The following is a 57,671-nucleotide window of genomic DNA, read 5'->3' on the forward strand; positions in this document are numbered from 1 at the left end:
AAAATAACTGATTTTGTTGAAATTGCAAAGTTAGGAGTTTTAAAAACTCCTGGAATTGTTATTGATGGAAAAGTTATATTTTCTGGACGGATGGCTGACAAAAAAGAAGTTAAAGAAATTTTATCTAAATATTAATTTTTTACAAAAAGAGTCTCAACTTAATATAAATTGAGACTCTTTTTTCTAATCTAAACAATGGTTTTTAGTTTTTAAAAATTCTATAAAACTGTTTTTATCTTCTAAAAATATACGATCTTCTAAAGAGTCTAAAATATCAGTAATAAAACTATTTTTTTCTAGTAATTCTAAGTTTAAACTATAATAAGACCATTTTCCCTTTTTTTCACAAATTATTAACTTATCTTTTCTTAGTTTGGTAATATGTCTAGAAGCATTTGATTGATTTAAATCTAGAATTTTTTCTAAATCACAATTACAAGATTTTCCAAATTCTTTTAAAATTTTTAAAATTCTTAATCTATTTAAATCTCCTAGAGATTTAAGTATTTCTAAAATCTCCATTATTCCTCCTTTTAAATATATACTATCTTTTGGCATAACTACTGAAAACAAATTTATCACTTCTATGATGAGACTCAGTGTATTCAAAAAGAGTTCCATTATCTAAGTAAGCAAAGTTTTTAACAATGGCTACAAGATTATTTCCTCTTAAATCTAAATATTTCTTATCCTCTTCACTAGGTGGTTCAACAGAGATTATTTTTTGAGCTCCATTTATTTTAATTCCTTTTTTATTTTCTAAAAATTCATATATAGAATCCATAGCAATTGAAGCAGTTAATCCTTCAACAACCTCTTTTAAGAAATAGTTATCATCTAAAATAACTTTTTCGCCACTAATTTCCCGTACTCTAATAACATGATAAATAGTTTCACCAATAGGAAAATGAGTTTTTTTATTTAGTTCCTCATTAATAATTAGAGTTTCAAAAATTGGAATGGATGTTTTATATTTTAAACTATTTTTTAAAGAAGCTTCTTTAAAACTTTCAGTTCCACCTAATAAAAAATTAACAGGAATTTTTTTCATTACAAAAACTCCCTTCCCGTGAACTGAGCTTAAAAGTCCATCACTTGCCAAAAGATCAATAGCTTTCCGAACTGTATTTCTACTAACTGAAAAAATATCCTTTAATTGATTTTCAGATGGAATTTTTTCTTCAGGTGGATAAGTTCCATTATTTATATTTTCCTTAATAAAGTTATAGATTTCTAAATATCTGCTTTTAGCCATTTTTTCTCCTAAATATATATTAACTGATTTTATTAAATATATTATATCAGAAAAAAAAAATTATACAAAGAAACAAACTTGTTTAAACAAGTTATTGACAAAATAACAAAAACTTTATATGATATGTTCAATAAAAGATTGAAAAGTTTTTTTAAAAACATTGGAGGGTAAAAATGGGTAAATACGAAAAAGAAGCTAAAGAAATATTAGATTTAATCGGTGGAAAAAATAATCTAATTAGCGCAACTCACTGTGTTACTAGACTTAGACTAGTTTTAGAAAATGAGAGTTTAGTAAAAAAAGTAGAGCTAGAAAATAGTTCTTTAGTAAAAGGTTGTTTTTCAGCATCTGGACAATTTCAAATAATAATTGGAAATCAAGTTAAAGATTTATATAAAGATTTTGTTATAATTGCAGGAATTTCAGAGGCAACTAAAGAGGAAACAAAAGTTGCTGCTAATGAAAAAATGGGAAGATTACAAAAAATTGTAGGTGGATTTGCAGAAATATTTACACCACTTCTTCCAGTTATTATTGCAGGTGGATTAATATTAGGATTCAGAAATATAATTGGGGATTTAGCAATATTTGGAGATGGAAGCCAAACTTTAACAAGTTTAAACCCTAAATTAGCAGAACTTCATAGTTTTTTATGGATTTTAGGTGAAGCTATATTCCATTTTTTACCAGTAGGAGTAACATGGTCTACAGTAAAAAAATATGGAGGAACAGAGATTTTAGGAATTGTTTTAGGAATAACATTAGTTTCTCCACAGCTTATGAATGCTTATGGATATGCCACAGCTCAAGCTATAGGAACAATACCTTTTTGGGATTTTGGATTTATAACTATTGAAAAAGTGGGATACCAAGCTCAAGTTATTCCAGCTATGTTAGCGGGAATTTTTATGGCAAAAATGGAACTTTTTTTAAGAAAATATCTTTCTGAAATTTTAAAAATGATACTACTGCCATTTCTAGTTTTATTTACAACTGTTGCTGTTTCATATTTAGTTATTGGTCCAGTATCTCGTGAGCTAGGAAATTATATTGCAGTAATATTTAATATTTTACTAACTGGTCCTTTTAGAGTATTTGGTTCAATACTTTTTGGAATGCTTTATGCTCCATTAGTTATAACAGGTGTTCATCATACATTCTTAGCTGTAGATTTACAGTTGATTGCTCAAGGTGGAACAATGATTTGGCCAATGATAGCTTTAAGCAACATAGCTCAAGGATCAGCAGCTGTAACAATTATGTTTTTAAATAGAAAGGATGAAAAATTAAAATCTTTGTCTCTATCGTCAGCAATTTCAGCTTGGTTAGGAGTTACTGAACCAGCTATGTTTGGAGTAAATTTAAGATTTATGTATCCTTTTTATGGAGCATTAATTGGTTCTGCACTTGCAGCTATTTATTCAACTTTAACAGGAGTTTTAGCAAACTCAATAGGAATAGGTGGACTTCCAGCATTTTTAGCTATTCAGCCTAAATTTTGGATAAACTACATTATAGCTATGGCTATAGCTTTTGTTGTACCAATTATAGCTACTTATTTATTGAGTAAAGGAAGATTTGAAAAAAAATAAAATTATAAATTTAAAATAAAGTGAGGAAAATTATGTTAGAAAAAGATTGGTGGAAAAGTGCCACAGTTTATCAGATATATCCGAAAAGTTTTTGTGATAGTAATGGTGATGGAATAGGAGATATTAGAGGAATTATAAGTAAACTAGATTATTTAAAAAATTTAGGTGTGGATGTAGTTTGGACAACTCCTATGTATGTCTCACCAATGATGGATAACGGATATGACATAGCTGATTACTATAATATTGACCCAATATTTGGAACTATGGAAGACTTTCATCTATTATTAAATGAGATGCATAAAAAAGGAATAAAATTAATAATGGATATGGTTATTAATCATACTTCTACAGAGCACTTTTGGTTTAAAGAAGCTTTAAAAGGACCAGAAAATAAATATCACAACTACTATATTTGGAAAGAGGGAACACCCAATAAAGCTCCTAATAACTGGGCTTCAAAATTTGGTGGAAATGCTTGGAAATATGTGGAATCCTTAGGAAAATATTATTTACATTTATTCGATGTAACTCAAGCTGATCTTAATTGGGAGAATCCAGAATTAAGAGCTGATATTTATAAAATGATAAATTTTTGGCTAGAAAAAGGTGTAGATGGATTTAGACTAGATGTAATAAATTTAATTTCAAAAAATCAAAATTTTCCAGATGATAACTATGAGACTGCTACATCAGATGGAAGAAAATTTTATACAGACGGACCTAAAGTTCATGAATATTTAAAAGAATTAACAGCTAATACTTTTGGAAAATATCCAGGAAGCTTAACTGTGGGAGAGATGTCATCAACAACGATTTTCCATTGTGTAGAGTATACAAAGCCAGAAAATAAAGAGTTATCTATGGTATTTAATTTTCATCATTTAAAAGTGGATTATCCAAATGGAGAAAAATGGGCTTTAGGAGATATGGATTTTAAATCTTTAAAGGAAATATTTTTCAAATGGCAAGTGGGAATAGAAAATGGAGATGGATGGAGTGCAGTATTTTGGTGTAATCATGACCAGCCAAGAATTGTTTCTAGATTTGGAAATGAAAAATATTTAAAAGAGTCTGGAAAAATGCTGGGAACAGCAATTCACATGTTAAGAGGAACCCCATATATTTATCAAGGTGAGGAGATTACAATGACTAATCCTCATTTTGAAAATATTAATGAATATAGAGATGTAGAAGCTCTAAATAATTATAAACTACTTCTTGAAAAAGGAAAAACTATTGATGAAGCTATAGAAATTCTAGGACAAAAATCTAGAGATAATAGCAGAACTCCAGTTCAGTGGGATGATAACGAAAATGCAGGTTTTACTAAAGGAACTCCATGGATAGGTGTGTCTAAAAATTATTCATCAATAAATGTTAAAAATAACTTAAAAGATAAAGACTCGGTTTTTTATCACTATAAAAAATTGATAGAATTAAGAAAAGAGTATAAAGTTATTTCTCATGGAGATTTTATTCCCATGTATGAGGAGAGTCCACAAGTATTTGGGTATATGCGTAAATTTGAAGATGAAAAACTTTTGGTTATAAATAATTTTTATGAAAATGAAATAGAAATTGAAATTCCAGAGATATTTGTTGGAAAAAATATTTTAATAAAAAATTACAATGATATATTATTAAATGGAAAAAAAATAAAACTGAGAGCTTATGAATCAGTTGTAATTTATTCATCTTAAAAAAAGAACCTCATTTTTGAGGTTCTTTTCTATTTAATAAGTAACTCTTCTTTAGAATGTATAAGCATTGTTAAAAGATCATTATATGGAGTTGAGATATCAAATTCTTTTCCTTTTTTTGAAATATAACCGTTGATATAGTCAATCTCTGTAAGTCGATGATTTTGTATTAAATCTTGATGCATAGATGGAAAGTGTTCTCCAGCTTCATTAGGATCATAGGTTTGTTCAACATTTTTTATAATTTCATCAATATTTAAAAAGATATTATATTTATTAGCTATTTGTGAAAACTCCTGAATTATTTTTGTAATAATTTTTTTAGAGTTTTTAAGTTGACCAAACTCTTCAATATTACAGTCTAGAATGGTACAAGTACTATTTAACACACCATTGATACAAGCTTTTTTCCAAATTGAAAGAACAACATTTTTACTATAAACTGCATTAAGATTTGCATTATTTAAAGTTTGACATATTTTTTTTGCAGTATCTTCCATAGTTGGGTCTAAATTTTGAATCTCCAAGTTTCCACTTCCTGTTAGCTTAACATGTCCAGGACCAATAAGTTCCGATGTCCATAAAGTAACTCCCATAAATATATTTTTCATATCTACAAACTCAGATATTGTTTCACTATGGCCTAATCCATTTAATAAGCAAAGAACTTTTGTATTTTTTCCAATTATTTTATTAATACTTTTTAGCATTGACTTTAATCCCATTGATTTAGTGAATAAAATTATCAATTCTGGAATTTCTATTGCCTCTTCAGGAAGAAAAATAGGAATTTTAATTGAATTTAATTTGTTATTCTCTTCAATTAAAAGTCCATTTTTATTTATTATATTAACATGTTCTTTCCAAGTGTCAACTAAAAACACATCATTTCCAGATTGTTGTAACATATATCCAAATCTTGAGCCCATAGCTCCAGCTCCAATTATTGCAATTTTCATATCTAATTATCTCCTTTGTTTCTATAATTAATATTTTGTTATGTATATTTGATTTTATCATAAAAAATTTTAAAAAAACTTGATTAAAATCAATATTATGTATATTTTTTTTAAGTACTTTAAAGATAATACAAATTTAAAAAGAAATATGTTAAAATTTTGTATGACTTAGTTAGAAAAGTTATTTGAAAGGAAAATATATGACATTTTTAGAGTATAGAAAAAATTTAATAAAAGATATTTTAAAATTTAATCCACAAAGAAAAGAGTATAGAAAAGGAGAAATTTTGACAGACATTAGTTTTTCTAATGAAAAAATTTTGATTATAGATAAAGGATTGATTAGATATTATCAAAATTTTTGTGAAGAAAAAGAATTTTTATTAGGATGTTATTCAAAGGAGAATATAATTATTTTAAATAGAATAAGTGATTTTTTAGATGGAGACAAGTATTTAGAAAACTTTTATATAGAAGTCTGTGAGGACACAATATGTTATATTATAGATAAAAAATTTTTAAAAAATTTATATAGTCAGGATATAGATTTGCATGAGAAAATTTTAGAATATACTTCTATTTTTTATCAAAAGTTATTTTTTCAAATAAGAGATATTAAATTATTTACTATGGAGAATGCAGTATTGTCATTATTGATTAGAGCATACAGAACTTATGGTAATAATAATGAGAATAGTTTTATTAATCATAAGATTTTAAATAAAAATATTGCAAAATCTTTAAATTCAACAGAGGAAACAGTTTCAAGAATAATTACAAAATTAAAAAAAGAGGGTTTTCTATCTATTAAAAATAAACATTTTTTTCTTGAAAATTTAGAAGAGATTGAGGAGAGATTAGGATGTAAATATTGTAGAAAAAGTATTTGCTATTTCTAATAAAAAAAATAAAGAAAAAGATTCTAGTGAAAGAAATCTTTAATTAATAAAAAGGAAATTCTGAATTTAGAACGAATGATAGAGCATACCTTATTAAGTATTAAATTCGTTTCAAATCGAGTAAACAAACCCTTGTTTATTTGAAAGTTGTTAATTTTTATTCTAGAGAATAAAAAAAGAACTAGATTTTTCTAGTTCTTTTTTTATCTTAATTTTTATATTTTTTCCAATCTCCTGAAGCAATAGGAATTAAATTATTATACGAAAATTTCGGATTAGTTGTATTATAAACATAAACATCTAAAATTTCTATTTCACCAGTTTCTAAATTCTTAATCTCTTTTTTTATTTTATTATATTCATTATTAGGATTATTTTCACCAAAATAATTTTCCATATTATCAATAGCTTTTAAATCACAATTTTCAACGGTTATAATTTCTCCAATTACAATTCCATCTTCTTCTAATAGAGCAGGATATTCTTGATCCTTAATAGCATATAGTTTACCTATAACTTCACCTAGTTCAATTTTTTTAGCTGCACCATTTATATACTTATTGAAATTAAAAAATCCCTCTCTTAAGCTTCCATAAACAAAAATTTTCATAGTTATCCTCCTTATTAATAAAAATATTTATCCTTAAATGGTAGCACAGAATGGAAGGTTTGTCTAAAAAATATTTTTTGACATAAATCTGTAATAATTTTTTATTAAGATATATTTAAGAAAAAATTACTTAGAGAATTTAATTGAAGGAGAATTAAGAGATGAAGAGAATTTTATTAATAGGGATTTTAATTTTTAAAGGATTAGCTTTTGCTAATGAACAAGATATAAATTTTGATGAATTAAAGCAAAATTTAAAAATAGAACAACAAATAATTTTTGATGAAATTTTTGATTTAAATGAAAAATTAATAGATAGCTATAAAGTGGAATTAAAATATTTGAGTACTTCTGATTTTAGTTATAATGAAAAGGTAAAATTTTTAGAATTGAAAATTAAGGAGTTAGAAAAGGATAAAGATTCTGAAATTCAAAAGCTAAAAAAAGATTTAATTAAAAATCCAAAAAGATATAAAATTGGTAGTGAAGGAACTTCTTCCTTAATTTAGTATAAATCTTTGAATATAATTATTTTAAGAGGAGATGATAATATGAAAATTATAAGTGAAGTAGATATTATGGGTAGATGGGAAATTGCTATTGAAACAAATAATGAGCGAGAGCAAGATATTATAAAAGAGAAAATTGATGAGATTGGAGCAGAATTTATGGAGTCAGGTGTTTCTGAGATTATAGTTTATGCTACTGGTGCTCAAAAAATCAAGTTAATTAGCTTTGTTTCAAATAATGAAAAAATATAAAATTTAAAAGACTGAGAAATCAGTCTTTTTTTAATTACTTTGTTATTATTTTTTTAAAAGAGGTTGTTTATTGAAAGAAAAAGGTGTAATATATAATAATATAAAGACAATATTTACAAAAATTAGCAAACTACGGGAAACTATAGGACGCAAAGCTAAAGGGCCTTCAAAATGGCAGCCAGTTGCACTTATTCACTTGTTTAAAAGTGGATAAGTGCATTTTTTTTTGAATATAAAATTACAATAAATATATATAATAAAAAACGGTTGGGAGGAAAACAATGAACAAATTTTTAGAGGAGAGAACTTTAAAACGATACTTAAAAAGAAGAGTAACTTTTACACTTTCACTACTTGTTAATTTTTTGATAACAGGTGGCATTTATGCCCAAGAAGAACCTTTAATTAAAGATGAAGAGAAGGTTTTAGAGGAAATGTTTTATAAAAAAAGTGATGAACGAAAAACACAAATATTTTTTGTGGGAGATCATAATCATACAAATGGTAGCAAAGATGGAGATAAGTCAGCTTTTGGAGATTTTTTTGTAAAAGAGGAGCAAATTAATGATAAACCAGCTGAAAAGATTCCAGATAAGAAACCAGAAGAAAACAAACCAGACAATGGATTTGTAGACAATATTATAAAAAATCATGATTTGGAAATTATGGATTCATTTATTACAGAGTTAAGTTTAAAAGATTTTGATATAAATAGTAAGCTACCAAATATTTCAACAAAAGAGCATTTAGACAATAGAAATATAAATAATATAAAAAATGAAAATTTATCGTTAAAAAAAATAGAAAAACCAGATTCATTCGAAATAACTCAGATAAATAATCCTGAACCACCTAAGATAGAGGAAATATCTATTCCAAATATAATAATCCCAGATATGAAAACTTATTCATCTGTTAATGCAGATGAACCATGGTTTTGGGAAGCAATAAGTCAAGGTTCGTATAAGAAGGGGCACAATGCAACTATTTCTGAAGTTATAATGGAATCTGGAAATTGGGATATAAATATAGCCGGGAGTTCAGCTTTAGATGGGTGGAGTGGAGAGATAGTAAATTATACTGCAAAATATGCTTCTCCATATCCAAAATATGCTATAACTAATAGAACTTACCAAACAAATGGAATTATAGGGGAAGGGAATGCAGGAATATATAGAGTAATTGGGTCTCCATATAGTTCTTTTGAAAAAGAAACAAAAGTGAATATAGATGCTAAAAATAGAGTTAAAGATTCACAAGGAGAATATGTGTTGAGACAATTTATTCATTATGATCCTCATGGAGATAAAGCTCAAAAATTGGAAGATATAAAAGAGTTAACAGCTGAAGAGAGAAATGAAGTGCAATCTTTATATGATAACTATGGGTTATATGGAAAAAGTGAGAATGCAGTATCCATGATTTTATCACTAAAAGGAGATATAAAATTAGTTGGAAATTCCATTAATATAGTAGGGCTTCAAGGGCATACTAAAAGAACGGAATCTTTAAATCCTTATTTATTAAATAGTGGGAATATATCAGTGGAGGGAAATAGTAATGTAATATTTGCATATACTGAAGCTACAGAATTTTATGGAGAGAAAAGAGATTATTTTACAACTAATTATGGAGATGGAAATATTACAATAAAAGATGGAACACAAAATTTTATCATGTTATTTAATAAAGATTATGCGAATAATCAGGAAGATTCTCATAACTTTAAAAACTCTGGAAAAATAAGTATTTTAGATGGAATACAAAATATAGGAATTTATGTAAAAAAAGAGATTAATAATGGAACAATAGATTTACAAACCCCAATTACAATTTTAGGTGGAACACAAAATATAGGATTTGTACATAAATTAGAAAGTGAGCATCCTGATAGAAATTTATTAAATGAGAAATCAAATATAAATTTAGAGATTTTGGGTGGAACAAATAACGTTGCGATAGTAAATGAAAATACTCAAAAATATGGAACTCATAAGATTAAGATTGAAAATTCTGAAAACTCTATCGGAGTAGTTTCTTCAAATGGAGAGTTAAATTTAAACACAGGAGTTCTATCAATAACAGGAGATAATAAAGAAGCTATTGGACTTTTAACAAGTGGAGGAAATATCAAATCAAATGGTGATATTGTAGTTGAAAATGGTTTAGAAAATAAAGTAGCAATAGCTAGAGATGGAAATACTATAGATTTACTTGGAAAAATTAATGTGAACACGAGAGATTCAAAAATATTTTATTCAGAAGGAGAGAATTCATCTATAATTATAAATGTGGATAATTTGGATGTAAACTTAACAGGTGAAAGTATAGGAGCATTTGCGAATAAAGGTGACATAACAATTTTATCAAGTACTAAATCAAAATTGAAAGATACTATTTCTAATTCATCTATAACAATAGATAATTCAAAAGAGGCTATAAGTAAAGGTGTAGGTCTTTATGCTGAAAATGGAGGAAAAATTCACGGGAAAAATTTGAATTTAAAAGTTATAAATGGTCAGGCAGGAGTTGCTTCAGTTGGAGTTGATTCTACAATTGACCTAGAGGGAGCAACAATTGATTATAGTGGAAATGGTTATGCAGTTTATACAAATGGAGGAGATGTAAATCTACAAAATGGAACAATTATTTTAAGAGGAAGAGGAGTTGGAGTAGAAGCGGATTTAGAGTCAAAATCAACTTTAGTTAATCTTTCAGGTGGAAAAATAGTTGTAACTTCAAATGATGCAGTGGCAACTAAACTAGTTAATACAAACAGTGATTTATATGTATCAAAATTAAAGTCAGGAATAGAAGGAATTTTAAATGTAGTATCTATTGAAGGTGGCATTGGAGTAGATGGAAAAATTTGTAACTCATTTAAAATTGCTGCAATTGATGGAGGAAATTTAAATATAGATACAGATATAGAAAAAAATTCAAATCAACCAGACGAAATAGGAGATTTCTATTATAAAAGATTTTTAGGACAACACTTAAAGTTAAATTTAGAAGCTGGAAAAAAAGTAGTTGCAAATGTATTAACCACTGATGCTGATAAATATTATAGTGGACAAGTATCTGGTCTAGAAAATAGTTCGAGCAAACTTGCGAAAAGTAATGATGAAACGCAAATAAATTTAGGAGCAAATTCGATAGTTGATGTTGACAGAATAGATTCTGGAAATGGTGCTATTGGAGCGTATATTGATTTTGGAAAAATTTCTCTTGCAAAAGGTTCAAAAATAATAGTTGAAAAAGGAGATAATATTATTAACTCTGGTGGTATTGGGTTATATGCAGTAAATGGAAGTTCAGTAGTTTCTAATGGGAATTTTGAAATATACGGTAATGATGCTACGGGAATATATAGTTTAACAAATAGAGTGGCGTCAACTGGAAAAGTTATTGAAAATGAATTTGGCTCTCAAGCTATTGGTCAAGGAATGGTTACAGTTATAAACAATGGAAAAATTAATACTTTTGGTGATAATAGTGCTGGAATTTTTGTAGAAAATAATGGGTCGAATAAAGATAATAGTTTAGCCAAGGTATATAATAATGGAATTATAAATTTATTAGGAGAGTCTAGTATAGGAATTTATGGATCAAATGCTACAATTACGAATGAAAATGAAATTTTATCAGGAAACCAAGGAATAGGAATATACGGAAAAGATGGAAGTATTATTGAAAAAGTTGGAGTTATAAAAGTTGGAGATGGAGGAACAGCTCTTGCTTTAGATGAAACATCGAATTTAGATAAGAGCATAACTGAGTTATCATTTACTGGTATAAATTCAGAAGTTCAAGAAAGAAAATTTGGATTATTTTTACAAGGAGAAACACCAAATTCAGCTAAAGAGATTAATTTTAAATTAAATGGAGATAGTTTTGAAAATGGAGTTCTTTTAGTAGCAAATAATATAATTCTTCAGAATAAAGGAGAATTAAAACCTGGTGAATCAGGAATGGGAATTTATGGAAACGAAGATATTTTTAATACAGGGACTATAACATTATCATCAAATTCTCAAGTAGGGATAGTAGGAGTTGGAAAAGACAATAAAATTTTCAATACAGGAACTATAAATCTATTAGGAAATAATGGTATTGGAGTAATTGCATCAAATGGAGCAAATTCTGTAGTTAATGACAATATTAAAATAGGAGGAATGAAAAATATAGGATATGTTGCAGAGTTAGGTGGAAAGATAACCATTGAAGATATAGTTAATTTTAAAAGTGAAAACTCTCTTGGAAATATATTTGTTTATGGAAATGGAGATGGAAATATAGAGGTAAACTCTAATTTTAATGTTAATGGTATAGCAAATGTTAAAAATGGGAATGCTATAGGAGTATACTTAAATGGAAAAAATTCTAAAAATAATTTGGTTTTCAATGAAAATGCTAGTTTAAATGTTAAAAATGGTGGGATAGGTATTTATAATATTGAAAATAATATTATTTCTTTAAATGAAGTTAACTCTTCAGAAAAAGGAAGTGTGGGAATTTACACAACTGGAGATTTGGCATTAAATGGAAAATTTAACATAGAAAACGGTGCTCATGGAATTTATAGTAGCAGTGGGAAATTAGATTTACTAAATTCAAATATTTATATGAATGGAAGTGGAGAAGGATCTGTTGGAACTATTTTAGATAGAGGAGCATCCTTAGTAAATGGAACTGTAGATTATGAAAATACAGGTAACGGTTTAAACTTAGCTTTAGCGTACATGAGAACAGGAGATCAAATTATTAAAAATGAGGTTGATATTAATTTATTGGGTAAAAATTCGATAGGGTTAGCTATAACTCAAGGATCAAATGTAAAAAATAAAGGAAATATTTTAGTTAATAATAATATGGGACTATATGTATCTGAAGCTGGAAAAAATAATTTAACAAACATAGGAGAGATTTTAGTAGATGGAGGTGTTGGTGCTTTTATAGAAGGAGCTAATAGTAGTTTTGATAATAATAGTGGAACTATAAAAGTTAAATCTACAAAAGATTTAGGGCTAGGAGTTTATTTAAAAAACAGCTCGGAAAAATCTATCAAACTTGGAAATATGGAAGTAGAAGCAGGAAGTGTTAAAGTTTGTGCTGAAAATTCAGTTGTAGATTTTGATTTAACTGGAAAAGAATCAAATATTATAAATTTAATTGCAAAGGAGAACTCTAGAATAAAAAATAATATCTCAGTAGGAAAAGATTCTGTGGGAGTTTATTTAGTGGATAACACAAATAGTTTTGAAAATACAAATATTTCTGTTGAAAAAAGTGATGGGATATCATCTATTGGAATCTATTTAAAAGATGGGGTAGATTATAATATAGATGGAGTAAACATAGAAAATAATGGTGGAATAGGTATTTATGGAAAAAATAGCAGTATAGTTTATGGTTCAAAATCTCAAATAGTATTAAATGGAGATAAAGGAGTAGGAATAGGGATTAAGGAATCTGGAACTGGAATAAATAAAGGGAAAATATTTGTAAGTGGAGAATCAGTAGCTTTGTTAGGAAAAGGGCCAGATGTTAAAGTAATAAATGAAGGAGATATTATTATATCTAAAAATGGAGTTGGAATTTCAGCTAGAGATGGAGCTATAGGAATTAATAAAGGAAACATAAAAGTTATAGATGGAGTTGCAATGTTTACAGATAAAACTTCCACTGTTAAAAACTATGGAAACATTGAAATCAAAAATGGATATGGAATGGTTGGAGATGGAAAGATAGTAAATAGTGGGAATATAAAGGTTACTGGAAAAGGAAAAGAAATTTATTTAACGGATAGCTATATTTCTAACGGTGGGAAATTCTCAGCAGATAGAGATATTATTTTAGATGGAACAGTTATAGATATAACAAAAGAAAACTTAGCTTTTGATGTTAAGTCAATTTCAGGAAAAATGAAAGCTTCTTCGAACTTTGCTCTTACAGGGAATGGTGTAGATTACAAAGTAAGCGAGTTTATGAAAAATATTATCGGAGTAGAACCAGCAAGTGATATTAAAGTAGAAACTTCACCACTATTTAAAAGTAAGATTGATGAAACAGGAAATCTTTTAATAAAAAAAGTTGCTTATAAAGATGTTGTAAGTGGTAATGAGTTTGATTCTTTAGGTGAAGGGTTAGATAGCGTACTAGGTCAAAATAACAATCAAAAAGATATAGAAACTTTAAAAAATCTAAATGTTTATTTAGATTCGCTTTCAGATATAAAATTTGAGAAAGAAACTGAAAGATCTCTAAAAGAGATAAGAGGAGATATCTATAGTAATATTCAAGATAGAATTAACGATATTGAAAATGCTTTTAATCTATCTTTTGATGAGATGAATAGTTCGTATAACAAAACAAAGGATACAGATAAATATAGTGTTATATATTCAGGAGGATATTTTAAAGATAGTGATATAAACTCAAACTATGATTATGATATAAAAGGGTTGATGTATATGAGGGATATTGATGGAGAAGTTTATGGTGAAAAACATGGATATTCTTTAGGATTTGCAGTATCTGATTTTGATTTTGAAAACAGCTCTTCAAAGGAGAAAGTTTATAGTTTAAAATCAGGGCTACACAATGTAAAACCATTTATGAATAATAAAGTTTCATTGTTGACAACATTTGATATTACATACAACAGACATAAATCTGAAAGAGAGATGTTATTGGATAGAAAATATAAAAATGTTGGAAGAATAAACTCTTATAAAGTGGATTTTGAAAATAAACTTTCTAAAACTATTTATCGTGATTTAGAATCAGAGTTCTCAATCTATACTGCTTTAGATTTTGGATATGAAAAAATAGGAGCGTTTAATGAAAGTGGAACTTTAGCACTGAGAGTCCATGACAATGATTTCTTTAGTACAAAAGGTAAAGTTGGACTAAGAGGATATAAAAGATTTTATGTAGGAAACGGAATTGCTTTAAAACCTTTAAGTACTATTGAATATTCATATGAGTTTGGAAATGTATACTCAGCTAATGAGGCAAAATTAAGAGATAGCAGCATGAACTATTATGATCTACCTTGCCCAGCAAAAGAAAAGGGTGTTATCAAAGCAAGTTTAGGATTAGCTTTGGAAAAAGTGGATCATATGGGAGTTACAGTTCAAGTTGAATTTGAAAATAATGAAAATAGGCATGAGGATGAGGTAAACTATAGTTTAAGATTTAATTATAAATTCTAGCAATTTTAAAATGATGGTGTATAATATTACTAAGAATTAGTAATATTAAGGAGAAGCTAGATGTTTTTTAAAGAGATTGATATTGAAAATTGGAGAAGAAAAGAGTACTATAAACACTTTTCAAGGGACGTTCCATGTACAGTGAGTTTAACAACAAAGATAGATATAACCAACATAAAAAGATTAAATTTAAAAGTTTACCCAGCTTTAATTTTTGCATTAACTAAAACTGTCAATGAGTTTGAGGAGTTTAGAATAAATAAAAATTCCAATGGAGTTTTAGGAGTTTACGAAACTTTATATCCTTGTTATGCTTATTTGAAAGAGGGGAATGATCTGTTTACCAATCTTTGGAGTAACTCTATAAAATCTTACTCGGAATTTTATGAGAGCTATATTTTTGATACAACTAAATATGGAGATAGTATAAAAATGGTTGGAAAGGAAAATATTCCTGAAAATAGTTTTCCGATTTCTATGATTCCTTGGAATAGTTTTGATGGATTTAATTTGAATTTAAAAAATGGGTATGACTACTATCTTCCAATCTTTACCTTTGGAAAATTTATTTTGGAAGATAAAAAATATTTGATACCGTTAGCCATTCAAGTACATCACGCAGTTTGCGATGGATTTCATCTTTGCAGATTTATAGATAGAGTTCAAGAGATTATCAATGATGAAAAAACTTTTTTAGATTAAAAAAACTATATGAAAAGAGGACCTTATTATGGGTCCTCTCTTTATATTAAAAGATATTTACTCTAATTCTATAGTTTGGATTAACTCCTCAGTTGCCTCATCAATATAAAGATCATCTAAGATAACTTCGGCCCATGAATATTTTTTTGACATCTCTTTTAGTAAAACAATAGACAGAGCTCTCACCATATCAACTTCGCTCCACATAGAATTACTTAAAAATCTAAAATCATTCTCTTTAGCTTTCCTTATTCTCTCTAACTTATCTCTGCACTCATCACAGATAAAGATACATCTTTCTACTTCTGGCTCCTCTTTAACTGGAGGAACTTCGAAAATACTTAAGCTTACACCTGTAGCTTCGCAAAGCTCACATTTTGACTTAGCTCTTCTTGTTAGTTCTTTTCCAAAACTATTTACTTTGTTTTTTCTTTCCATATGCTGGTCATAACCTTTTGCCATTTTATTTCTCCTTCATTTCTATTCTATAGATTGATGGTAACATAATTCAAAAAAAAATCCAATCAATTTATGATTGGATTAAAAATTTTAAATTTAATTTAATATTATTCATTCTTAGGTGCAGATTTTATAAAATAATTTGCTAATATTGATCCAAAGTTTTTATTAAACAAAAGATTCCAAGTTATAAAGCAAAGAGTTTCAGAAAATAAAGGACTTAACCAAACTCCAGTTAATCCCCAAAAATGGCTTCCTATAAAGATTGTTATTGGAAAAAATATAATTGATCTTAAAAAAGATATAATATTTGAGTTTTTAGGGGTATTTATAGCTTGATAATATCCAGATTGAATAACGTTGAATCCTATGATAAAGAATGAAAGATTAAAAAGAGTAAGACCATTATAAGTTTCATTTAAAATACTTCCGTCCTTAGTAAATAAGCCAACAATATCATATCCATAAAAATATGAAATAATAAAATAAATAAAGTTAATAATTATAGAAGATACAATTGTAAATTTATAAAATTTAAAAACATTTTCATAGTTCTTAGCTCCATGATTGAAGCTAAATAATGGCTGAACTCCAAAAGAAAGACCAAGTAGAAGCATATAAACTATTGTAGTTAGATAGTTTATTATTCCAAATGAAGCTAGTTGGCTTTCGTTTCCTACTTTTGAAATAGCTATATTCATACAAAATACCATTATTGAAAAAGTAATTTCCATAAAAAAAGATGGAAAACCAAGTGCAATAAATCTTAGTATATTTTCCTTATGAAGTTTAGTTTTACCAAAAGATAAGTGTCCTTTTTTAAGCAAAAAGTGTAGTAGTATAATTAGAACAGTTAAAATCTGTCCAAGCCCTGTAGCTATAGCAGCTCCCTTTATTCCCCATTTAAAAATAAAAATAAATACATAATCTAGAGCAATATTTAAAAAAGCACCAGAAACAGTTGCAATCATGGCAAGCTTTGGATTTCCATCATTTCTTATAAAGCTACTTAAAGATATTCCTAGGATATTTGGAATACAAAACATAACATAATATTTTAGATAAGTATTAGCTTCCTCTAAAACATTTCCATTAGCTCCTAAAAGTATAACTATCTTTTTTGAAAAAACAACAAATATGAAACTCATAAAAAAGCTTAAAATTAATAGAACTATAAAAGCTTCTCTAAAGATGTGAACACCTTTTGCTATGTCTTTTTTTCCAAAACTTTCAGAAATAAGAGTTCCACCTCCAACAGCAAACATTGTGGCCATTCCAAAAAAGAAAATTGATACAGGTACTACTAAGTTAACAGCGGCAAGAGCTAAGTTTCCGACACCTTGACCTACAAAGATTCCATCAATAATTACATAAAGTGATGATACAAACATCGCAAATACAGATGGAACAGCATAATTAATAAATTTTTTTAACATTTCACTTCCTCCTTTACTAGAGAATAGTATATACTCTATTGTAACTATAGAGTCAAAAAATTTGGAGGAAAAAATGATATTTTCAATAGGAGAAACATCTAAATTAACAAAAATTTCTATTCAAACCCTTCGTCACTATGATAAAGAGGGACTTTTAAAGCCAATTTATGTTGATGAAGAGACGAAATATAGATATTATTCAATAGATCAATTTTTACAAATAGATTTTATAAAGAGGTGTAAGTCTTTAGGATTTTCTTTAGAAAAAATAAAACAGATTTTATATGAAGGGAATAATTTAGAAAATATTTTAAAGTCAATTGTATTTCAAAAAAATATAATTGAAAAAGAGATTGAAAACTTAAAAAATATAAAATCTAATTTAAATAGATTAGAAAAAACTTTGAGTCATGCAATGAATAGTTTAAATAAACCACCTCAAATGGAAGAGTTAGAATTTTTTATTTTGGGAAGTTCTCAAGGAGAAATAAAAGATAACAATGATATTGAAACACATATAAGAAAAGTATTTAAAAAGATAGATATTTCTTATAATATAAGCGATACTTTTATAATATTAAAGGTGGATGAAAAAAATTATAGTTACTATGAAGAGATTATAGTAGCTTCTAAATCTATTGATAGTGAAGAGATTTATAAAAATAAAGGAGTATCTTTATATGTGGAAGGAGCAGCTTTTAAAAACGAAATATACTTTGAAAAAATAAAAAAATTTGAAAGAGATAAGAAGTTGAAAAAATCTGAAATATTTTATGAAATATATTATATTTCTAAACTAGATAATAAAAACGAAGAATATTCCTTAATAAATATTTTTCATCCTTTTGGCTAACTATAAAAAATAATATTTTCTAATTTTCTATTATTTAAAAAATATATATTGTTTAAATATTGACATTTTTAATTAATATAGTATACTTAGTACTGAAAAAATATAGAAAAAATTTAAATTAGAAAGTGTTGGACAAAAATGTAAAGATTTTTATAAAATAGCAGAGATGAGAGAGAGAGCTATTCAGTAAAAAAGATTTTTATCTTTTTTTGAATAGCTCTTTTTTCATAAAAAACAAAATTTAATTTGGGAGGAAATCAAATGAAAAAGGGTGTTTTAAAAATTTTAATGTTGGTTTTAAGTATTTTTTTAGTGGGATGTGGGGGAGAGAAAGAGAAAACAGATGGAACCCAGCAAGCTAAAGCTCCTCAAAAAAAGGTTATCAAAATGAGCATGAAGTTTGTTGAGGATGAGCAAACAGCAAAAACTTTTCATCAAGTAGCTAATAAAATAAACGATAGATTAAAAGATAATTTAGAGATACAGGTTTTCACAGGTGGACAATTACCAATTGGAAAGGATAGTATGGAGCAAGTTGTTGGTGGAGCAAACTGGATATCTGTAGATGGAATAAACTTTTTAGGAGATTATGTACCTGATTATAATGCAGTGGTTGGACCTATGCTATATAATAATTTTGATGAATACTTAGCTATGACTAAAAGTGATTTGGTTAAAAATTTAAATGCTGAAGCTGAGAAAAAAGGAATAAAAGTTTTATCGTTAGATTATTTATTTGGATTTAGAAGTATGTTAACAGAAAAAGAGATAAAAACTCCAGAAGATTTAAAAGGATTAAAAATTAGAGTTCCAAATAGCCAACTTTATATGTTAACTTTAGAAGCTATGGGAGCAAATCCAACTCCACTTCCATTTACAGAAGTTTATAGTGGAATTCAACAAAAAGTTGTAGATGGATTAGAGGGATCTTTAATGACAATTTATGGAACTAAAATATATGAGGTTAGAAAGCAAGTTTCTTTAACGAATCACCTTTTAGGAGTTTCAGCTGTTACTATTTCAAATAAAGTTTGGAATGAGTTAACTGATGAGCAAAGAAAAGTTATTGAGGAAGAGATTTATAACGGAAGTGTTTATAATACAGATGAAACTGTGAAGTTAGAGAAAGAGTACCAAACTAAATTAGAAGAACTTGGAGTTAAATTTAATGAGGTTGATGCAGTTGCATTTAATAAAGCAATTGAAAATGTATTTAACCAATTTCCAAAATGGACACCAGGAATCTATAATCAAATAATGGATGAATTAAATAAAATTAGAAATAAATAGAATCTGCTAGTTTGGAGGCTTACATGAGTAATGATATTTTAAAAAAAATTAGGGCAATAGAGTTTGAAGCATTACTTGGAAGTATAACAATCAGCATAACTGTAATTCTTGTGATAGTAAATGTATTCCTAAGATATTTCTTAGGAATACAATACTCTTGGATAGAAGAGGTTTCTGTTGGTTGCTTTATATGGACAGTTTATTTAGGAGCAACAGCAAGTTATAGAAAAAGAGGACTTATAGGAGTAGATGCTGTAACAAAAATACTACCTCTAAAAGGGAGACGAATATTAAGAGTTATAACAAATACTCTACTTTTGGTATTATCTGCTTCTATGTTTTATTTAAGTTATAACTATACATCTTCATCTGATAAGATAACTTCAGCTTTAGAAATATCATATGTTTATATAAATAGTTCTTTACCAGTTTCCTTTGGATTAATGACAATCTATTCTATCTATTTTTTTATTTACGATATTATTAATTTTAATAATTTAGAAATAGAAGAACAAGAGGAGCAAGAGGAGTTTGAACAGCAAATAGAGGATGTGATGATGTAATGGAACCATTTATACCAGTTATTATTTTATTTATACTATTTTTCTTAAATATACCTATTGCTTTTGCTCTTATAGGAGCATCACTATATTATTTTATATTCCAGAATAATATAATGTCTGTTAATATGGTTATTCAGCAGTTTGTAACTTCAGTGGAATCATTTCCATATTTGGCAGTTCCATTTTTTATAATGGTTGGATCTGTTATGAACTTTTCAGGAATTAGTTCTAGTTTAATGAAAATGGCAGAAGTTTTAACAGGACATATGGTTGGAGGACTAGCTCAAGTTAATGTAATATTAAGTGCTATGATGGGTGGAATTTCAGGTTCTGCAAATGCTGATGCAGCTATGCAATCTAAAATCTTAGTTCCAGAGATGGTAAAAAGAAATTTCTCAAAACCATTTTCAGCTGCTGTTACGGCTGCATCATCTTCGGTAAGTCCAGTAATACCTCCAGGAACAAATTTGATAATTTATTCATTAATAGCCAACGTTTCAGTAGCTAAAATGTTTTTAGCAGGATATACACCTGGAATTATGATGACAGTTGCTCTTATGTTTGTAGTGCATATAATTTCTAAGAAAAGAGGATATACTTCAACTAGAGATAAAAGAGCTACAATAAAGGAGATTTTGATTCAGATTAAAGATTCTATATGGGCGTTACTAATTCCTTTTGGAATTATTTTAGGAATGCGTATGGGACTTTTTACTCCAACAGAAGCTGGTGGAGTTGCTGTATTATTCTGTTTTGTAGTTGGAGTTTTTGTATATAAAAAATTAAAATGGGAGCATGTGCCTATTATTTTAAAAGATACGGTTTATGGAACAGGTTCTGTTATGCTTCTTATAATAGGAGCAAAAGTTTTTGGATATTATTTAACGCTAGAAAGAATTCCTCAAATGATAACAAATCTATTAGTCGGATTTACAGATAATAGATACATGTTACTTTTTATAGTTAATTTACTTTTACTTTTTGTTGGAATGTTTTTAGAAGGAGGGGCAGCACTTGTAATTCTTGCTCCACTTTTAGTGCCAGCAGCTTTAAAGGTTGGAATAGATCCAATTCAGTTTGGAGTAATATTAATTGTTAATATTATGATTGGAGGAATAACACCACCTTTTGGCTCAATGATGTTTACAACATGTACTATAGTTGGTGTAAAACTCGATGAGTTTGTAAAAGAGGTATTACCATTTATTTTAGCATTGTTAGTAGTTTTAGCTATCTTAACTTATTCGGAGACGATAGCACTATATATACCAAATCTATTAATGTAATCCATGGAGGTCAGATGAACGTAAAAATATTATTAGCACTTAGTATGGTAGGATTATCTTTAGCGACTTTTTCACAAAATGATAAAAAAATTATAATAGCACATAGAGGAGCAAGTGGTTATTTACCAGAACATACACTTGAGTCAAAGGCTTTAGCTTTTGGTCAAGGAGCAGATTATTTAGAACAAGATTTGGCTATGACTAAGGATAATAAAGTAATTGTAATACATGATCATTTTTTAGACCAACTTACAGATGTTGCTAAGCAATATCCAAATAGAGCAAGAAAAGATGGTAGATATTATGTAATGGATTTTACGTTAGCTGAAATAAAAGGTTTAAATATGACTGAAAATTTTAAAGTGGAAAATGGTGAGGAAAAATTAGTTTACGAGGGAAGATTCCCTTTATGGAAATCAACATTTAAAATCCATACTTTAGAAGAAGAATTAGAGTTTATTCAAGGACTAGAAAAAACAACAGGGAAAAGAATTGGAATATATCCAGAAATTAAAGCTCCTTGGTTACATCATCAAGAGGGAAAAGATATAGCTAAAGAAACTTTACAAATTCTAAAAAAGTATGGTTATACAAGTAAGAATGACCCCATTTATTTCCAAGTTTTTGATTTTAATGAGTTAAAAAGAGTTAAAAATGAACTTATGCCAGAGATGGGGATGGATTTAAAATTAGTTCAGTTAGTTGCATATACTGATTGGAATGAAACTATGGAAAAAAATAAAAAAGGTGAGTGGATAAACTATAATTATGATTGGATGTTTACTCCAGAGGGAGTGAAAGAATTATCAAAATATGCTGATGGAATAGGTCCAGCATGGTACATGCTAGTAGATGGAGATAATTCTAAAAAAGGAGATATAAAAGTAACTCCATTAGTAGAATATATTGGAAAAAATGGGTTAGAATTACATCCGTATACAATTAGAAAAGATGCTTTACCAAACTATGTAGATAATATAGATGAGATGTTTGAAATCATATTTAACCAAACTAATTCTACAGGGGTATTTACAGATTTTCCAGATTTAGGAGTTCAGTTTATAGCAAATCAAAATAAATAAATATAAAATGAGGGATAATTATGACTGGGATAGGATTGACAGAGATACTATTTAGATTGACAGTTTCTTCAATATTTGGAGGTTGTATAGGATTAGAAAGAGAGTTAAAAAATAAATCAGCAGGGTTTGTAACCTTAATATTGGTATGTTTAGGAGCTACAACAATTGCTCTTTTACAAGAGGAGCTGTTAATAAGGCAAATAAATTTGATATCTTCCCAACCTAACCTCATAGAAAGTTATAAATTAGATATTACAAGACTATCAGCTCAAGTTGTAACTGGAGTAGGATTTATAGGGGGAGGAGCAATAGTTTATTCAAACGATAAGGTTTCAGGAATAACAACAGCAGCTACTTTATGGATAACAGCAGCAATTGGATTGGCAATTGGATATGGATTTGTATTTTTATCTGTAGCAGCTTTTTTAATTGTTGTTATAACTTTAATAGTAATGAAAATACTAGAAAGAAAAGTTATAACCATGGTAAGAAATAAAAAAGCAACTAAAAGTAATTTAACAAAAGAGGAGCAAAAATGAAAGATTATAAAGGATACTTATTTGATATAGATGGAACAATAGTTTTAGGGGATGTTCTAATACCAGGAGCTAAAGAAAAAATTGAGGAATTACGAAAATGTGGAAAGAAAATAGGGTTTTATACGAATAATTCCTCTAAAAATCCAAAGAGCTATATCGAAAAATTTACAAAACTGGGAATAGAAACTGAATTGAAAGAGATAATAACTGCTGGGGGAGTATTAGCAGATTATTTAAAAAATAGTTGTAAAGATAAAAAAATATTTATGGTGGGGACAAAGGATTATAAAAATTATTGTAAAGATTTAGAGATTCAAATACTTGATGAAAATGATGAGTTTGACTTTTCTGAAATTGATATAGTTGTGGTAACACTTGATTCTGAATTAAGCTATAAAAAGTTAGAGATTGCTTGTAAACTTTTACATAGAAATGTAGAGTATTTAGCAGCAAATGAAGACTTAGTTTATCCTGTAGAGGATGGAGTATTTTTACCAGACTGTAGAGCTATCTGTAATATAATTGAGTTATGTACAAAAAAAATTCCTAAATATTTTGGAAAGCCTAAAAAAGCTATGCTTGATTACGCACTAAGAAATTTAAACTTATTAAAAGATGAAGTAGTAATAGTGGGGGATAGACTATATACTGATATCGCTTCGGGGTATATTAATGGCTGTGACACAATATTAGTTTTAACAGGAGAAGCTAAAAGGGATAGTAAAAGTGTTTATAATCCAACTTATATATTAGATAGTGTAGCTGATATATAAGAGTTATTTTTAATTTTAAGAATTGACAAATAATTCAAAATGCGATATACAATTATTATAAAACTAAATAAAAGTTTTTTAGGTGCTTAGGCATAACAAGGAAGTAGGTGTAAATCCTACACAGCCTCCGCTACTGTAATGAGGATGAAACTATATAGCCACTGGAATAAAATCTGGGAAGGATAGGAGTAAAGTGATTCTAAGTCAGGAGACTTACCTAAAAACTACACAAAAATTGTTAGGAGTGGACAAGTGTGTAAAAAAATCTAAAGGATAATATATCCAATAGATTTTTTGTCTTCTTCTCTACGTTCGAGGGAGTGAGAAAGATGAGTAAAGATTTAAAATGGGATTATAATAAGTTTAGGGAATTTGATAAGTTTATACATACTTTTAAAACTTATCAAGATTTGTCAAAATTTTTAGAAAAAAATTTATCAGCTATGAGAGGAAGGCAGGAATTTTTATGCCATATTGTAAAGATGACACCTCAAGAACAGCTATTGTTATTTTATTTAAAAAAGTATAAAGAAATTAAAAATTTAGAAATTTTTTATAAAGAATATATAAAGTTTTGCCAAGAATATTATTCTTCTTTAAGCAAAAATTTATTTGAAGTTGATCCATGGAAAAGGCAAGCTATTTATCATATAAATAGAAAAAATGTATTTTTAGATAGCTTAAAAAAAGTTGAAAATAGTTTGAAAAGTTTTGAAAAAAAATGTTTTAGTTGAAAAAAATACAAAAAGAGAGATTTATCTCTCTTTTTTTTTATAAAATTTTATAGTATAATCCTGATATATAAAATTTTCAAAAAAAATTAAAAAATTTAAATTAAAAAAATGTGGAGGGAATTAAAATGAAATTTGAAGAGATTAAAGTGAGAATGAATACAAAAAAATTATATTTTTGTGATGATGCAAGCTTAGCAAAAGAGCAAATGGAACAGTTAGATAGATTATTTGATTATAATAACACTCGTCCAAGCGAGCAAAATAAAAAGCAAGAGTTACTTAAAAAGATGTTTGGATCAATTGGGGAAAATTGTTATATAGAAACACCTTTTCATGCTAATTGGGGGGGAAAATTTGTTCATTTTGGAAAAAGTGTTTATGCCAATTTCGGTTTAACTTTAGTTGATGATTGTCCTATACATGTGGGAGATAATGTCTTATTTGCTCCAAATGTAACTTTATGCACAGGGACTCATCCTATTCATCCAGATTTAAGAAGACAACAAGCTCAGTATAATCTTCCAATAACTATAGGAAATAACGTTTGGCTTGGAGCAGGAGTAATTGTATTACCTGGAGTTACTATTGGAGATAATTCAGTTATTGGAGCAGGAAGTATTGTAACTAAAGATATTCCTTCAAATGTTGTAGCTGTAGGAAATCCATGTAAAATTTTAAGACCTATTAATAAAAATGATTTTGAATATTATTATAAAGATATGAAAATTGATATAGCTTGTAAATAAAACCTTTTTTTACCTAAGTTAAAAAACTTTTCAAATTATTTCTATAAAAATGTTTTATTTTTATAGAAATAATATATAATACGAACATAATATTTTTTTAATCAAGTTTTGGACAGCTGTCCAATTTTTAAAGGAGAATTTAATTGAAAATAGATAGCATAAAAATTGCTGAAATAGCAGGAGTTTCAAGAAGTACTGTTTCAAGAGTTTTAAACAATCATCCGAATGTAAGTAAAAAAAATAGAGAAAAAATTTTAAAAATAATAGATGAGTATAATTATATTCCAAATCTAAATGCTCAAACATTAGCAGGAAAAAAAAATAAAGTTATTGGGATTTTTATATATGAACCAAATATGATAAATAGAACGACAGCTATGGATACTGCATATTTTATGAATTTTACAGATACAGTTGTTAAAGAGGCGTTCTTAAAAAATCATCAAATTTTGGTTGATTATATTAAGGATTCTAATGATGAAAAAAGAATAGAAACATTTTTTAAAAATGGGAATGTTTGTAGTGGAATATTTATTGGATTTTTAAAAAATAATTTATTTTTAGAAAAAATGATAGAAAGTGAATACAAAGTTGTGGTAGTTGACTATGATACAAAATTAAACCACAAAGCTAAGCAAACACTGTACATGAATACGGATGATTATGGTGGAGCGACCGCAGTTATGGAAAAAATTCTAAATAAAAACAATAATAAAGTTTTATTCTTTTCAGGAGATATGAAAAAACTTTCAGGTTTAGAGAGAGAACGAGCATACGTAGACGCATTAAATAATCGATCTATTACTATAGATAGAAATTTAATATATGAATCTGATTATTCAAAAGAAAAAGCTTACGAAAATATGAAAAAGGTTTTAAAAAATAAAATAGAGTTTGATTCGATTTTTTCAGCTTCGGATAATATGCTTTTTGGGGTTATTAGAGCTTTAAACGAAGAGAAAATAGATTATAAAAAGTTAGAAATTTGGGGTTTTGATAATTTAAAATATACAGTTCCAATGGGACTAAAAACGGTTTCTCCAATGTTAAAAGATACAGCTAAAAAAAGTATAGAGTTTTTAATTTCAGATTCAATAACAAGTACAGTTGAATATACCAAAACAAAATTAGTTGAAAATATGAGTGATTATTTCGAAGATTAAAATTTTTTAAAATAAAGTAAAGGGGAGTGTTGTTTTATGTTAATGTTTTTATCTTTTATTTTTTTTACTGCTTTAGTTGCAGTTATAACTTACTATAAAACTAAAGGAGAAACTCTAGATACTAATGATGGTTATTTTTTAGGAGGAAGAAGTTTAACAGCGGGATTTATAGCAGGATCTTTAATGTTGACTAATTTGAGTCCAGCAAATTTTGCAGGTATGAGTGCACAGTCTTATACACATAATATGTCAGTTATGGGATGGGAAGTAGGGTCTGGAATTACTTTAGTTTTAGTTGCTATGTTCTTAGTTCCAAGATATTTAAAAGGAGGACTAACTACAATTCCCGAATTTTTAGAAGACCGTTTTGATCCAGGAGTTAAAAAGTTTGTAACATATTTATTTTTAATTAGTTATGTTTTAAATGGATTACCACCTACACTTTATGCAGGAGCTTTGGTAATGAGTCAACTTTTTGATATCTCAGGAATTTTGGGGGTTTCTTATGGTACTGGAATCTGGATAACAGTTTGGGCAATAGGAGTTATTGGTGCAATTTACGCTATTTTTGGAGGATTGAAAGCAGTTGCCTTTTCAGATACTCTAAATGGAATTGGACTTATAATTGGGGGATTATCTGTTCCATATTTTGGGTTTAAATATATTGGAGGTGGTTCTGTTTTAAAAGGAATAGGAGATTTAGTTGTAGCTCATCCAGAAAAATTTGATGCTATTGGATCTAGTTCTGATCCAGTTCCATTTACAACTCTTTTTACAGGTATGCTTTTAGTTAATCTTTACTATTGGGGAACTGATCAAGGAATTATTCAAAGAGCATTGGGTGCTAAAAACTTAAAAGAGGGACAAAAGGGAGTTATGTTAGCAGGATTATTAAAAATCTTTACACCACTTATAGTAATCGTTCCAGGTATTATTGCTTTCCATATGTATGGAGAAAGTTATACAGCACCTGATTTAGTTTACTCTCATTTGATAAAAGATTTAATGCCTAAATATTTTGTAGGATTCTTTGCAGCAGTTATGTTTGGAGCAGTTTTAAGTACTTATAATAGTGTTTTAAATAGTGCATCCACATTATTTTGTTTAAATGTTTATAAACCAGTTTTTGGAAGAAATAAAACAGATGCTGAAATAGTGTCAAAAGGAAAAATATTTGGTAGTATTATTGCACTAATTTCCATGCTAATAGCTCCCATGATTATGAATGCACCTCAAGGATTATTTCAATATTTACAAATTGTTAACGGATTCTTTAATGTACCAATCTTTACAATTATATTTATCGGTTATATGACAAAATATGTTCCTGCAATAGCAGCAAAAGTATCATTAGTGTTTTTCGTATCATCGTACGCGGTATTACAACTTATAATAAAACCTGAATTACATTTCTTACATCAATTAACAATATTATTTATTATAAGTTGTGGGATTATGTTAGTTATTGGAAAAATAAAACCAAGAGAGACTCCATATGTTTTAGTAAATAAAAATGTAGTAGAAATTACACCGTGGGAATATCAATATGAAGCTGGAGTAATAATAATAGCTGTAATGTTATCATTTTATATAATTTTTTCAAAACTTGGATTAGCAAGTTTAAACTTTCAAGGATTACAAAAAGGTTTAGGTTTATTATGGACTATTACAGCATTATTAGTTATATCTATTAGAAAATATAGACAAAAATCTAAAATAGAAAAAAGAGCAGAAGCTTAGGAGGAGTAGGATTAAATGAACATATTAGTAAATAAAAATAATTTAGAGTTTCATCTATATAATAATAATATTAGTTATATACTTAAAGTTTTAGAAGATGGAACCTTGGGGCATATATATTTTGGAAAGAAACTTATACCTAGGAATTCTTATGAACATATAATCCAAGTGACTGCAGCAGAAGTGCCTGTAACTCCAAATTGTTTGGAGCATAGAAGAGGATTTTGTAAGGATATCTTGCCACAAGAGTATCCAAGCTATGGAAATGGTGATTATAGAGAGCCCGCTATAGTAGTTTTACAAGAAAATGGAAGTAGAGTTACAAATTTTGTATATGATTCATATGAAGTTATAGAGGGAAAAGTGAATCTAAGAAATCTTCCAAACACTTATGTTGAAAGTAAAGATGAAGCTAAAACTTTAAAGATTTATTTGAAAGATGAAACTATTGGAGCAGTATTAACTTTAAGTTATACTATATTTAAGAATTATGATGTAATTTCTAGAAATGCTCATATAAAAAATAACTCTGATGAAAAACTTGTTTTAGAAAGATTTTTAAGTGCTTCTATTGATTTTAAAGAACCAAATTTTCAAATAGTTCATTTGTCTGGAGCTTGGGCAAGAGAAAGACATATTGAAATAACAGAGATAAATCAAAATAAGTTTGTTATAGATAGTAAAAGAGGAACAAGCAGTGTAAATAGTAATCCATTTATAGCTTTAAAAAGAAAAGAGACAACTGAATTCAGTGGAGAAGTTTATGGATTTAATTTAGTTTACAGTGGAAATCACATTGAGGTTGTAGAGAAAAATCATTATAACAAATTAAGAGTATCCATTGGTATAAATCCTTTTAATTTTCAATGGACTTTATTGAAGAATGATGAGTTTCAAAGTCCAGAAGTAGTAATGGCATATTCTAATTCTGGAATGAATGGTCTAAGTTTAAATTATCACAGACTTTATAGAGAAAGATTAGCAAGAGGTGTTTGGAGAGATCAAGTTAGGCCAATTCTTTTAAACAACTGGGAAGCTACATATTTTGATTTTAATGAAGAGAAAATTTTAGATATAGCTAGTAAAGCAAAGGAATTAGGTGTTGAGTTATTTGTTTTAGATGATGGGTGGTTTGGAGCAAGAAACCATGATAAAGCTGGTCTTGGTGATTGGTGGAGTAATTTAGAAAAAATTCCAAGTGGAGTGGAAGGATTATCTAAAAAAGTCGAAGCAATGGGAATTAAATTTGGACTTTGGTTTGAACCGGAAATGGTTAATAAAGATAGTGAACTTTATAGAAATCATCCAAATTGGATACTACAAGCTCCTAAAAGAGTTAATACTCCAAGTAGAAATCAACATACCTTAGATTTAGGAAGAGAGGACGTTCGTAATTATCTTTATGAAAAAATTTCTAAAATTTTAAAAAATTCTAAAATATCTTATATAAAATGGGATATGAATAGACCAATGACTGAAGTTTGGTCAGAAGTTTTAGATTCTCAAAATCAAGGAGAGGTTTTTCATAGATATATTTTAGGATTATATGAGTTGTTGGAAAAGTTAACTTCAGAATTTCCTGAAATATTATTTGAATCTTGCGCAAGTGGAGGAAATAGATTTGATTCTGGAATGCTTTATTATATGCCACAAGCATGGACAAGCGATGACACAGATGCAGTGGAAAGAATTAAAATTCAATATGGATCATCATTATGTTATCCGATATCATCTATGGGGGCTCATGTTTCAGCAATTCCAAATCATCAAACAAATAGAATGACTTCTATAAAAACTCGGGGTAATGTAGCTTTCTTTGGTGCTTTTGGATACGAATTAGATTTAAATAAAATTTCTGATTATGAAAAAGAGATTGTAAAAAAACAAATAGAGTTCTTTAAAGCAAATAGAGAACTAATTCAATATGGTGATTTCTATAGATTAATATCTCCTTTTGAAGATAAGCTAAATGATGCTGCTTGGATGGTTGTAAATCGAAATAAAACAGAGGCAATTGTTGCAAAATATAAAATTCTATCGGTACCTAATTCAGGATATGAATCTTTAAAAGTTAAGGGATTAGATGAAAATAAATTATACTCTATTGAAAGTTTACAAATTCAAGGAAAGACATATTATGGTGACGAATTAGGAAATAGTGGACTTATATTTAAAGAACCATCTTTTAATGATTTAGGGAACATACAAATAGAAGGAGATTTTGATAGTTTAGTTGGAGATTTTAAGAGTTGTTTAATAAAGTTAACAGCAATTCAAGGAGATTAATTATATGGAAAATATTATAGATACAATTGGATATTGTGCTGCACTTTTAACAACATTATCATTTTTACCACAAGCTATAAAAACTATAAAGACAAAGGATACAAGTGGAATTTCTTTAATAATGTATTCTATGTTTACTCTTGGAGTTTTTGGTTGGTTAGTATATGGTTTTATTAAAAATGATATACCTCTTATTATGGCAAATTTGATTACATTATCTTTAGCGGGAATTATTTTAAGACTTAAGATAAAATATAAATAAAATTTTTATTGTTAGACGCTAGAATTTTAAATTTTAGCGTCTTTTATTTTTTAAATTTTGAGAAATTTATAGTAGTTACTTTTTTGTAACTAATTTACAGAAAATAAATAATATTGTATTCTGAGCATATAAAATAAGAATATGAAAAGGAGTACTATTATGAAAAAATGTAATATTTTAAATGCTAAATCTTATGATGCTATTATAATCGGGTTTGGAAAAGGTGGAAAAACTCTTGCAGGATTTTTAGGAAAAATAGGGAAAAAAGTTGCTTTAATTGAAAAAGATAAAAATATGTATGGTGGAACTTGTATAAATGTAGGATGTATTCCTACAAAAATTCTTGTTGAAGAATCTCAAAAAATTGAAAAAAATTTTAAAAAAGCTATTGAAAGAAAAAATACGCTAATATCTAATTTAAGGGAGGCTAATTATAATAAATTAGATTCTTTTGAAAATATAGATATTTATACAGGCATAGGTTCTTTTGAAACCGAGCATTTGATAAGCGTTACAAATGGAGAGGATGAAACTATATTAAAAGGAGAGCAAATATTTATAAATACAGGAGCAAAAACGATTATTCCTAAAATCGAAGGATTAGAAAAAACTAGAAATATTTATACAAGCACATCTATTATGGAACTAGATAAATTACCTTCTAAATTAGCCATTATTGGTGGTGGATATATAGGGTTAGAATTTGCATCAATTTTTAATAACTTTGGTTCACAAGTAACTGTTTTTGAAGGTGGAGATAATATTCTTTTAAGAGAAGAATCTGAAATTAGAGAAGAAATTAAAAAAGATTTTCAAAATAGAGGAATAGAGATATTAACAAAAAGTAATATCGTAAAAGTAGATAATTTTTCCCAAAATAAGGTGGAAGTTCTATTTAATAAAAATAATAAAAATGAGACTTTAATATTTGATGGAATCTTAATAGCTGTAGGAAGAAAACCTAATATTGATGATTTAAAGCTTGAAAATGCTGGAGTTAATTACTCAGATAGAGGAATTTTAGTTAATGAAAGTTTACAAACAAATGTTTCGCATATATATGCTTTAGGTGATGTTAAGGGAGGTTTTCAGTTTACATATATCTCTTTAGATAATTTTAGAATAGTTAAAAATAGTATTTTAGGAGATAAAACTCCAACAATAAATTCTAGGAATTTAGTTCCTTATTCTGTATTTTTATCTCCTACTTTATCAAGAGTAGGAATGTCTGAAGAAGAGGCATTAAATGCAGGATATAAAGTTAAAACAAAAGTGATTAAAGCAACTTCAATTCCTAGAGCTAAAATTTTAGAAGAAGAAAGAGGAATTTTAAAAGCTGTTATTGATAAAGATACAGGTAAAATTTTAGGATGTTCTTTATATTCTGTAGAATCAAGTGAAGTTATCAACATAGTTACTATGGCTATAAAAGAAAATAAAAAATATTCTTATTTAAGAGATTTTATGTTTACTCATCCAACTATGAGTGAATTTTTAAATGATTTATTTGATTTTTAACAAATGTAAGGAAGAAATTTTTTTAGGTTTCTTCCTTTTTATTTTTTAAATTTTCTTAATTATAAGTTGATTAAGAGATAATTTAGGCACAAAATGTTTATAACTGTGATTTTCTAAATTTTCTCTCCAATACTTCATATTTTCATTTTCAACTACTGTTAAAATAACCTCATCTGTAGGTACTCCTATTGGCATTACAAAAAGTGGAATATACTCCTTTGAAATATTTAGTGCTTCTAAAATATCATCTTTTTTTACAGGTTCCATGAAATTAACTCCATATCCGAGTGATGTTGCTATTAATTTCATATTTTGAAGAGCTATACCACAATCCGCATATATAAAATTTAGTGGTAATTTAGGAGGATTATCTGTAAATATAACTATATATCCCCCTGGAGCTTCATCTTCGGTAGGTTTCCATTCTATTTGGCTAGCCCAAACAACATCTTTAAAAAGCCGAGAACATATATCTTTATCATTTACTAAAACATATCTTAGAAATTGTTTGTTAGCACCAGCTGATGAAAAATGAGCTCCTTCAACAATTTTTATTAAATCATTCATTGGAACACTAATGTTTTTGAAGCTTCGATGAGAACGAGCTTTTTTAATTAAATCTAATATTTCCATCTTAATCCTCCGTAAAATTTTCATTAAATATCCTCTTAAATAAAATCATTTTGTAATTTTTTCAATGCTTATCTATTACTTCCTTTTTTAGAAATAAAATTTACTAGAAAGATTTATATATATGAGTTAAAATATAGGGTAAAAAATAGTACAATTATTTTGCGGAGGTATAAATGAAAAGCCGTTTTGAGCAAAGAGTTATTAAATTATCTATTTTGATAACCTCTCCTTTGCTAATACTACTTATAGGAATAATAACTTATACAGAGATTAATAACGAAACTAGTAAAGTAAAAAGAAGTTTAAGTGAAGTAGCTCTTGAAATCTCCAATACAAAATTTGTAAAGGATTCAATAATAAATAGTAACTTTAATTTACAAAAATATGCTGAAGTATTTGTTGATAATAATCAAGATGTTGATATTATTGTTATAGCTGATAAAAACAAACGTCGTTTTAGTCATCTTGATCCAAGTAAAATAGGAGAAATATTTGGCACTAAAGATAGTGAAGAGGTTTTTAAAAATAAAAAAGGATACTTTATAATAACTAAAGGATCTCAAGGTTTAACATACAGGAGATTTGAACCAATAATTAAAGATAAAGAAATTATTGGTTTTGTTATGGTTGGAAAACTCTTTAATATTTTTAGACATACTATTTTTCTTATTTTATTAAAAATTTTATTTCTTGCTTTAGGGAGTTTAACCTTTATTTTTATTAGTTCTAGAGTATTTGCTAAAAAAATAAAAAAAGAGATGCTTAATTTAGAGCCAGAAGAAATTACAAAACTTTATATAAAGACGAAAAGTCTTGTTCAGCAACAAGCTGCTATTATTGATAATATTCACGAAGGAGTAGTAGTTCTGAACTCATCTTTAAATATATTGAATATAAATAAAAAAGTTTTTGAAATTCTTCATGACTTTGATATTGAACTTTTTATAAAAAGATTTTATGATATCTTTTATGAAAAAAAAAATGTATATTTTAAAGAAGTAAAAATAGGTCATGAAAAAGTTTTTGTTAGTATAATTCATCTTTTAGAGGATGAAAATCATCTAGGAGTTATTATAACTTTCTATAAACATCTCGAAATTCTAAATTTAGCAAAGGAACTTACAAGTATAAATAATGTAATTACCGGATTTAGGGAGAATAATCATGAGTTTAAAAATCAACTTCAAGTAATATCTGGGTTAATTCAATTAAAAAAATACGATTTGGTTCAAGAGTATATGAAAAATTTAGAGAATAGTAATATGAAGATTTTAACTGAAATTGCCAATATTTCAGACTATTATATATTAGGTATTTTAATTGGAAAATTTAGTGTTATAAAAGAAAATGGTATTAATTTTACAATTGATCAAGATTCTATCTTATTTAAAGAACACGGTTTTATTACGTCACTTGATATTATAACTATTGTATCTAATTTGTTGGAAAATGCGATTGAAGCTTTAGAGAAAGTTAAAATTAACAATAAAAAAATTGAACTTCTTTTATTAGAGGATGACGATTCTATTCAAATTACAGTTTTTGATAACGGTTTAAAAGTAGATCCTAATATAAAAAATAAGATGTTTGAAAGATATGTATCTTCTAAAGGAACAAATCGAGGCATTGGATTAGCTCTTGTAAAATCTAAAATTGAACTTTATAATGGACAGTTTATTTTAGAAGAGGTTGACAATGGAAAATATTTTACAATCATATTGAATAAGGAGAATAAAGATGTATAAAGTACTAATTGTTGAAGATGATCCTATGGTTGCATCTATAAACAGTATTTTTTTAGAGAAATATAGTAACTTAGAAGTTATTAATATAGCAAAGAATGAAGAGGAAGTTTTTGAAATTCTTGAAAAAAATTGTGTAGATTTAATTTTATGTGATGTTTATTTAGGAGAAAGTAATGGCATTGAGATTTTAAAAAAGATTAGATCTAAAGGAATATTAACAGATATTATTTTTATCACTGCTTTAAATGAATCTAATAAAATTAAAGAAGCTGTTGCTTTTGGAGCTATAGATTTTTTAATTAAACCATATAATCAAGCTAGATTGGATGCAGCTATTGGTAAGTTTTTAAAGAAAAATGAGCTACTCATAAAAACTACTATGGATCAAGAAGAGTGTGATGAATATTTTTCTTCTGATTCCAACCAAACAGAATTTCCAAAGGGAATAAATGAAAAAACCTTAGAAAAAATTGAGTTATTTTTAAGTGAAAATAGAAAAAAATGGTGGAATGCTAATAAACTTTCTGAACAGCTTAATATTAGCACTGTAACATTAAATAAATATTTAAAGTATTTGGTTTCTACAAATAAATTAACTGTTAACACATCTTATGGTGAAGTTGGAAGACCTGAAAATTTTTATAAATATCATAATTAATAAAAACCACTAGTTAATCCTAGTGGTTTTTGCGTATAAAAATTAATTTCTAGACTTAAAGTATAAATGAGATTAAGAAACTAAGTGTTACTATTGAAAAAATTGTTCCTAATATTGTAGAGCTAGAACTTTCAACCTCTGAAACCCCATATTTTAATCCAAACATTGTTGAGATTGTTGCTGTTGGCATAGCACAAAGTAATAAAATCTCTTTTGCCATTATTCCTTTTAAATGGAATAAAACAATTAATCCACTCATAATAATTGGCTGTAAAATATTTTTCATAAAGATATTAAAATAAACTTGTCCTGACAAAACAACTCTATAGCTTGCCATGATTAATCCAAGAGAAAATAATGAAACTCCTGATGTACTTTTTCCTATAAGTTCAAAAGAGTGGAAAACAACTTTTGGGATTTCAACATGGAAAACAGAGCAAAGTAAGCCTAATATAGGAGCTATTATCAATGGTTTTTTAATACAATTGATTAAGCTTGATTTTATTATTTTCATTGGACTTGCTGTAGCATCTTTTGATTCTAAAATAATTGTTGTTATAGGAATCATAAATATACTTGTTATAACATTACCAATTGCAACAGAGATTAGTGCTTCTGGTCCTATTAAAGATGTTAAAACTGGAATACCCATAAATGCCATATTTGGAAAAGCACAAACAATTGAACCTTGAGCTGCTTTTCTTGAATCATATTTGAATATATGTTTTTGTATAATAAATGAAATCACATATAACCCCATTAAAGCTAGAGCAAAAGATGATATTATTCTAACATCTAAAAGAGTTTTAGGGTTGGCTTTAGCACTTCCAATAAATAAGTGTAATGGAAAACTGAACATCATTACATAATCTGCAAAAGCCTTTTTATGCTCTATTGACACAATTTTCTTTTTTCCTGAAAACCACCCTAAAGCGATTACAAAAAATACTGGCACAATAGAATCTAATATTGTATCTAACACATTAAAACCTCACTTGTATTTTATTTTTAAATTTTATTTTTTTACTAAATCTGAAATAGCTTTAGCTACTGTATCTGCAACTCTTGGGTCAAATGGACTTGGAATGACATATTCAGTTGATAACTCTTCATCAGTTATTAGATTAGCTATAGCTTGAGAAGTTGCAAATTTCATTTCTTCAGTTATTTTTTTAGCTCCACTCTCTAAAGCTCCTTTAAATAAACCTGGGAATGCTAAGACATTATTGATTTGATTTGGGTAATCAGATCTTCCTGTTCCAACGATTTTGGCTCCTGCAGCTAAAGCTTCTTCTGGCATAATCTCAGGTGTTGGATTTGCCATTGCAAAAATTATAGAATCCTTATTCATCTCTTTTACCATTTCAGGTTTTAAAAGTCCTGGTGCTGATACTCCAATAAATATATCGGCTCCTTTTATAGCTTCTTTTAATCCACCTTTTAGATTTTCTTTATTTGTAATTTCAGATAACTCTGTAGTTAAGAAATTATACTCTCTATTTTCATCATCTCTAGCAATGATTCCATCAATATCAATAGATAAAATATCAGTTACATCTAATTTTTTAATCATTTTAATTATTGATGATCCAGCTGCTCCAGCTCCACATACAACAACTTTTGCTTTAGTTATATCTTTCTTTAAAAGTTTATATGAGTTTAAAATTCCAGCTGTTACAACAATTGCAGTTCCATGTTGATCATCGTGAAATACAGGAATATCCAGTTCTTCTTTTAATCTAGTTTCAATCTCAATACATCTAGGTGCTGAAATATCCTCTAAATTTATTCCACCAAAACTTGGTGCTAAAATTTTACAAGTTCTTATAATTTCTTCAGTATCTTGAGTGTCTAAGCATATTGGAAATGCATTAACTCCTGCGAATTCTTTAAATAAAATAGCTTTTCCTTCCATAACTGGTAATGCAGCTTCTGGTCCTATATTTCCTAACCCTAACACAGCTGACCCATCACTTATAACAGCTACCATATTTCCTTTTGAAGTATATTTATATACATCAGTTTTATTCTCTGCTATTCTTCTACAAGGTTCTGCAACACCTGGTGAATAAGCTAAACTTAGTTCTTCTTTTGAAGTTACAGCCACTTTACTAATAACTTCAATCTTTCCTTTATTCTTTTCGTGAAGTTCTAATGATTTTTCATAAACAGTCTCTTTTTTCATGATACATCTCCTCTAAAAAAATTTTTAAGTTTATACAAGAGCAATGATAACATGAAAAGTAAAATAAAAAAATTTAACAAAGATTTTAAACAATTAATTAACTTAATTAAGTTTTTGAAAAAATTATTCTGTTTTCTCATTACTATTTAGAATAAATAATTATCATATCTAAACATAAACAAAGAGTGTTATTTTTAAACTTTAAATTGAATTTTTATTCAAATAAAGTTTGAAAATTTTTTGAAAATATGTTATTCTACCAAAGACTATAAAAAATTTGGGGAGAATATTATGAAAAAGTTTTTAGGTTTACTTACTTTGGGATTAGCAATTATTTCTACAAATCTGATGGGAGCGGAGGTAACAATTCTTCATACAAATGATCTCCATGCACATGTGGAACCTTTTTTATTTAGAGGATTAGATGCTAATAGAAAAGTGGGAGGTTTTGCTAATATAACAACTTATGTAAAAAATGTAAAAGAGCAAGAAAAAGGAAAAAGAGAAGTTCTTTTTTTAGATGCAGGAGATTATTTTACAGGTCCTTATATCAGTTCTTTAACTGAAGGAGAAGCAATAATCGATATAATGAACACAATGGGATTTGATGCAGCTACTGTAGGAAATCACGAATTTGATCACGGTTGGGAAAATGGAAGAGAAAAGTTAAAGCAAGCTACCTTCCCTATAGTTTTAGGAAATGTTTATGAAGATAAAACAGGAAAACCATTTTGGGATAAACCTTATATGATAATTGAAAGAAATGGATTAAAGATAGGTGTAATTGGACTTCATGGAGTTTTTGCTTTCAATGATACTGTTGCAGCTATAATGCGTAAAGGAATCACAGCGCAAGATGAAGATGAGCATCTAAAAAAATATATTGCTGAGTTAAAGGATAAAACAGATATTGTTGTACTACTTGTTCATCAAGGAATTCCCGCAAGACAATCTTCTTTTGGTGGAGACGATGTAGAAAGAGCTCTTAAAAGAGATATTGATATGGCTAAAACGATTCCTGGAATAGATATTCTTGTAACTGGTCATGCACATCAAGGAACTCCTGAGCCAATTAAAGTAAATGATACGTTAATAGTTTCAACTAATGGTCAAGGATCTCAAGTTGGAAGATTAGATTTTACTTATGATGAAAAGACAGGGAAAATAACAAAATATAATGGAAAACTTGTTACAATTTATGATGATGAAATCACACCAGATACAAAAACTCAAGAATCTATTGATAAATGGAAAAATAAAATAGAAGGAATTACAAGTAAAGTGATTGGGCAAACAGATAAAACTTTAACACGTTCATATGGAACAGAATCTCTTCTTGGAAATCTTTTTGCAGATTCACTTATGGAAGCTGGAAAAGAGTTTGGGTCACAATTTGCTGTAACAAATAGTGGTGGTATCAGAAACGATATTGAGTCTGGAGAGATAACTTTTGGAAGTATTATAAGTGCCGCTCCATTTCCAAATGAATTAACAATTCTTGATTTAACTGGTGCACAAGTAGAAGAGATGTTTGAACACGCAGCAGGACTGACTAATGGAGTTTTACAGGTGTCATCAGAGGTTAGAATGACTTACGATCCAGAAAAAGAAGTTGGAAAAAGAATAACTAAATTAACAATTAATGGTGAAAAAATAGATAAAAATAAAAAATATAGAGTGGCCACAAATGATTTCTTAGCTAATGGTGGAGATGGATTTTCGTCATTCTTAGAGGGAACAAATAGAGTAGGTAAAGGTGGATATATGGTTTATTCTGCAATGATAGATTATATTTCAAAAAGAGGAACTGTTTCACCTCAATTAGAAGAAAGAGTTATAACAGTTAAATAATTATGTAAAATAAATGAAATGGAGAAGCTTTAGCTTCTCTTTTTTGCTATTAATGAATTTTATTTATAATATCTATATGATAATAATTTAACTTATTAAAGGTTTTTATTGGTATTTTTAGTAGTTATTATACAAGAAAAAGATTAATAGAGAATTTTTAAAAAATTTTAAATAAAAAAATAAAAATTTTTGAGGTGAATTTTATGAATCGGATAAAAAAAATAGCAATATTAATGGTAGTCTTAAGTACTATTACTATGGCGGAGATAAAAGTAGCTTATTTAGCAGGAGGATGTTTTTGGTGCACAGAGTCTGATATGGAAAAAGTTCCTGGAGTTATAAATGTAATTTCCGGATACTCTGGTGGACATGTGGAAAATCCTACATATGATCAAGTATCTAGTGGAGATACAGGACATATTGAATCGATAGAGGTAAAATATGATAGTGATAAAATTAGTTATTCTCAACTGTTACATAGTTTTTTAAAGGGAATTAATCCTACTGATGGAGATGGGCAATTTGTAGATAGAGGATATCAATATTCACCAGCTATTTTTTATCAAAATACCAATGAGAAGAATCTTGCAGAAAAGGCTTTAAATCAAATACAAAAAGAGGGACATTTTACTAAAATAAATGTCAAACTTCTTCCATTTGATAAATTCTATGTTGCAGAAGAGTATCACCAAGATTATTATAAAAAAAATCCTATAAGATATAAGTACTATAGATATCGTTCTGGTAGAGATCAATTTTTAGAAAAAGTTTGGGGAAAAAATTAAAAATTCCTTATACAAAAAAGGAAGCTTTAAAAAGGCTTCCTTTTCTATATACAAGATTTTTTATCTATTTATTCTAAAAAGAGATGCAGTATATATAATAAGACCACTCCAAATTAAAGAGAAGGTTATAACATGTACGCTTGAAAAATTCTCTCCAAATACAAACACTCCAAGTAGTAAAACCAATGTAGGGGTAAGATATTGAAAAAATCCAATAGATGATAACTTTGATAGCTTTGTCCCTAAAGAGAAAAGAAAAAGTGGGATTACTGTTACAACTCCTGCTCCCATCAATAAAATTTTATCAAAATTTGCTGCTTCTATTCCTTTTCCACCTTTAATCATTAGTAAGTATAAAATTGCAACTGGAAAATACACCAATGTTTCAATTGTTAATGCTAAAATTGGATCAATTTTGATTTTCTTTTTTGCTATACTGTACCCTGTAAAAGTTCCAGCTACTAAAAGAGAGTATAAAGGTAGCTTTTGATATATGATAGACATATAGCATACTCCTAATGTAGCTAAAATGATTGCAGTTTTTTGATATTTACTTAAAGTTTCTTTAAAGATAAATCTTCCAGCAAGAATTAAAAGCAGTGGATTTATAAAGTATCCTAAGCTAGCTTCTAAAACACGGTTACTATTAACTAAAAAGATATATGCCATCCAGTTTGCACAGTTAAATGTAGCAGCTAAAATAATATAATATATTGTTTTTTTATTTTTAAAAATCTCAACTAACTCATTTTTTTGTTTTTTTAAAATCACAAAAATAATTAGAAAGAAAAAAGACCAAATTATTCTGTGTGAAACAATCTCTAAAGCTGGAATATTTTTTAGATTTGTCCAATACAAAGGAAAAAGTCCCCATAATATAAATGCACTTAAAGAATACAACATCCCTTTTTGATTATTTTCCATTTAAATCTCCTCAATAATTTTTTATTTTAATAATAGATCTAAAAGCCCTTTTAAATTTGAAATTTCATAGGTTGGTTTAATCTCACTATCTATTGAGATCTTTTTTGGATTATATAAACATGTATCAATTCCAAAATTTATTCCACCTTTTATATCTGAACTTAAACTATCTCCAATCATTAAAATATCTGATATATTTTCTATCTGGTTGTTTTCTAAAGCTATTTTAAATATTTCAGGATTTGGTTTTGAAACTCCAACCTCCTCAGAAACTATAATATCATTGAAATATGGAGCTATTAAAGAGTTTCTAATTCTTCCATTTTGAACCTTTGTCAATCCATTGGTTATAATGAACAGTTTATATTTTCCATATAACTCCTTTATTAAATCTAAACTATCATGAAAAAGAATTGAAGATTTAGAAAGATTGTCCATATATCTATCCGCAAAATCATATGGATCAAAAGTATAGTTAAGATGATTACAATATCTTCTAAATCTCTCTATTTTTAACTCACTTTGAGTTATTTTTCCCTCCTCTAACTCTTTCCATATTTTACTGTTTATCTCTTTGTATATTGGCAAGTGGTATTCCTTATCGTAGTCAATCCCATAACCAATTAAAGTTTTTTCTAAAGCTTCCATTTCAGATGCTTTAAAATCAAATAAAGTATCGTCTGCATCAAAAATTAATGTATTGTATTTCATGATTTCACCCCGTTATTTTTTTCAGCATAATCCTTTGCAAGATTTATACTTAAAGATAAAAGAAACATACTTATTATTGTCCCTTCTCTAACATAGATTGGAAGATCTCCAACCATTGATATTCCCACTGAAATGATAAGAGAAAAAACATCTACTAAATATCTTAATTTCATAAATGAAATTTTAGTCATTTGAGATATTTTTATACACACATTTTCAAGAGGAAAAGTTATTATATTATAATATATAATAATACCTATAGACAACCCACTTATTACGGTTCCACCACTAAAAATGAAAAGCCGTTGAATATATCCAAGAGAGGATAGGCCACTAAAAATATTATATGTAAAAAAATTAATAAAACTTCCAAACATAAAAACAGAAACTCCCTGTGCCAAATATTTATATTTCTCATTAAATTTAGTTAATATCATATAGATTAGTAAAAATATTATGTTGAAAAATGTTGTTATAGTTCCAACTTTTATGTCGCTCATAGTTGCAACAGCTAAGTTCATGGAGTTATAGCTGCTTACACCTATATTCGCAACAATTCCTAAACTCACTCCAAGAGCTGAAATTATATAAAAAATATAAGATTTTGTAATGTTTAAAATTAATTTCATAGAATACTCTCCTTTTAATTTATGCATAATTTGTATAAAGTATAATTTATATAGATTCTAGAATAATTACACTATTATTTTAATTGAAATAGCTTTATAATAATATGAAATATTGCACATTATGGAGGAAATTATGAAGAAAATTTCAATGGAAAATATAAATAAAAGTTTAAAATTAAATATTGATAAATATGGGAATATTTTTGGTTCCCTTACCTCTAATATGGAAGTTGAAATTTTTAATCCTGGGGAAAAGATTATTTTTTATAATGCCCCTCTTGAAAAATTGAGATTTATGATTCAAGGGAGAGCCAAGATACTCTTTGTCCATGAGGATGGGAAGCAATCCATAATTCATTTTGTTAAAAAAGGGGAGTATTTAGGAGAACTGAGTTTTTTAGAGATTGAAAAAGACCCTAAGGAAGTTATTTCAATTATAGAATCGATTTTTGTTTCAATTGATATGTCTCTAGCTAAAAAGGAGTTAGTTAAAGATACTCAGTTTCTATTTAATTTATCTAAATTTATTGGAAATAAGATGTTAGAACGAACTTACTTCCACTCTAAAAATCAAAATTATGGACTAAAAAATAGACTAGCTGGATATATTTTAATGTCTCAAAGCAATGAGATATATTTAGAAAAACACACTGAAACAGCGGAATATCTAGGAGTAAGTTATAGACAGCTTCTATATATTTTTAAAGAGTTTTTAGACCAAGGGGTGCTTATAAAACTTAAAAAAGGTTACAAAGTCAATATAAAAAAATTGGAATTATTAGCCAAGGACACAGTTATAGCTTAGGTTAATCTAAATTTTTAAAAGAGATAGAAAAGGCGTCAAAGTTTTCCTTTGACGCCAGATTAAATCTATTTTATTTTAAAAATCACTTAAAATAATTGAAGAATCCTTTTGACTAGCCTCTATAAGCTCCTTACTAAATCCAGACTTTGAAAATAGCATATAGTACTCTTTACGAGAGCCGTTTTTCCATTTGACAGATTTAGCTTTCTCTTTAAGTTTATAAAGAACACTCAGTCCCACATGTTTATTTGACCACTTACACTCACCAAATAAAATCTCGTTCTCTCCTAGAGCAACTACATCTATCTCCTCATTTTTATCCCACCATCTCCCAAGATTTTTTATAGGAAATGGAACTTTACTATCCCACATTAAAGTCTCCCTTGAAAGATTCTCATAAACTTTTGAAACCCAAAGGTCGAAAGTAGTTTTAATCTTTTCTAAAGGGTAGGTTAAGTTTTCAATCTCTAAATAACTTTGATACGGATAAACATAGTTAAACCAAAAGTTCAAATAGTTATCCTTTATCTTATAAAGTGCCTTTTTACTATTTTTTATATCCTCAGTTACAGGTATCTCTTTTTCAAGAATATCTAACTCTATAAGTTTAGATATATATGGAGTTAAACCACTAGATGGAATCTCAAGCTGTGATGAGATAGAGGACATCTTCGTATTTCCAACAGCTATAGATTGTAAAATAGAGAAATATCTAGATAAGTCATTTATCTCCTCTTGAAGTAAAAATTTAGGTTCAGAATATAAATAATTATCTTTATCAAAAATATTATGTTCTATGTTCCAAAGAGGTGTTCTCTCTCTATCAAAACTTAAGATATATTTTGGAATTCCACCAGTAATTGAGTACATCTCAATTAATGAATGATGCGATTTCTCATTAAAAAATTCTGGATAATATTTAAAATCTATTGGTTTTAATTTTATCTGAGCTGTTCTTCGTCCAAATAGCGGACTATCATAAGCTAAAACCTCAGAGTACATCATAGATATTAGGGACCCGCAAAGAATTATCATAATATTTTTATTCTTTAACTTTTCATCAAAAATTCTTTGGAATATAGATGAGAAACTTTTATTTACCATACAAAGATATTGAAACTCATCAATTACTAAAACAAATTTTTCATCTCCAAGTTTACTTATAAAATAATCAAATAGCGTGTCCCAGTCTTTTATCTCAATTTTTTTTACAAAATCATCATTGAAGTGCTCTCCCAATTGATTTTTAAATCTATTTATTTGAATAGTTTCATTCTGTTTATCTGCAAAGAAATAAAAAGCTTTTTTATCTTTTATAAATTCTTTTATAAGAGTTGTTTTTCCAACTCTTCTTCTTCCGTAGATAACGGTAAAACTTGAGTTTTTTTCAAACTCTTTATTTAAAGTTTTCATCTCTCTTTGTCTATTTATAAAATTCATAATATCACCTCATCTATATTATATAATTAAAATTATAATAATTCAAATTATTATAATTTTAATTATATCCAATGCAACTCCATATTTTCATAAAAAAATTTAAAAAAATTTAAACTTTTGATATAATAAAAAGGCTCTAAAAATTAAGGAGGTATTAAATGAAAGTACATCATGTTTGTATTGAAACATCTAAGTATAATGAATCGATATTTTTTTACACTAAAGTTTTAAATTTTTCATTAAAAAAAGAAACACCTAATTTTCATGGGAGAGACTATAACTCTTGGTTAGAATTAGATGGATTTTATATCGAATTGCAAACACCTAAAAATAAAGAACGAAAAGAATCTATTCCAAATGATAAAGGCTTGGTACATGTTTGTTTTTTTGTAGAAGATATTTTTAAAGAGTTAGAAAGAATAAAATTAATTTACAATAAATTTAAACTAAAAAATAATGAAATTTTATATAATGTAGAAGGGGGAATGCTTTTTAAATTAGTTGCCCCAGAGGGGACAATTATAGAAATTAGGGATAATCCATTATTTTAATATCTTAATTTAAAATTTATAGCAATTTTTTTCAAATGTAAAAGGTTACACAAAGTTGATTAAAATTAAAAAATAAAAAGTGGCTATTAATCTCAAATGCCACTTTTTATTTAAATTAGATAAAATAGTGATAGTTTATTCTAAATTAATACCCTATAAAATATGCAATAACGATTGCAGCAGCTCCGATACTTAGCCAGATTCCCATGAGAGGAGCCATCCACTTCACCCATTTTTCATATGAGATTTGTGAAATTGCAAGATAACTCATAAGTCCTCCAGCAGTTGGATTGATATAGTTTGTAAATCCGTCTCCATATTGAAAAGCTAAAACAACAGTTTGTCTAGAAACTCCTATCATATCCCCTAAAGGAGCCATGATGGGCATAGTTGTTGCAGCTTGTCCGCTTCCTGATGGAATAAATAGATTTGTTATAATCTGAACACAATACATAAGCAAAGCTGAGATAACTCCAGGTAAAGATGAAATTTTACTAGAAAGATAAAATAGAATTGTATCTATAATTTGTCCATCCTCTAATACAACTAGGATTCCACGAGCTAACCCCACAGCAAGAGCTCCAAATACAACTCCTCTAGCTCCATCTAAAAAGTTATTTGCAGAATCAGTGGGAGAGATTCCAGCAACAAAGCTTGAGGTAATTCCCATGAACATAAATATACTAATTAATTGCTCTGTTCCCCACCCATGTTTTAAAACTCCATATGTTAAAGTTATAAATCCAATTAACATAACTAAAAGAACACCTTTTTGTCTAAAAGTTAAATCTGGAATCTCTTGATTATCTGTTGATATATTAGACATAGATTTTTGTTTAACCTCTAAATCAAACACCACACTGCTAAAAGGATTTTCCTTTACTTTTCGAGCGTATCTCATAATATATAAAACTGTAGCAACGTATAAAACTATATAAACTGCTACTCTAAATCCCATTCCAGAGTAAATTGGAAGTCCAGCTATTGAGTGAGCAACTCCAACTGTAAATGGATTTATAAATCCACCAACGAAACCAACTCCAGCTCCCAAAGCTACCATAGCCATTCCAACCATAGCATCAAATCCAAGAGCTCTTGCTAAAAGAACTCCCAGTGGCACAAAAGCTATAGCTTCTGTGTTCATACCAATTGCTACTCCTCCAATTGAAAATACAAACATAACAACTGGAATTAAAAGCATCCCTTTATTTCTAAATAGGTAAGCTACTTTTGCTATTCCAGAGTCAATGGCACCTGTTCTTTGAATCATATTAAAAAATCCGCAAACCAAAAATGTGAAAAAAACAATTCCAGAAGTTGCTTGAAGACCTCTAATTAATACAGTAAATAGATTGTGTTCAGTAAAAGAGAAAAACTTAACAGGTGTATTAGCAACATATGTAAAAGTTTCTGGAGCTATAATCATTCTACCAGAGTTTACATCTTTAACTCTTTCGTAAACACCAGCAGGAATTATATAGGTTCCTATAAATGATAAAATAATCATTCCAGCAATAATTACATAGGTATGAGGAATTTTAAATTTCTTTATTTTAAGTTCCTTTCCTTTTGCACCTGCTCTACCACTATTTTTTAAATTTAAATTTGATTCACTATTCATATAGCACTCCCCTTTTTAAATTTTGTGTACATCAACCATTTTTTGATCCAATAGTTGTTCCCCAACAGTTATAAAATTTTCTAAATCTCCAGTTACATAGTAACTTATTTTATTATAATTTTTTAAATTTGCAACACTTTTTAATTTTTTTAATTGTTCACCAACTAATCTAGCAGTTTCCTTAGCTGGATTAACTATAGTACACTGAGTTATATCTCTAATTTTTTCTTCTAGATATGGGTAGTGAGTACAACCTAAGATTAGAGTATCAATATCCTTAGGTAACTTTTCAATATAGTTTTTTAAAATATTGTGAGATTCCTCGGTGTCCTTCCAACCTTTCTCTATCATAGGGCAAAGTAGTTCACATCCTTGTTGGTATACCTCATAACTTTCATTTAAATTTTGTATAGCATTTTTATAAGCGTTTGTTTTAGCTGTCAATGGAGTTGAAAGTACCCCAATTTTTTTATTTTTACTTTCCCTAAGTGCCATAGTAGCTCCTGGATTTATAACGCCTATAATTGGGAGAGTAGGAAACTTTTCTTTTAAATAATCTAGAGAAGCCACAGTGGCAGTGTTGCAAGCAATAACTATGAGGTCAACATCTTTATTTATTAAAAACTCACTGATTTTATAACAAAGCTTTTGAATATCCTCAATTGTTTTAGTTCCATATGGAGAGTTAAAACTATCACCATAATAAATAAATTCAGCAGAATCTAGCTCTTTTAATAACTCTTTTAAAACTGTTAAACCACCAACACCAGAATCAAAAACTCCTACTTTCATATTTTCCTCCTTATACTATATAAAAAATGTATAAAAAAAAGTCTAAAATTATTCTTACATAGTTTTCAAAACTATTTTAAAGATAATTTTAGACCTCATTTACTTTTAGAATCATAAATAAGTGTATTTTTTTATTTCTTCATTTATTTAATTAATAGATGTTATACCTCAAGTTTTCACTTCTGTCAAATTTTTGTTTTGATTTTTTTATTTGACTTTTAAGAGTTCTTGGAGTATATATTATTCATAGGAATTATTTGATACTAGGGGAGATAGTTGATGAAAGAAAAGTATATTGTTGGGACTGCAAAAACGTCTATAGACAATGCAATAACTAAAAATTATAATAGTTTTTTTGTAGGTTTTATCATTGATGAAAATGGAAAAATTTTAGATGTTGAAGCTTCTGCAATTTTAAAGATAACTAATGATTTTATTAAAAAAATCTTTATTGGAAAAGACTTTATAAAAGATTTTGAAGAGATAAGTTCTATCATATTAAAAAATTATTTAGGGTCCTCTCAAAAATCTATAATCGTAGCTTATAAAGACGCTATAAAAAAATATAATCAATCAGCGAATTAATACACTTATTTATCAAAAAAAAAACGTAAATAAGGTCTAAAATTCTAATTAATATAGAGTTTTAGACCTTTTTTGTATTTTAATAGTTTTATTAATCAAGGAGGATACAGTGAAATATTTAGGAACAATGACTAATGTAGATGGAGTTTTAGAGATAGGTGGAGTTTCTGTAAAAGAGTTACAGGAAAAGTATGGCACTCCTCTTTATATTTACGATTTAGAGTTTATGGAGAAAAATATAAAAGATTTGAGGGAATCTTTTGTCAGTGAAAAATTTAAAACAACTATAGTTTATGCTTCAAAGGCTTATTTATCTAAAGGAATGGCTCAAATTGTTGAAAAGAACGGACTTGATATTGATGCTGTTTCAGGTGGAGAACTATACACTATTTTAAATTCAAATTTTCCTACAAAAAGAGTTCATATGCATGGTAATAACAAATCTTTAGAAGAGATTGAGATGTGTGTAAAAAATGAGATTGGGAGCATTATTTTAGATAATAGATTTGAAGCTGAAAAAGTTGCACTTGTGTGTAGAAAATTTAATAAAAAAATGAATGTTATGTTAAGACTAAATATTGGAATAGATGCTCATACTCATGAATATATAAAAACATCAAAACACTCGTCTAAGTTTGGAGAGTCTATTTTTGATAAAGATATTGTTAAAATAGTTAAGGATATTGTAGATAGACCTGAGTTAAATTTTTTAGGATTTCATAGTCATATTGGATCTCAGATTTTTGATGAGTTAGCTTTTTGCGAAGGTATTGAAACTATGGTTGAGTTCACAAAGAAAATTTCAGAAAAACTTAATATCTACATTCCAGATATAAATATAGGAGGAGGGTTTGGAGTTAGATATACCCAAGAGGATACTGATGTTAATTTGAAAAAAATAATGAAAAAAATTATCAGATGTTTAGAAGATAGTTTAGTAAAAGAAGAGATAGGTATAAAAAATGTGACTATAGAACCTGGGCGATCTATTGTGGCTCAAGCTGGAAGTACTCTTTATACAGTTGGCGGTGAAAAAGAAACATATGGTGGTGAAAAATATATTTTTATTGATGGAGGGATGACAGATAATATAAGACCAGCTCTTTATCAAGCTAAATATGAGAGTGTCGTTGCAAATAAACTTAATGAAGCAGAGAAAGAAGTAGTAACTATAGCTGGAAAATGTTGTGAATCGGGAGATATCATAGCTAAAAATGTAAGATTAGGAAAATGTAGAGAGAATGATCTGATTCTTGTTAGCTGTACAGGTGCTTATGGACATTCTATGAGTAGTAATTACAACAAAGCTTTAAAACCAGCAGTGGTGTTTGTAAAAGATGGAAAAAGTTATCTTGTTTCTAAAAGAGAAAGTTATGATGATTTAACAAAAAATGATATACTATTGGAAAATATATTTTAAGGAGATGCAATTTATGAATATAGAACTTTTAAAAAAACACAGCGAAAATATAAAAAATTGGTTGGTAAAGGTGAGAAGAGATTTTCATGAGCACCCAGAACTAGGAACTCAAGAGTTTAGAACTCACGATAAAATTTGTGAATATTTAGATGAGATGAATATTCCTCATAGAACTTCATTTGATACAGGAGTTATAGCTGAAATTGAGGGAGAAAATAAAAATATAACAATAGCTTTAAGAGGAGATATAGATGCACTTCCTATACAGGATATAAAAAGTGTTGATTATGCTTCAAAAAATAGTGGAATTTGCCATGCTTGTGGACATGATGTACATACAACTGTGGTTTTAGGAGTGGCAAAATATTTTTATGAAACAAAAGAGAAGCCACCTGTAAATATAAGATTATTTTTCCAACCTGCTGAGGAAACTGTTGGAGGGGCAAAACCTATGATTGAGGATGGAGCTCTTGATGGAGTTAATGCTGTTTATGGGTTACATGTAGATGAAACTATAGATGTTGGAAAAATTGGAATAAAGTACGGAGCTATGAATGCTTCTTCAGATACCTTAAGAATAAAGATAAAGGGGGAAAGTTGTCATGGTGCTTATCCAAGTAGAGGTGTGGATGCGCTTTTAATAGCATCTCATGTGATTATTGCTCTACAGAGTATTGTAAGTAGAAATTTAGATGCTAGAGAATCTGGTGTAATAACAATTGGAACAATAAACGGTGGAACTGCTGGGAATATTATATCAAATGAGATTGAACTTAGAGGAACTTTGAGAACTTTAGATCCAGACGTTAGAGCTAGAATGAAAAAAAGAATTGAAGAGATTGTAACAACTCTGCCTTTAGCTTTTGGTGGAAAGGGTGAGATTGATATAGAGCCTGGTTACATAGCTTTAATAAATCACGACAGATCTGTAGATATTATTAAAAAAAGTGCTACTGAACTTTTTGGAGAGGATAGTATCTATGAAAAAAAGCTAGCTAATATGGGAGTGGAAGATTTTGCATATTTCATTGAAAACACTGAGGGAGCATTCTTTACTTTAGGAGTTAGAAATAGCGAGAAAAATATAAAAACTCAGGCTCATAATGGAAACTTTGATGTTGATGAGGAAGCAATTGTCAATGGAGTAATGATGCAAATACTAAATGTATATAACTCAATTTAGGGAGGAAATCATGGAAAAATTTGATCAACTAAAATCTAAGTTACAAAATATAATTAATGAATTTTCAGGAAAAGTAGGCATTATAGTTAAGGTTGATGGAGAGGAGATATTTTCTAAAAATGAAAGTAAAGTTTTTCAATCAGCTAGTTTGATAAAGCTTTTTATTTTAGAGGCACTTTTAGAAAAAATATCTCAAGGGGAACTGTCTTATAGTGATAAAAAAAGTGTGGACTCAATGGATAAAGTTCCAGGCTTTGGAGTTTTAAAAGTTTTAGATGATAATTTAAATGTGACAATAAAGGATTTAGCGACACTTATGATAACTTTAAGTGATAATACAGCTACGAACATGTTGATAGATATTTTAGGAATAGATTACATTCAAAGTTTTATTGAAAAAAATAATTACCATGAGACTCAACTTCAAAGAAAGATGTATGACTCTGAAGCTAGAGAGAGGGGATTAGATAATTTTACTAGTGCTAGAGATACCCTAAAGGTTTTAGAAAATCTATATTGTGATGAGACTGCACTTTTTATTCTAAAAAATCAACTGTGTAACTCTAAAATTCCTCTATATTTTTTTAGAAAGGTAGAGGTGGCTCATAAAACTGGTGATTTAACAAACATAGAGCATGATGCAGGAAGAATATTTTTTAAAAATAGTTTTGTGGATTTGATTATTTTAGCAGAGGGAGAAAATAAAGAAGCTGTTCTGTTAAATAATAGATTGGGTGAGTGTATCTATGAAAACTTTAAAAGCTGTTGATGAAAAAAAATATGATTTAGTTATAGAGAATGGAATCGTTGTGTTTGGTAGTCAGAAAGAAAAAGAGATTTTAAATATTGGAATAATAGAGGATAAAATTGAGGCTATCTCTAAAGATAAACTGGTTGGAAAGAAAATTATTGATGCTAGGAATCTTTATGTAACTCCAGGATTTATAGATGTTCATAGCCACTCAGATATCTCTGGATTTATAGACGAAAGTTGTACAAGTAAAATTTATCAAGGAGTGACATCAGAGGTTAATGGAAATTGTGGAATAGGAATCTCTCCGTGGTCAGATGAGAACAGGGAAAATCTTAAAAAGTATATTCAGACTCATTCAGATATAAATTATTATCCAGTAGATTTAAATAAAACCAGATCTTTTTTAGATTTAAAAAAATTTTTAGAAAAGGGAAAACTTGTTACTAATCAAGGATTTCTTGTTGGAGCTGGGTGTATTCGAATAGCTGTAATGGGGTTTAAGTCAAGTGAGGCCAATGAAAGTGAAATTGAAAAGATGAAGATGCTTTTGGAAAAACAATTTGAGGAAGGTGCCCTTGGAATATCTTTTGGATTGATATATCAACCAGGAAATTTTATGAGTCAAAGGGAGATTTTAGAACTTTTAAAGGTTGTAAAAAAGTACGATAGAGTTGCATCTTTTCATATGAGAGACGAGGTTAATGAGATTGAAAAATCCATAGAAGAGGTTATCTATTATGGTAGAGAAACTAAAGCAAAGGTCAATGTCTCCCATCTAAAAGTTATGAATAGGAAAAATTGGGGAAAGTCTAGAAAAATTATAGAGATGTTAGAGAAAGCTTCTAAATCTGGAGTACTAATATCTTTTGATCAATATCCCTATGAAGCTACTTGTACAAACCTTTTCGTACTTATACCTCAAAATGTTTTCGATGGAGATATAGAAACTTTTATAAAAGAGATTTCTAATTTCTCCGACAAAGTGTTGTCTTTGATAAGGGAAAATATTGAAAAAAGAGGGGGGAGTAAAAACATTGTGGTATCTAATAGTTATTTAAAAGATACCTATTTTAATGGAAAAACAATCTTTGAGATTTCAAAGTATCTGAATTTGAGTGAGGAGAAAACTGTTTTGTATATACTTGAAAAATCTAAAGGAAAGGCTCAAGCCATCTATTTCTCTATGGATTTAGAGGATGTAAAGGAGTTTTTTAAAACTGATTTAGGAGTTATTGCTAGCGATGGAAACTCTTTACCAATGGAAGACAAATTTGATTTGGGAAATCCTCATCCAAGAAATTTTGGAACATTTCCAAAATATATATGGATGAGTAAAGATGAGGTTCCAATAGAAAAAATTATAAAGAGAATTACTGAAAGGCCAGCTAAACTCTTTAGATTAGAAGGGCGTGGAGAGATTAAAAATGGAAATTTTGCAGATATTACCATTTTTGATTTGGATAAAATTAAAGATAGCTCCACTTTTCAAAATTCTTTTCAGTGCCCTGTGGGGATAGAGTATGTTGTTATAAATGGAAAGGTTGTTTTGGAAGAGGGAACTGTATTTACCGCTAAGGTTGGAAGCGTTTTAGTGAATTGAAATGAAATTAAAAGGGTAGACGATAGAAATTTCTAAATTTTCTATCGTCTTATATTTTTTATAAAAATTTTCTTATAGATTTTCCTGAGTTAGAATTTACAATTTCATTATCAATTAAAGAAAGTCTACCATTGATAATAACATATTTTATCCCTTTTGGAGGTAACATTGTATTTTCAAAAGTTGCTTGATCTTCAATTTCATCTAAAGAAAAAATTGTAATATCGGCGTCAGCTCCAATTTCTAGAGAACCTTTATTTATTCCAAGTATTTTAGCTGGAGAAAATGTTATTTTTTCAATAGCTTCTTCTATAGATAGTAATTTTTTCTCTTTTACATATTCTTTTAAAAACTTTGGAAAAGTTCCAGCCGCTCGAGGATGTCCCTCCCCTATCTCAGTTAGAATTCCATCACTGACAATAACAGTATTTTTATTTAAAATAGCGGTATCAATATCTTTTTCAATCATCATATGCCCAACAACAAGAGTCTCAGGAGCAGTTTTTCTTAGATCTTCAAAAATCCCTTTTGTACATCGACTACCTTTAAGTGGCCCACTAGCAACTTGTAACTGTTCATAGTTAAAGTCATGATTTTCAATGTAATTATTATCGAAAACTGCTGATCCTATCAGTGTACTAAAAGCTTTATATGGGTAACAATCACATCCAAGATTAACTCCTTGCTTTTTTTTAGTTTTAATCTCACTTAAAAAATCTCTCATCTGTCCATAGCCAGCCATACTTCCAATATGGGAGATCTGTAAATGTGTATCTGTAAATTTCCCGACCTCTAAAAATTCTTCTAAGGATTTCAAAACATCCTTCCCATCCTCTCTTAGATGAGCAGAAACGACTCTATTTTTTCCAAGTCTCGACAAAGTTACTAACTCATTAAAATCTATTCCTGGAATATATTCAATACCAAAACTTATTCCCAAAAGACCATTTTCTTTTATAAGTGACTTCCCAAAGTGATACATTTTTTCTATATTTTTATTATCTAAACTAGCATATCTATTATGAATATGGATAGATTTTCTCAATATTTCATGGGGTAAAAACATACCAAAATTTAAAAGGAATCCACTATCAACAGCTTCTAAATACTCTTTTATATTTTCAACTCCAATTCCACAATTTCCTCCTATAGCAGAAGTAACACCCATTTTTAAAAGTTTTTCAAAAATATTGATCTTAATTTCCCCATCCACCATTTTATCTTCGTGCATATGCATATCAATAAATCCAGGAGTTACATATAGATTGTTAGCATCAATTACTTTATCTCCAGTTAAAATATCTTTAGAAAGTTCAACTATTTTGCCGTTTTCAATACCTATATTTAATTTTTCAGATATATTGTTTTTAGGATTAATTAAATGCCCATTGTTTATTGCTATTTTCATAGTTGTGCTCCTTTTTAATTTATTTCAAAAAGTATATAGAAAAAAATTATCTTTGTACAATATAAAAAATATGTTTTAGTAATATATATTATGTATAAAGTAATTTGTTGACTTCTCAAACTTTAGATGATATAATCTGACAAAATTATAAAAGGAGGAAGAGAGAATGTTAAGGAACCTAAGGACTATAAATCAATTAAATAAATTTGTAATCCTTAGAGATAGCAGGCTTAATTACTTTATTTTATAATTGGAGTTTGATCAATTTTATATTGGTTAAATAGTTTTTGATTATATTTTTGTAGCTAATACTCGTCTTTTAAGGCGGGTATTTTTTTTATAAAATTTTTTAGGAGGGAAAAATGAAAAAGATTATTATATCAATTATGGTTTTACTATTTGTAGTATTTATGGGGTGCACGAAGGATGAGAAAAAAGATGGGGTTACTGAAAAGGTTTATGTAGTGGGAACCAATGCTGAATATCCACCCTATGAGTATTTAGAAAATAATAAAGTTGTGGGGTTTGATGCTGATATTATTGAAGAGCTTTCTAAAAGAGTAGGATTTAATTATAAGTGGTCAAATATGAATTTTGATGGACTTATATCAGCTTTACAAGCTAAAAAAGTGGATATGGTTATAGCTGGAATGACTGTGACTGAAGAGAGAAAAAACTTTATTAACTTTTCAACACCATATATAGCTCCGAATATTTGTTATATAGTTTTAAAAAATAATAACTTAAAAAATTCAAATGAACTACAAAATAAAAAATTTGGTGTAGAATTAGGCACAACTGAAGAGGGAATTGCAAGACAAGTTCCAGGTGCGCAAGTAATTCCTTTTACTGGGCACACATCAGCCCTATTAGCATTAAAAGCTAATAAAATAGATGCTATGTTATTAGATGAAAGTGTTGCTCAAAAATATATAGAGAATAATCCCGAGATAGAAAGTATAGGCGTTGCTTCTGGAGAAAGCAAAGCAATGGCTTTTAATAAAAGTAATGAAGAACTAAAAAATAAAATTGATACAGAGTTAAAAAAGATGTTAGATGATGGAACTATTCAAAGTTTAAAAGAAAAGTATGGTATATAATTATGGAAATAACATCATTTTATATGGAAATTTCAGAAAAAAATCTTGCAAATAATATTAATTATCTTAAAGAAAAATATAAAAAAAGTGTCCTTCCTGTTATTAAAGCAAATGCTTATGGCCACGGAATAGAGCTTATTGCTACAGCTTTATATAAAAATGGTTATAAAGAATTTAGTGTTGCTCGATTAAATGAAGCTCTAAAACTTTTAAAAAATGAGGAGCTGAAGAAGTGTAAAATTTTAGTTTTTGAAACTATAGATGAAAGTTACTTTTCCTATATAAAAAATTATGATTCTATAATTGTAACTGCTAACAGCTTTAGAGAGCTTAAAAATTTAGTAGATAATGGTATTTCTTCAAAACAAATTCAGCTAAAAATAGATTTTGGATTTGGAAGAAACGGAATAGAACTGTTAGATATTTTAAAATTAAAATCTTATATAGTTAATAAAAATCTAGAATTTAGTGGAATTTATTCTCATCTTTATGCTACTGATTTCATTGAAGGAAAGGAATTAATAGATAGATTTAGTGAAATTGTATTATTTTTAGGAAAAGAAAAATTTCAAATGATACACATTCAAAATAGTGTTGGAATTTTATTTTATGGAGCTCAAGATTTTATGACTCATATGAGAAGTGGTATATTTATTTATGGATTGCAAGAAGAGGGATTTTTCCATGAAGGACTGAAACAAGTTTTTCAATTAAAAGGAAAAGTAGCAGGAGTAAGGGATATTGAAGACTCTAAGTACTTAGCATATACTTCAAAAGATGATTTAAGTAATGACGATTAGGGGTCCCATCAGGAAAACGCGGAATAACAACGCTAAGGATTTTCCTGACCATTGATGCCCCCTTTATTTTCAATGTATTTCGACCATTTTTCATTCAAAAATTTTCTCAAGTAATCTAATTAGAGTTATTTCCATCTTTCCTTGTATTTATTAGCTTTTTATCTTGCTGCTCCGGAAAACGCGGAATAACAACGTTAAGACCCTCAATTTCATTAAATTTCAAGTTTTTATGAAAATTTAACAACGCTAAGGAATTGTCTAAATTGAATCTAACCCTTTAATTTCAAGGAGTTTTCGATATATCGAAGCTCGAGAAATATTTGTAATTTCACAGATTTGTTTTACTGTCATTTCACCCTCTTGATAAAGTTTTAAAGCGTAATTCATTCCAGCATGATTATTGTGATATTTTTTTACTCTTCCTTTAAATTTACCCTCTCTTTTAGCTATTTCAATACCTTCTCGTTGCCTCATTCTTATTAAATCTCTTTCAAGTTGGTTAACACCCGCCATTATTGTTATTAAAAATTGACTATACGGATTTTCTTCAGATAAATCTAACCAAGTATCTTTTAAAGATTTTAAATATGCTTTTTTTCCTCTAATTAAATCTATTAATAAAAATAGATCATGAGTACTACGAGTAATTCTTGTTAAATCAGTTACATAAATAACATCTCCACATTCAATTTCTTTCAACATATTTTGTAATTCTAATCTATTCATTGTAGCTCCAGAAATTTTTTCTTCAAAAATAATATCCATCCCAATTTCTAGAAGTTGTTGTTTTTGCCTCGCTAAATTTTGATCTTCAGAACTCACACGAATATACCCTATTTTTCTCATTTTTATTCCTCCTCTTTGAGACAAGTCTTATGAGACTCTACAAACCTATATTTTATCACGGTTCTTATTTTGTATCAATAGAGTCTACTCTATTGATATAATATTAAAAATACAATTAAAGGAGTTACAATATGTCATTAAGAGGAAAAGAGTTATTTTCTCAAGAGCAAAGAGAAATGTTCATGAAAATACCTGAAGATGAATTATCTTTAGCAAG

Annotated in this window: 52 protein-coding genes, 1 pseudogene and 2 riboswitches (2 of these 55 running past the window's edge); of the genes and pseudogenes, 36 read left to right on the forward strand and 17 right to left on the reverse strand. The window is 27.9% G+C overall.

The window, feature by feature from the left end; genetic code table 11:
- Nucleotides 1–135, forward strand: the 3' portion of a protein-coding gene (locus tag MKD34_RS12940) for a thioredoxin family protein (protein WP_240221678.1). Its footprint begins 102 nt before the window's first position; only the last 135 of its 237 coding nucleotides appear in the window; its start codon lies off the left edge, out of view; it ends in the stop codon at nucleotides 133–135.
- A 48-nt stretch (nucleotides 136–183) separates the two neighbouring features.
- On the opposite strand, the gene MKD34_RS12945 is transcribed toward MKD34_RS12940, so the two are convergent.
- Nucleotides 184–522 (reverse strand): ArsR/SmtB family transcription factor, encoded by a 339-nt coding sequence (locus MKD34_RS12945; protein ID WP_240221680.1) that lies wholly within the window; start codon nucleotides 520–522, stop codon nucleotides 184–186.
- Nucleotides 523–544: 22 nt separating this feature from the next.
- A complete protein-coding gene (gene treR / locus MKD34_RS12950; protein ID WP_266187790.1) occupies nucleotides 545–1,255 on the reverse strand; it encodes a trehalose operon repressor in 711 nt (236 codons plus the stop codon).
- A gap of 173 nt (nucleotides 1,256–1,428) precedes the next feature.
- Here treR and treP point away from each other — a divergent pair, with 173 nt between their 5' ends.
- Nucleotides 1,429–2,847, forward strand: a complete 1,419-nt coding sequence (gene treP, locus MKD34_RS12955; protein WP_240221682.1) for a PTS system trehalose-specific EIIBC component — start codon at nucleotides 1,429–1,431, stop codon at nucleotides 2,845–2,847.
- 32 nt (nucleotides 2,848–2,879) lie between these two features.
- A complete protein-coding gene (treC, locus tag MKD34_RS12960) occupies nucleotides 2,880–4,550 on the forward strand; it encodes an alpha,alpha-phosphotrehalase (RefSeq protein ID WP_240221684.1) in 1,671 nt (556 codons plus the stop codon).
- 29 nt (nucleotides 4,551–4,579) lie between these two features.
- On the opposite strand, the gene MKD34_RS12965 is transcribed toward treC, so the two are convergent.
- The gene (locus tag MKD34_RS12965) at nucleotides 4,580–5,509 is read right to left on the reverse strand and encodes a 2-dehydropantoate 2-reductase (RefSeq protein ID WP_240221686.1); all 930 of its coding nucleotides are present in this window, start codon (nucleotides 5,507–5,509) and stop codon (nucleotides 4,580–4,582) included.
- A 200-nt stretch (nucleotides 5,510–5,709) separates the two neighbouring features.
- Between MKD34_RS12965 and MKD34_RS12970 the strand changes: the two genes are divergently transcribed.
- Nucleotides 5,710–6,408, forward strand: coding sequence for a Crp/Fnr family transcriptional regulator (locus tag MKD34_RS12970; protein ID WP_240221688.1), 699 nt, complete (start codon nucleotides 5,710–5,712; stop codon nucleotides 6,406–6,408).
- A gap of 208 nt (nucleotides 6,409–6,616) precedes the next feature.
- Here the strand turns inward: MKD34_RS12970 and MKD34_RS12975 are convergent, their stop codons facing one another.
- Nucleotides 6,617–7,018 carry a gamma-glutamylcyclotransferase family protein gene (locus tag MKD34_RS12975; protein ID WP_240221689.1) on the reverse strand — a complete coding sequence of 134 codons (402 nt, stop codon included), beginning with the start codon at nucleotides 7,016–7,018 and terminating at the stop codon, nucleotides 6,617–6,619.
- Nucleotides 7,019–7,179: 161 nt separating this feature from the next.
- On the opposite strand from MKD34_RS12975, the gene MKD34_RS12980 reads away from it, so the two are divergent.
- The 4 genes from MKD34_RS12980 to MKD34_RS12995 all read left to right on the forward strand — a co-directional run bounded on the left by MKD34_RS12980 (nucleotide 7,180) and on the right by MKD34_RS12995 (nucleotide 15,698).
- Entirely contained in the window at nucleotides 7,180–7,527 is a 348-nt protein-coding gene (locus MKD34_RS12980) for a hypothetical protein (protein WP_240221691.1), read from the forward strand.
- A 42-nt stretch (nucleotides 7,528–7,569) separates the two neighbouring features.
- On the forward strand, nucleotides 7,570–7,779 hold the full coding sequence (locus tag MKD34_RS12985) for a hypothetical protein (RefSeq protein WP_240221693.1): 210 nt from the start codon (nucleotides 7,570–7,572) through the stop codon (nucleotides 7,777–7,779).
- Between the two features lie 114 nt (nucleotides 7,780–7,893).
- Nucleotides 7,894–7,969, forward strand: a riboswitch (cyclic di-GMP riboswitch).
- 91 nt (nucleotides 7,970–8,060) lie between these two features.
- Nucleotides 8,061–14,996, forward strand: a complete 6,936-nt coding sequence (locus MKD34_RS12990; RefSeq protein WP_240221695.1) for a hypothetical protein — start codon at nucleotides 8,061–8,063, stop codon at nucleotides 14,994–14,996.
- 60 nt (nucleotides 14,997–15,056) lie between these two features.
- Complete coding sequence (locus MKD34_RS12995) at nucleotides 15,057–15,698, forward strand: CatA-like O-acetyltransferase (protein WP_240221697.1); 642 nt, start codon at nucleotides 15,057–15,059, stop codon at nucleotides 15,696–15,698.
- A gap of 57 nt (nucleotides 15,699–15,755) precedes the next feature.
- Here the strand turns inward: MKD34_RS12995 and MKD34_RS13000 are convergent, their stop codons facing one another.
- Both MKD34_RS13000 and MKD34_RS13005 read right to left on the reverse strand, forming a co-directional pair.
- Nucleotides 15,756–16,160, reverse strand: coding sequence for a PhnA protein (locus tag MKD34_RS13000; protein WP_240221699.1), 405 nt, complete (start codon nucleotides 16,158–16,160; stop codon nucleotides 15,756–15,758).
- A 104-nt stretch (nucleotides 16,161–16,264) separates the two neighbouring features.
- Complete coding sequence (locus MKD34_RS13005; protein WP_240221701.1) at nucleotides 16,265–17,593, reverse strand: MATE family efflux transporter; 1,329 nt, start codon at nucleotides 17,591–17,593, stop codon at nucleotides 16,265–16,267.
- 73 nt (nucleotides 17,594–17,666) lie between these two features.
- On the opposite strand from MKD34_RS13005, the gene MKD34_RS13010 reads away from it, so the two are divergent.
- The 14 genes from MKD34_RS13010 (at nucleotide 17,667) to MKD34_RS13075 (ending at nucleotide 32,428) form a co-directional block, all read left to right on the forward strand.
- Nucleotides 17,667–18,446: a MerR family transcriptional regulator gene (locus MKD34_RS13010; protein ID WP_240221703.1), complete on the forward strand. Its 780-nt coding sequence runs from the start codon at nucleotides 17,667–17,669 to the stop codon at nucleotides 18,444–18,446.
- Nucleotides 18,447–18,707: 261 nt separating this feature from the next.
- Nucleotides 18,708–19,736: a C4-dicarboxylate TRAP transporter substrate-binding protein gene (locus tag MKD34_RS13015; RefSeq protein ID WP_240221705.1), complete on the forward strand. Its 1,029-nt coding sequence runs from the start codon at nucleotides 18,708–18,710 to the stop codon at nucleotides 19,734–19,736.
- Nucleotides 19,737–19,759: 23 nt separating this feature from the next.
- Nucleotides 19,760–20,299, forward strand: coding sequence for a TRAP transporter small permease (locus tag MKD34_RS13020; RefSeq protein WP_240221707.1), 540 nt, complete (start codon nucleotides 19,760–19,762; stop codon nucleotides 20,297–20,299).
- Complete coding sequence (locus tag MKD34_RS13025; RefSeq protein ID WP_023052456.1) at nucleotides 20,299–21,585, forward strand: TRAP transporter large permease; 1,287 nt, start codon at nucleotides 20,299–20,301, stop codon at nucleotides 21,583–21,585. The genes MKD34_RS13020 and MKD34_RS13025 overlap by 1 nt, the downstream gene beginning before the upstream one ends.
- Before the next feature lie 44 nt (nucleotides 21,586–21,629).
- Entirely contained in the window at nucleotides 21,630–22,667 is a 1,038-nt protein-coding gene (gene glpQ, locus MKD34_RS13030) for a glycerophosphodiester phosphodiesterase (RefSeq protein WP_407933872.1), read from the forward strand.
- A gap of 20 nt (nucleotides 22,668–22,687) precedes the next feature.
- A complete protein-coding gene (locus MKD34_RS13035; RefSeq protein WP_240221711.1) occupies nucleotides 22,688–23,206 on the forward strand; it encodes an MgtC/SapB family protein in 519 nt (172 codons plus the stop codon).
- On the forward strand, nucleotides 23,203–23,979 hold the full coding sequence (locus MKD34_RS13040; RefSeq protein WP_240221713.1) for an HAD-IIA family hydrolase: 777 nt from the start codon (nucleotides 23,203–23,205) through the stop codon (nucleotides 23,977–23,979). The genes MKD34_RS13035 and MKD34_RS13040 overlap by 4 nt, the downstream gene beginning before the upstream one ends.
- Before the next feature lie 63 nt (nucleotides 23,980–24,042).
- Nucleotides 24,043–24,214, forward strand: a riboswitch (cobalamin riboswitch).
- A 94-nt stretch (nucleotides 24,215–24,308) separates the two neighbouring features.
- On the forward strand, nucleotides 24,309–24,713 hold the full coding sequence (locus tag MKD34_RS13045; protein ID WP_240221715.1) for a hypothetical protein: 405 nt from the start codon (nucleotides 24,309–24,311) through the stop codon (nucleotides 24,711–24,713).
- A 125-nt stretch (nucleotides 24,714–24,838) separates the two neighbouring features.
- Nucleotides 24,839–25,459, forward strand: a complete 621-nt coding sequence (locus MKD34_RS13050; protein WP_240221717.1) for a sugar O-acetyltransferase — start codon at nucleotides 24,839–24,841, stop codon at nucleotides 25,457–25,459.
- A 143-nt stretch (nucleotides 25,460–25,602) separates the two neighbouring features.
- The gene (locus tag MKD34_RS13055; protein WP_240221719.1) at nucleotides 25,603–26,622 is read left to right on the forward strand and encodes a LacI family DNA-binding transcriptional regulator; all 1,020 of its coding nucleotides are present in this window, start codon (nucleotides 25,603–25,605) and stop codon (nucleotides 26,620–26,622) included.
- Nucleotides 26,623–26,658: 36 nt separating this feature from the next.
- Nucleotides 26,659–28,362 carry a solute:sodium symporter family transporter gene (locus MKD34_RS13060; protein WP_240221721.1) on the forward strand — a complete coding sequence of 568 codons (1,704 nt, stop codon included), beginning with the start codon at nucleotides 26,659–26,661 and terminating at the stop codon, nucleotides 28,360–28,362.
- A gap of 15 nt (nucleotides 28,363–28,377) precedes the next feature.
- Nucleotides 28,378–30,648, forward strand: a complete 2,271-nt coding sequence (locus MKD34_RS13065) for an alpha-galactosidase (RefSeq protein WP_240221724.1) — start codon at nucleotides 28,378–28,380, stop codon at nucleotides 30,646–30,648.
- 4 nt (nucleotides 30,649–30,652) lie between these two features.
- Nucleotides 30,653–30,910, forward strand: a complete 258-nt coding sequence (locus MKD34_RS13070) for a SemiSWEET transporter (RefSeq protein ID WP_240221726.1) — start codon at nucleotides 30,653–30,655, stop codon at nucleotides 30,908–30,910.
- Between the two features lie 159 nt (nucleotides 30,911–31,069).
- A complete protein-coding gene (locus MKD34_RS13075; RefSeq protein ID WP_240221735.1) occupies nucleotides 31,070–32,428 on the forward strand; it encodes an FAD-dependent oxidoreductase in 1,359 nt (452 codons plus the stop codon).
- 45 nt (nucleotides 32,429–32,473) lie between these two features.
- Here the strand turns inward: MKD34_RS13075 and MKD34_RS13080 are convergent, their stop codons facing one another.
- A complete protein-coding gene (locus MKD34_RS13080; RefSeq protein WP_240221737.1) occupies nucleotides 32,474–33,061 on the reverse strand; it encodes a nitroreductase family protein in 588 nt (195 codons plus the stop codon).
- Between the two features lie 173 nt (nucleotides 33,062–33,234).
- Between MKD34_RS13080 and MKD34_RS13085 the strand changes: the two genes are divergently transcribed.
- Complete coding sequence (locus MKD34_RS13085; RefSeq protein WP_240221739.1) at nucleotides 33,235–34,806, forward strand: sensor histidine kinase; 1,572 nt, start codon at nucleotides 33,235–33,237, stop codon at nucleotides 34,804–34,806.
- Complete coding sequence (locus MKD34_RS13090; RefSeq protein WP_240221742.1) at nucleotides 34,799–35,464, forward strand: response regulator; 666 nt, start codon at nucleotides 34,799–34,801, stop codon at nucleotides 35,462–35,464. The genes MKD34_RS13085 and MKD34_RS13090 overlap by 8 nt, the downstream gene beginning before the upstream one ends.
- Nucleotides 35,465–35,519: 55 nt before the next feature.
- Here the strand turns inward: MKD34_RS13090 and MKD34_RS13095 are convergent, their stop codons facing one another.
- Both MKD34_RS13095 and MKD34_RS13100 read right to left on the reverse strand, forming a co-directional pair.
- On the reverse strand, nucleotides 35,520–36,446 hold the full coding sequence (locus MKD34_RS13095) for an AEC family transporter (RefSeq protein WP_023051346.1): 927 nt from the start codon (nucleotides 36,444–36,446) through the stop codon (nucleotides 35,520–35,522).
- A gap of 33 nt (nucleotides 36,447–36,479) precedes the next feature.
- Nucleotides 36,480–37,649, reverse strand: coding sequence for an NAD(P)-dependent malic enzyme (locus tag MKD34_RS13100; RefSeq protein ID WP_240221744.1), 1,170 nt, complete (start codon nucleotides 37,647–37,649; stop codon nucleotides 36,480–36,482).
- A 291-nt stretch (nucleotides 37,650–37,940) separates the two neighbouring features.
- On the opposite strand from MKD34_RS13100, the gene MKD34_RS13105 reads away from it, so the two are divergent.
- Both MKD34_RS13105 and msrA read left to right on the forward strand, forming a co-directional pair.
- Nucleotides 37,941–39,500: a bifunctional metallophosphatase/5'-nucleotidase gene (locus MKD34_RS13105; protein ID WP_240221746.1), complete on the forward strand. Its 1,560-nt coding sequence runs from the start codon at nucleotides 37,941–37,943 to the stop codon at nucleotides 39,498–39,500.
- A 272-nt stretch (nucleotides 39,501–39,772) separates the two neighbouring features.
- A pseudogene (gene msrA, locus MKD34_RS13110) lies at nucleotides 39,773–40,279 on the forward strand (peptide-methionine (S)-S-oxide reductase MsrA); the annotation flags it as partial.
- A gap of 66 nt (nucleotides 40,280–40,345) precedes the next feature.
- Here the strand turns inward: msrA and rarD are convergent.
- Genes rarD through MKD34_RS13125 form a run of 3 tightly spaced genes read right to left on the reverse strand, consistent with a single transcriptional unit; the run spans nucleotide 40,346 to nucleotide 42,549 of the window.
- Entirely contained in the window at nucleotides 40,346–41,209 is an 864-nt protein-coding gene (gene rarD / locus MKD34_RS13115; RefSeq protein WP_240221750.1) for an EamA family transporter RarD, read from the reverse strand.
- 21 nt (nucleotides 41,210–41,230) lie between these two features.
- Complete coding sequence (locus tag MKD34_RS13120; protein WP_240221752.1) at nucleotides 41,231–41,920, reverse strand: YjjG family noncanonical pyrimidine nucleotidase; 690 nt, start codon at nucleotides 41,918–41,920, stop codon at nucleotides 41,231–41,233.
- Entirely contained in the window at nucleotides 41,917–42,549 is a 633-nt protein-coding gene (locus MKD34_RS13125; protein ID WP_240221754.1) for a hypothetical protein, read from the reverse strand. Before MKD34_RS13125 ends, MKD34_RS13120 begins: the two co-directional genes overlap by 4 nt.
- A gap of 133 nt (nucleotides 42,550–42,682) precedes the next feature.
- Here MKD34_RS13125 and MKD34_RS13130 point away from each other — a divergent pair, with 133 nt between their 5' ends.
- Nucleotides 42,683–43,354, forward strand: coding sequence for a cyclic nucleotide-binding domain-containing protein (locus MKD34_RS13130; protein WP_240221756.1), 672 nt, complete (start codon nucleotides 42,683–42,685; stop codon nucleotides 43,352–43,354).
- Between the two features lie 75 nt (nucleotides 43,355–43,429).
- Here the strand turns inward: MKD34_RS13130 and MKD34_RS13135 are convergent, their stop codons facing one another.
- Nucleotides 43,430–44,794 carry an ATP-binding protein gene (locus MKD34_RS13135; protein WP_240221758.1) on the reverse strand — a complete coding sequence of 455 codons (1,365 nt, stop codon included), beginning with the start codon at nucleotides 44,792–44,794 and terminating at the stop codon, nucleotides 43,430–43,432.
- 158 nt (nucleotides 44,795–44,952) lie between these two features.
- Here MKD34_RS13135 and MKD34_RS13140 point away from each other — a divergent pair, with 158 nt between their 5' ends.
- Nucleotides 44,953–45,345, forward strand: coding sequence for a VOC family protein (locus tag MKD34_RS13140; protein WP_240221760.1), 393 nt, complete (start codon nucleotides 44,953–44,955; stop codon nucleotides 45,343–45,345).
- 145 nt (nucleotides 45,346–45,490) lie between these two features.
- Here the strand turns inward: MKD34_RS13140 and MKD34_RS13145 are convergent, their stop codons facing one another.
- Together MKD34_RS13145 and murI are read right to left on the reverse strand one after the other, a co-directional pair.
- Complete coding sequence (locus MKD34_RS13145) at nucleotides 45,491–46,966, reverse strand: YfcC family protein (protein WP_240221769.1); 1,476 nt, start codon at nucleotides 46,964–46,966, stop codon at nucleotides 45,491–45,493.
- 15 nt (nucleotides 46,967–46,981) lie between these two features.
- Complete coding sequence (gene murI, locus MKD34_RS13150) at nucleotides 46,982–47,758, reverse strand: glutamate racemase (protein WP_240221771.1); 777 nt, start codon at nucleotides 47,756–47,758, stop codon at nucleotides 46,982–46,984.
- A gap of 279 nt (nucleotides 47,759–48,037) precedes the next feature.
- On the opposite strand from murI, the gene MKD34_RS13155 reads away from it, so the two are divergent.
- The 5 genes from MKD34_RS13155 (at nucleotide 48,038) to MKD34_RS13175 (ending at nucleotide 53,300) form a co-directional block, all read left to right on the forward strand.
- Nucleotides 48,038–48,343, forward strand: coding sequence for a DUF3870 domain-containing protein (locus MKD34_RS13155; RefSeq protein ID WP_240221773.1), 306 nt, complete (start codon nucleotides 48,038–48,040; stop codon nucleotides 48,341–48,343).
- A gap of 109 nt (nucleotides 48,344–48,452) precedes the next feature.
- Nucleotides 48,453–49,763, forward strand: coding sequence for a diaminopimelate decarboxylase (lysA, locus tag MKD34_RS13160; protein ID WP_240221775.1), 1,311 nt, complete (start codon nucleotides 48,453–48,455; stop codon nucleotides 49,761–49,763).
- Nucleotides 49,764–49,776: 13 nt separating this feature from the next.
- The gene (locus MKD34_RS13165; protein WP_240221777.1) at nucleotides 49,777–50,946 is read left to right on the forward strand and encodes a M20 metallopeptidase family protein; all 1,170 of its coding nucleotides are present in this window, start codon (nucleotides 49,777–49,779) and stop codon (nucleotides 50,944–50,946) included.
- A gap of 10 nt (nucleotides 50,947–50,956) precedes the next feature.
- Complete coding sequence (locus MKD34_RS13170; RefSeq protein WP_240221778.1) at nucleotides 50,957–51,715, forward strand: serine hydrolase; 759 nt, start codon at nucleotides 50,957–50,959, stop codon at nucleotides 51,713–51,715.
- Nucleotides 51,693–53,300 (forward strand): N-acyl-D-amino-acid deacylase family protein, encoded by a 1,608-nt coding sequence (locus tag MKD34_RS13175; RefSeq protein ID WP_240221780.1) that lies wholly within the window; start codon nucleotides 51,693–51,695, stop codon nucleotides 53,298–53,300. Before MKD34_RS13170 ends, MKD34_RS13175 begins: the two co-directional genes overlap by 23 nt.
- Before the next feature lie 58 nt (nucleotides 53,301–53,358).
- Here MKD34_RS13175 and MKD34_RS13180 read toward each other — a convergent pair whose 3' ends face one another.
- The gene (locus MKD34_RS13180; protein ID WP_240221782.1) at nucleotides 53,359–54,708 is read right to left on the reverse strand and encodes an amidohydrolase family protein; all 1,350 of its coding nucleotides are present in this window, start codon (nucleotides 54,706–54,708) and stop codon (nucleotides 53,359–53,361) included.
- A gap of 362 nt (nucleotides 54,709–55,070) precedes the next feature.
- Between MKD34_RS13180 and MKD34_RS13185 the strand changes: the two genes are divergently transcribed.
- Together MKD34_RS13185 and MKD34_RS13190 are read left to right on the forward strand one after the other, a co-directional pair.
- Nucleotides 55,071–55,808, forward strand: a complete 738-nt coding sequence (locus MKD34_RS13185) for a transporter substrate-binding domain-containing protein (RefSeq protein ID WP_240221784.1) — start codon at nucleotides 55,071–55,073, stop codon at nucleotides 55,806–55,808.
- A 2-nt stretch (nucleotides 55,809–55,810) separates the two neighbouring features.
- On the forward strand, nucleotides 55,811–56,608 hold the full coding sequence (locus MKD34_RS13190; RefSeq protein WP_240221786.1) for an alanine racemase: 798 nt from the start codon (nucleotides 55,811–55,813) through the stop codon (nucleotides 56,606–56,608).
- 258 nt (nucleotides 56,609–56,866) lie between these two features.
- Here MKD34_RS13190 and MKD34_RS13195 read toward each other — a convergent pair whose 3' ends face one another.
- The gene (locus MKD34_RS13195) at nucleotides 56,867–57,454 is read right to left on the reverse strand and encodes a recombinase family protein (protein ID WP_240221788.1); all 588 of its coding nucleotides are present in this window, start codon (nucleotides 57,452–57,454) and stop codon (nucleotides 56,867–56,869) included.
- 131 nt (nucleotides 57,455–57,585) lie between these two features.
- Here MKD34_RS13195 and MKD34_RS13200 point away from each other — a divergent pair, with 131 nt between their 5' ends.
- Nucleotides 57,586–57,671 carry the 5' portion of a Tn3 family transposase gene (locus MKD34_RS13200; RefSeq protein WP_047395175.1) on the forward strand. It continues 2,881 nt past the right edge of the window, so the window shows 86 of its 2,967 coding nt (coding positions 1–86); it begins with the start codon at nucleotides 57,586–57,588; its stop codon lies off the right edge, out of view.

It is taken from the genome of Cetobacterium somerae (genome assembly GCF_022430525.1).
Lineage (GTDB): Bacteria > Fusobacteriota > Fusobacteriia > Fusobacteriales > Fusobacteriaceae > Cetobacterium_A.

Excerpts from the sequence above, each read along its gene's own strand:
- MKD34_RS13175 (WP_240221780.1), top strand. The coding sequence starts at position 51,693 with ATGAAAACTTTAAAAGCTGTTGATGAAAAAAAATATGATTTAGTTATA.
- murI (WP_240221771.1), bottom strand. The coding sequence starts at position 47,758 with ATGAAAGTAGGAGTTTTTGATTCTGGTGTTGGTGGTTTAACAGTTTTA.
- MKD34_RS13040 (WP_240221713.1), top strand. The coding sequence starts at position 23,203 with ATGAAAGATTATAAAGGATACTTATTTGATATAGATGGAACAATAGTT.
- MKD34_RS13080 (WP_240221737.1), bottom strand. The coding sequence starts at position 33,061 with ATGGAAATATTAGATTTAATTAAAAAAGCTCGTTCTCATCGAAGCTTC.
- MKD34_RS12985 (WP_240221693.1), top strand. The coding sequence starts at position 7,570 with ATGAAAATTATAAGTGAAGTAGATATTATGGGTAGATGGGAAATTGCT.
- MKD34_RS13155 (WP_240221773.1), top strand. The coding sequence starts at position 48,038 with ATGAAAGAAAAGTATATTGTTGGGACTGCAAAAACGTCTATAGACAAT.
- rarD (WP_240221750.1), bottom strand. The coding sequence starts at position 41,209 with ATGGAAAATAATCAAAAAGGGATGTTGTATTCTTTAAGTGCATTTATA.
- MKD34_RS13045 (WP_240221715.1), top strand. The coding sequence starts at position 24,309 with ATGAGTAAAGATTTAAAATGGGATTATAATAAGTTTAGGGAATTTGAT.
- MKD34_RS12970 (WP_240221688.1), top strand. The coding sequence starts at position 5,710 with ATGACATTTTTAGAGTATAGAAAAAATTTAATAAAAGATATTTTAAAA.
- MKD34_RS12995 (WP_240221697.1), top strand. The coding sequence starts at position 15,057 with ATGTTTTTTAAAGAGATTGATATTGAAAATTGGAGAAGAAAAGAGTAC.
- MKD34_RS13005 (WP_240221701.1), bottom strand. The coding sequence starts at position 17,593 with ATGTTAAAAAAATTTATTAATTATGCTGTTCCATCTGTATTTGCGATG.
- MKD34_RS13010 (WP_240221703.1), top strand. The coding sequence starts at position 17,667 with ATGATATTTTCAATAGGAGAAACATCTAAATTAACAAAAATTTCTATT.
- MKD34_RS13060 (WP_240221721.1), top strand. The coding sequence starts at position 26,659 with ATGTTAATGTTTTTATCTTTTATTTTTTTTACTGCTTTAGTTGCAGTT.
- MKD34_RS13100 (WP_240221744.1), bottom strand. The coding sequence starts at position 37,649 with ATGAAAAAAGAGACTGTTTATGAAAAATCATTAGAACTTCACGAAAAG.
- treP (WP_240221682.1), top strand. The coding sequence starts at position 1,429 with ATGGGTAAATACGAAAAAGAAGCTAAAGAAATATTAGATTTAATCGGT.
- MKD34_RS13185 (WP_240221784.1), top strand. The coding sequence starts at position 55,071 with ATGAAAAAGATTATTATATCAATTATGGTTTTACTATTTGTAGTATTT.
- MKD34_RS13190 (WP_240221786.1), top strand. The coding sequence starts at position 55,811 with ATGGAAATAACATCATTTTATATGGAAATTTCAGAAAAAAATCTTGCA.
- MKD34_RS12945 (WP_240221680.1), bottom strand. The coding sequence starts at position 522 with ATGGAGATTTTAGAAATACTTAAATCTCTAGGAGATTTAAATAGATTA.
- MKD34_RS13105 (WP_240221746.1), top strand. The coding sequence starts at position 37,941 with ATGAAAAAGTTTTTAGGTTTACTTACTTTGGGATTAGCAATTATTTCT.
- MKD34_RS13050 (WP_240221717.1), top strand. The coding sequence starts at position 24,839 with ATGAAATTTGAAGAGATTAAAGTGAGAATGAATACAAAAAAATTATAT.
- MKD34_RS13140 (WP_240221760.1), top strand. The coding sequence starts at position 44,953 with ATGAAAGTACATCATGTTTGTATTGAAACATCTAAGTATAATGAATCG.
- MKD34_RS13170 (WP_240221778.1), top strand. The coding sequence starts at position 50,957 with ATGGAAAAATTTGATCAACTAAAATCTAAGTTACAAAATATAATTAAT.
- MKD34_RS13035 (WP_240221711.1), top strand. The coding sequence starts at position 22,688 with ATGACTGGGATAGGATTGACAGAGATACTATTTAGATTGACAGTTTCT.
- MKD34_RS13165 (WP_240221777.1), top strand. The coding sequence starts at position 49,777 with ATGAATATAGAACTTTTAAAAAAACACAGCGAAAATATAAAAAATTGG.
- MKD34_RS13180 (WP_240221782.1), bottom strand. The coding sequence starts at position 54,708 with ATGAAAATAGCAATAAACAATGGGCATTTAATTAATCCTAAAAACAAT.
- MKD34_RS12990 (WP_240221695.1), top strand. The coding sequence starts at position 8,061 with ATGAACAAATTTTTAGAGGAGAGAACTTTAAAACGATACTTAAAAAGA.
- MKD34_RS12975 (WP_240221689.1), bottom strand. The coding sequence starts at position 7,018 with ATGAAAATTTTTGTTTATGGAAGCTTAAGAGAGGGATTTTTTAATTTC.
- MKD34_RS12965 (WP_240221686.1), bottom strand. The coding sequence starts at position 5,509 with ATGAAAATTGCAATAATTGGAGCTGGAGCTATGGGCTCAAGATTTGGA.
- MKD34_RS13020 (WP_240221707.1), top strand. The coding sequence starts at position 19,760 with ATGAGTAATGATATTTTAAAAAAAATTAGGGCAATAGAGTTTGAAGCA.
- MKD34_RS13070 (WP_240221726.1), top strand. The coding sequence starts at position 30,653 with ATGGAAAATATTATAGATACAATTGGATATTGTGCTGCACTTTTAACA.
- MKD34_RS13135 (WP_240221758.1), bottom strand. The coding sequence starts at position 44,794 with ATGAATTTTATAAATAGACAAAGAGAGATGAAAACTTTAAATAAAGAG.
- MKD34_RS13075 (WP_240221735.1), top strand. The coding sequence starts at position 31,070 with ATGAAAAAATGTAATATTTTAAATGCTAAATCTTATGATGCTATTATA.
- MKD34_RS13085 (WP_240221739.1), top strand. The coding sequence starts at position 33,235 with ATGAAAAGCCGTTTTGAGCAAAGAGTTATTAAATTATCTATTTTGATA.
- MKD34_RS13125 (WP_240221754.1), bottom strand. The coding sequence starts at position 42,549 with ATGAAATTAATTTTAAACATTACAAAATCTTATATTTTTTATATAATT.
- glpQ (WP_407933872.1), top strand. The coding sequence starts at position 21,630 with ATGGTAGGATTATCTTTAGCGACTTTTTCACAAAATGATAAAAAAATT.
- treR (WP_266187790.1), bottom strand. The coding sequence starts at position 1,255 with ATGGCTAAAAGCAGATATTTAGAAATCTATAACTTTATTAAGGAAAAT.
- MKD34_RS13015 (WP_240221705.1), top strand. The coding sequence starts at position 18,708 with ATGAAAAAGGGTGTTTTAAAAATTTTAATGTTGGTTTTAAGTATTTTT.
- MKD34_RS13195 (WP_240221788.1), bottom strand. The coding sequence starts at position 57,454 with ATGAGAAAAATAGGGTATATTCGTGTGAGTTCTGAAGATCAAAATTTA.
- MKD34_RS13120 (WP_240221752.1), bottom strand. The coding sequence starts at position 41,920 with ATGAAATACAATACATTAATTTTTGATGCAGACGATACTTTATTTGAT.
- MKD34_RS13000 (WP_240221699.1), bottom strand. The coding sequence starts at position 16,160 with ATGGCAAAAGGTTATGACCAGCATATGGAAAGAAAAAACAAAGTAAAT.
- MKD34_RS13090 (WP_240221742.1), top strand. The coding sequence starts at position 34,799 with ATGTATAAAGTACTAATTGTTGAAGATGATCCTATGGTTGCATCTATA.
- MKD34_RS13130 (WP_240221756.1), top strand. The coding sequence starts at position 42,683 with ATGAAGAAAATTTCAATGGAAAATATAAATAAAAGTTTAAAATTAAAT.
- MKD34_RS13065 (WP_240221724.1), top strand. The coding sequence starts at position 28,378 with ATGAACATATTAGTAAATAAAAATAATTTAGAGTTTCATCTATATAAT.
- MKD34_RS13145 (WP_240221769.1), bottom strand. The coding sequence starts at position 46,966 with ATGAATAGTGAATCAAATTTAAATTTAAAAAATAGTGGTAGAGCAGGT.
- MKD34_RS12980 (WP_240221691.1), top strand. The coding sequence starts at position 7,180 with ATGAAGAGAATTTTATTAATAGGGATTTTAATTTTTAAAGGATTAGCT.
- treC (WP_240221684.1), top strand. The coding sequence starts at position 2,880 with ATGTTAGAAAAAGATTGGTGGAAAAGTGCCACAGTTTATCAGATATAT.
- MKD34_RS13025 (WP_023052456.1), top strand. The coding sequence starts at position 20,299 with ATGGAACCATTTATACCAGTTATTATTTTATTTATACTATTTTTCTTA.